The organism is Streptomyces sp. NPDC000941, assembly GCF_053599555.1.
Genome location: NZ_JBSFMM010000086.1, coordinates 1 through 45,030 on the forward strand (window position 1 = coordinate 1; position 45,030 = coordinate 45,030).

A 45,030-nucleotide genomic window follows, 5' to 3' on the forward strand; every position below is an offset into this window, starting at 1 on the left:
CGTGTTAACTCCCAAACACCCTCGGAAACGCCAACTTCAACCCCCCCCCGGGCACCAGCCCTGGGCGGCTCTCTGCGGGGCAGCGACGGTCAGGCGTCGGCCTGGAGTTGGGCGAGTTCGGCTTCGAGGTGGGCCATGGCCTCGCCGCCGGCCATCAGGTCGGTGATCTCCTCGCGGGTGCGTTCGCCCTTGCGGAAGTCGTCGGCCTTCTGACCACGAATCAGTACGGCGAAGTGGTCGCCGACCATCATCGCGTGGCGGACGTTGTGGGTGACCAGGATGACCGCGACGCCCTTGGCCCTGGCCTGCATGACGATGCGCAGGACGTGCGCGGCTTCCTTCACGCCGAGGGCGGCGGTGGGCTCGTCGAGGATGAGGACGTTGGCGCCGAAGTAGACGGCGCGGGCGATCGCCAGAGCCTGGCGCTCACCTCCCGACAGGCTGCCCACCAGGCGGTTGCCGTCGGTGACACGGGTGATGCCCAGGGACTGCATCTCCCGTACCGCGATCTCACCGGCCAGCTTCTTGTCGAACAGCCTGAACGGGCCGAAGCCCTTGGTGGGTTCGGAGCCGACGAAGAAGCAGCGGCCGACGCCCATCAGCGGGAAGGTGCCGCCGAACTGGTGGACGGTGGCGATGCCCCGGGCGCTGGCGTCGCGCGGGCTGTTGAACTCGACTTTCTCGCCGCCCACTTCGATGGTGCCGGTGGTGGGCTTGTGGAAGCCAGAGAGGATCTTGATCAGGGTGGACTTGCCGGCGCCGTTGTCGCCCAGCAGGCACAGCACTTTACCGGCATCCACTGCCAGGGAGATGTCCTGCAGTGCGTTGGTGCCGAGGAAGGACTTGCCGATGCCGGTGAGGCGGAGCAGGGGGGTGGTCATGGTCAGGCCTTCTTCGCGGAGCGGGGCTTGTAGGACAGGGCGAGGCGGCGGAACGTGTTGTTCATCAGCACCGCGGCGAGGATGAGGATGCCGAGGATGAGGCTGGCCCAGTCGGAGTTCCACCCGGTGTAGTAGATCCCCTGGTTGACGATGGCGAACGTGAGCGTGCCCAGCACCACACCGAAGACGGAGCCGTAGCCGCCGGTCAACAGCACGCCGCCGACGACCACGGCGATGATGGAGTTGAAGACGAAGGACTGGCCGCCTGCGACCTGCGCGCCGTTGTAGAGAATGGTCTGGATCACGCCGACCAGGGCGGCACCGAAGCCGGACGCCATATACAGGGCGATCTTCACCCGGTCGACAGGGATACCGGTGGCGCGGGCGCTCTCCTTGTCACCGCCGATCGCGAAGATCCAGTTGCCGTACTTCATCAGCTGCAGCACCACCGTGACCACCACCGCAAGACCCAGCCACCAGAAGATCGCAACCTCGAACTGGCCGGCGATCAGCTTCCCGAACAGCGCCTTGGACAGCGGATCGGGATTGATCGCGACGCTGGTGGTGCCGGTGGTCACCCGGGACAGGCCCAGGGTCAGACCGGCCATCCCGGACAGCGTCGCCAGCGTGACCACCAGGGAGGGCACATTGGTGCGGGTCACCAGGAGCCCGTTCAGCAGCCCGGTCAACAGGCCGAGACCGAGCGCGAGGAGGATCCCGACGATCATCGGGGCGCCCCAGTGGCCGGAGACGATGGCCAGCGTCATCGAACTGCCCGCCAGCACCGACCCGACGGATACGTCCAGCTCACCGGCGATCATCAGCAAGCCGACCGGGATCGCGATGATCCCGAGCTCGGCGGCGATGTTCAGCCAGCTCGCGGCACCCGCCGGGGCCATGAACTGGGTCCCGCCGAAGATGGCGAAGAAGACGAAGACACTGATCGTTCCGATGAGGGCACCGGCCTCGGGACGGTGCCACAACTGCCCCAGCGGGCTCTCGGACTGCTTCGGCGGAGCGGCGGCGTCGGTCGTGTTCTCGGCCGCCGTGTCGGGAAGTGAGGTTGTCATCGGAGTGGTCACCTTCGTGGATCCGGATGTGGTGCGCGTACGGCTGGGGGCAGGTGCCGGGCCCGGGGAGAGGCCCGGCACCTGAGGACGGGTCAGCGCACGCCGGCCTTGGCACCGGCGATCGCCTTGTCGACGTTGTCCTTGGTGACCAGCAGCGGGCCGGTCAGGATCGGGTTCTGCGGCGGCAGCACGCCGTAGGACAGGTACTGGTTGGCCATCGACACGACGTAGAAGCCCTGCAGATACGGCTGCTGGTCGATGGCGAACAGTTCGGTGCCGGCCTTGATCCGGTCGAGCTGGCTCTGTGAGAGGTCGAAGGTGCCGAACTTGACCTTGGAGCCGACGTTCGCCTGCTTGATCGCCGCGGCGGCGCTGTCCGCGTCCCCGACGCCGATCGTCACCACGGCGTCGACGCTGCTGTCCTTCAGCAGCGCGCCCTTGATGGCCTGGGTGACGGCGGACGGGTTGCCGAAGTTGGAGGAGGGCAGCGGGAGTTGCTTGGCGGAGGAGCCCTTGCTCTTCGCGCCGTCCTTGATGCCCTTGCAGCGGGCCTCCTGGTTGGCGGAGCCGGGCACGGTGTTGACGCACAGGATGTTCTTGGCGCCCTCTTCGGCGAACTTGACGCCGCCGGCCTTGCCCGCCTCGTAGTCGTCCGACCCGATGTACTTCACCGCGCCGACCTTGTTGGCCGCGCTGATGCCGCCGGAGTTGTAGATGAACACCGTGATGCCCTTGGCGATGGCCTGCTTGATCGCGGAGTCCTGGTTCTCGGGCACCCAGTCCGGCACGAGGATCGCCGACGGGTTCTGCGATATGGCGGTCTGGGTGAGCTTGGCGGCGTCCGGGCCGAGGTTGTCGTAGTTGGCCGGGCCGAGGTAGGTGACCGAGCCGCCGCCGGCCTTCACCAGCTTGCCCGCGTCCTCGACACCCCGTTTGACCGTGGAGAAGAACGGGTCGTCGGACTTGCCGCCGATGACGACGAGGGAGACCTTGCCGCCGCTCTTCGTGCCGGACATCGTTCCGCCGCCGGACGTCGCCGTCGCCTGGCCGGCGCTGTCGCCGCCGGCCTTGCCGCTGGCGCACCCGGTCAGCGCGGTGGCCGCCAGGGCGAGCAGGCTCACCACGGTCAGGCCCCTGCTGGAGAGACGGCGGCCGGCCGGCCGCCGGGGCAGTGTGCGTTCCATGTGCTGGGGTGCTCCTTCATGTGATGCCGGGCGGGTGCGTGAGCGGGTCTTGGCATGTCTCGGGCTGTGGTGATGTGTGCGACCCGGGTCGCACGAATGCGTGGGGAAGACCGGAGTGGAACGGCCCGTCGCGGGGGTGTCGCGGCACCGATCACGGCAACGCCGGACTCAGTGGTGGATAGCGGCTCCGCGATCTTTTAAATCGCTTTAAGATGTGGCCAGAGCATGCTTGCGTTTCGGAAAGGTGTCAAGACACCGCCCACAAAATGCATACCGTTCCGTTATCCGCCACAAAAGGCTGCATAAGCCACGCATTTGCCTGCCCGCGCGGCAGCGCAGAACGGTTCGCTGGGATCAGCGCGGCCGCGCCGTCGTTCCGCGAACGACGAGGGAGGGGGCAAGGACGATCTCGCGGGGCACGGCGCGGCCCTGGTCGAGGCGCTCGACTGCGGCCAGGACGGCCTGACGGGCCTGCTCCTCGGCGTTCTGGCTGACCGTGGTCAGATCGAAGCAGGCCAGCCGGGACAGGGTGTCGTCGTCGTAGCCCGCGACGGAGACATCGCCGGGAACGCCGACCCCGGCCCCCCGGAGGGCGGTGAGCACGCCGATGGCGCTCCGGTCGTTGAACGTCACGACGGCGGTCGGCAGATCACCGTCGCCGAGGAGATGCCGACCGACCTTGTCTCCGGCCTCCTCGGTGAGATCCCCGTGGAGGACCCTGATCTGCGCGTCGAGACCATGGCGGCGCATGGCGGCGCGGTAGCCGCGACGACGGTCGGTCGCGATGACGCCCTTGCCGCCGTCGACGTAGACGATCGCACGGTGACCCAGCCCTGCCAGGTGGTCGATGATCTGGCCGACTCCGTCATCGTCGGCGCTGCGTACGACGTCGAGACCGGCTCCGGTGATGCGGCGACCCACCGAGATGACGGGCGCCTTGCGGTCGAGGTCGGCGAGTACGGAGGCGGGGGCCACCGGCCCGAGGAGGATCAGCGCCTCGCAGCGGAAGGACAGGAGCGTCTCGATTGCCGTGTTCTCGTCGCGGGTCCGGGTCTGGGTACTCAGGACGAGGTCGTAGCCGACCTCTTCGGCCGCCGTGTGGAGGTGCTCGACCAGCTCGGCCTGGAAGGCGCTGTGGACGTTGATCATGACGCCGAGCAGCCGGCTGCGCTTGCTGGCCAGGGCACTGGCGGTGCGGTCCGGGCGGTAGCCGAGGTCGGCGGCCGCCTTCAGGACCCGCTGCCGGGTGCGCTCACTCGGCCCCGGCACGCCTCGCAGCACCAGTGACACCGACGCCGTGGACAGGCCGACGCGCGCGGCGACGTCCTCCAGCCGGGGACGCGGATTCGCGTCGTTGGAGCCCACGGGGCCGGCGGAACCGAGCTCGTCCACGCGGCCTCCCGTGGATTTGCGGCAGCACCCTTGACATCTGCCTGTGACGCCGCCGATAGTACCAGCACTTAAAGCGCTTTAAGCGAGGTCTTGGCTGGCTGAGCCCGGGAAAGAACCGGGCCCCCCATGACTCTCGGTCCCACATCCCCCTAGTCACGGCGCGGCGGCGCGTCGGAGAGGAACCACCATGAGCACAAGGCCGATCGGGGTGGCGGTCATCGGGGCCGGAATGGCGGGCCGGGCCCACCTCAACGGCTACCGGCAGGCCGCGACCCTGTACGGAGCCGGGCTGCCCGAGGTGCGCCTGGTCGCCGTCGCCGACGCCCACGAGCCCTTCGCCCGCGACGCCGCCCGCCGCTACGGCTTCGAGCGGGCCGAAACCGACTGGCGGGCGATCGCCCGGGCGGATGACATCGACGCGGTCAGCGTCGTGGTCGCCAACCACCTGCACCGCGAGATCGTCGAGGCGCTGCTGGCGGCGGGCAAGCACGTACTGTGCGAGAAGCCGCTCGCGCCGTCCGTGGCGGACGCCGAGGCCATGGTGAAGGCCGCCGAAGGCACCGGCTTGGTAGCGGCCACCGGCTTCACCTTCCGCCGCTCGCCCGCGGTCAACGCCATTCGGCAGCAGGTGCTGGAGGGCTCGCTCGGGCCGGTCCAGCACTTCAACGGGCACTACTGGTGCGACTACGGGCACAACCCGGACGCACCCATCAGCTGGCGCTACCGCGGCGGACCCGGCTCCGGGGCGCTGTCCGACGTCGGGAGCCACCTCATCGATCTCGGCGAATACTTCTGCGGTCCCGTCCGGAGCGTGCAGGGCGCCATCCTGTCGACCCAGGTGGCCGAGCGCCCTGTGCCGTTGGGCACCGCGGTCGGGCACTCGGCCGACGTACAGGTGAGCCAGGAACGCGAGCCCGTCGAGAACGAGGACATCGCCACCTTCACCGCGACGTTCGCCTCCGGCGCCGTCGGCACCTTCTCCGTCTCACGGATCGCCCGCGGACTGGCCAACTCCCTTGGCTTCGAGGTGTTCACGAAGGACGGCGCCGCGACCTTCGAACTGTCCCGGCCGGCCGAGTTCACCATCGCCGACGCGGCGGCCTCCGACCCGGTGGACGGCTACCGGCGGGTGGTGGTCGGCCCCGGCCACCCCTACATCGCCGGTGGCCTGCCCATGGACTTCCCCAGCGTCGGCCACGGCCAGCACGAGTTCTTCGTCTGGCAGGCCCGCGCCTTCCTGGAGCAGATCGCCGGCCTGGACCGCCTTCCCCCGTGTCCCACACTGGCCGACGGGCTGCACAACCTGCGCGTCATCGACGCGGTCGTCGCCTCCGCCGGCGCCGCCGGCACGACGGTCACCGTCGTGCGGTGAGCCGACCCGGCCGGCCCGGCCGACCCCACCGGTTCGCAACCGAGCGACACCGGCTCCCCCGCACCACCCGCACTTGCGGCCCCGTCCGCACCGTCGAGAAGCACTGAGGAAACACACGATGAAACTGGGCCTCTACAACGCGATCCTGCACGACCGGCCGCTGCCGGAAGCGATCAAAATCGTCGCCGATCTCGGCCTGACCGGCCTGGAGATCAACACCGGCGGCTTCCTGCCCGCGGCGCACGTACCGACCTTCGACGACATCCTCGTCAGCGACACCGCCCGGGACGACTTCCTCGGCCTCTTCGAGGGCACCGGCGTCTCCATCGCCGGCCTCAACGCCAACGGCAACCCACTGCACCCGAACCCCGCCATCGGCGAGAAGCACGCCGAGGACATCCGCCGCTCCATCCGCCTGGCCCAGCGCCTCGGACAGCACCGCCTCGTGACCATGTCCGGCCTGCCCGGCGGCGAGCCCGGCGCCACCCGCCCCAACTGGATCGTCAACGCCTGGAACTCCGCGGCCTTGGACGTGCTGGACCACCAGTGGAAAATCGCCGCCGACTTCTGGCGCGAGACCGACCGCCTCGCCCGCGACCACGACGTCAAGGTCGCCCTGGAACTGCACCCGCAGAACGTCGTGTTCAACTCCGCCGACGTGCACAAGCTCATCGACCTCACCGGCGCGACCCACGTGGGTGTCGAACTGGACGCCTCCCACCTGTTCTGGCAGCAGATGGATCCGGTCGCCGTCGTTCGCCACCTCGGCGAGCTCGTCTTCCACGCCGCCGCCAAGGACGTCCGCATCAACCCCGAGCACGCCGCACTCAACGGGGTGCTCGACAACAGCTTCCGGCGCCTGTCGCCCGACGAGCCGCGGACCAACCTCGGCGGCGACGAGTGGGCCAACGAGTGGCCCAGGGATGCCGCCTGGGACTTCGTCGCCCTCGGCAAGGGCCACGACGTCGCCTACTGGACCGAGTTCCTGCGCGCCCTCCACGAGGTCGACCCGGACATGCTGGTCAACATCGAGCACGAGGACACCGAACTCGGCCGCGTCGAGGGTGTCGCCGTGGCCGCCGAAGTGCTCAAGGCCGCCGACGCGGCGCTGCGGGAGTCACTGCAGGAGTCACTGCGGTCGTGATCGCCTGGGCCACCTACCCCTACCAGGGCCAAGTCATCCTCGTCAGCCGAGCCGGCACCGGCACCGGCCGCGCGACCGCCCGCGCCTTCCTCGAACAGGGAGCGAGTGTCGCGGTCCGCGGCCGCCGTGCAGAGCCACTGCGGGAGACCCCGTCCTGTCCGAGCAACGCGTCGACCGGTCCTGCCCGGAACGGAACGACCATCACCAAGGAGCCCTCCCCATGAAGATCGCTCTCGACCCCTACATGATCCGCAACACCCCGCTCCTCGAGCTCCCCGCCACCGTGGCCGAGTTGGGCTACGAGTGGATCGAGCTGTCACCGCGCGAGGACTTCATCCCCTTCTTCCGCCACCCGCGCGTGGACGACGCGACGGTCCACAAGTTCCGCAAGGCTCTGGACACGGCGGGCGTCGGGATCTCCTCACTGCTGCCGTTGTTCCGCTGGTCCGGGCCGGACGACGACGCCCGCCAGGCCGCCGTCCGCTACTGGAAGCGCTCGATCCAGATCGCCGCGGACCTCGGCGTGGACAGCATGATCTCGGAGTTCAACGGCCGCCCGGAGGACCCCGACCGCAGCGAAGCCCAGTTCTGGAATTCCCTGGAGGAACTCCTCCCGCTGTTCGAGCGCGAGGGCATCAAGCTCGCCCTGGAACCGCACCCCGACGACTTCATCGAGAACGGCTACGACGCGATCAACCTCATCCGCGGCATCAACCACCCGAACGTCACCTTCCTCTACTGCGCCCCGCACACTTTCCACATCGGAAACGACGCCCCCGGCATCATCAAGTACGCGGGCGAACTCCTCACCCACGTCCACCTCGCCGACGCCTTCGACCACACGGCGTCCTCGGGCAACCGCTACATCCTCAATCCCCCCGGCACTCAGGCCCGCATCCACCAGCACCTCGACATGGGCGAGGGCGAGGTCGACTTCGACGAACTCTTCCGCGAACTGCACGCGAACGGCTTCGACGGCACCCTGACGGCCTGTGTCTTCGCCTGGGAGGAGCGGGCCGAGGAGTCCTCCGTGTTCATGCGCGAGAAGATCACCGAGCTGCTGGCCAACCGGAAGTGACCTCGCCCGCCGGAACGATTTACAGCCACGCCCCGACTACGGATGGTGACCGGATGAAGGCTTATTGTTTGCAATTGACGGCGGAAACTTGTTTAACCCCACAGGACGGAGAATCATCCGTCTGTTAGCGTGATGAGAAGTGACCGGCCTTCCCAAGAAACACAAGGGAGAGCAGGATATGGCGATCACCCTTCGAAGGGACGAATGGGTAGTCGCGCTCCTCGTCGGGTACATAGCGCTGTTCTCAGCCCTGGTGGTCGAAGTCTCGGGCAACGGCCTCCTCCGGTGGGCTGTCTATGCGACGGTCGCACCTCTCGTGGCCGCCGCGTTGCTGCCGCTCCGGCACACCCTGATGATCAGCGTCCTCTCCCTTGCGGCGGCCGCCTGCATCTACGGCGTCGCCTTGCCTGTCATCTCCGTAGGCGGCCGCATCGTAGTCGTCACGGGTGTGGCGGTGGCGGGGGTCGTCAGCGTCGCGGTCTGCAGGGTCCGGATGCGCGTCATGGTCGCCCGACATCGGCTGCATCTGCTGAGCGAGGCGAGCCGGCGCCTCGGCAGAACGCTTGACATGACGCAAACCGCCCGGGACCTGGCGGAGGTTGCCGTACCCGCGTTCGCGGACTACGTCAGCGTGGACCTCTTCGATGCTGTCCTGAAAGGCAGAGAGCCCCCCACCAAACCGTTCACGGAGCCCGTCGCGCTGCGCCACGTCGCCCACCGTCCCGATCCCCCGGGAAAGAAGAAGGAGGAGGTCTGGGGCGTATCGATCCCCGCGCGCTACCTGACCGCGTGCACACCCGCACGGGCGAGCTACGTCGACACCACCGACATCGACCACTGGCCGGCGCGGGACCACACCGTCCAGACAGATGTCTACCGCGAGCGCTCAGCCATCGCTGTTCCACTGTGCGCTGGAGGGAGGGCCCTCGGTGCGGTGACGCTTCTGCGGCATCGGCCGCCCCACGCGTTCGACACCGACGACCTCGCTCTCGCCGAGGAGATCGGGACACGGGCCGCGATCTGCCTGGACAACGCCCGACGGTACGCCCGTGAACGCGACACCGCGCTGGTCCTGCAGCGCAGCCTCTTGCCGAGACATATGCCCGAACTCGCCGCGGCCGAGATGGCGAGCCGATACGTCCCGGCGAGCCACAGCGCCGGTATGGGCGGCGACTGGTTCGACGTGATACCGCTGTCCGGCGCTCGCGTCGCGCTCGTCGTCGGTGACGTCGTCGGGCACGGACTGCATGCCTCCGCCACCATGACCCGGCTGCGTACCGCCGTGCGCACACTGGCCGATATCGACCTGCAACCCGACGAACTCCTCACCCACCTCGACGACGTCGTCCTTCGGCTCAGCACCGAAGGCAGACCCGTACACGAGGCCGCGGGTGCCCCGGATACCGACGACACCGCGGGAGAGGTGGGAGCAACCTGCCTCTACGCGGTCTACGATCCCATCGCCGGCCGCTGCACCCTCGCGAGCGCCGGCCACCTCCCACCCGCCATCGTCACACCGGATCATCGCGCCCGGATCGTCGACACTCCCCTGGGCCCTTCCCTCGGCCTGGGGAATCTACCTTTCGAATCGGTGGACGTGCACGTGCCGGAAGGCAGTCTCCTGGCCCTCTACACCGACGGCCTCATCCGTGAGCACGACGGCGATCTGGAGAGCGGACTCCAGGAGCTGCTGCAAGCACTGAGCATCCCGGAGCCTTCGCTGGACGGGCGGTGCCGGACCGTTCTCGGCGCACTGCTCGACGACCAGCCCACCGACGACGTGGCCCTGCTCATCGCACGCACCCGAGTCCTGGACGCCGACCACGTCGCCACCTGGGACTTCCCGACAGACCCCGTCGCCGTCGCCGACGCCCGCGCGCACGTGTCCGGCCAACTCACCGCATGGGGGCTTGAGGACACGGTCTTCACGACCGAGCTCATAGCCAGTGAGCTGGTCACCAACGCCATCCGCTACGCGCAGTCCCCGATCCAGCTCCGCCTCATCCTCGAAGAACGCTGTCTGATCTGCGAAGTCTCCGACGGCAGTACCACCACCCCCCACCTGCGGCGGGCTCGCACCTACGACGAAGGCGGCCGCGGCCTGTTCATCGTCGCCCAGCTCGCCGAACGCTGGGGCACCCGACACAGCCATGATGGCAAGACGATCTGGGCGGAGCTGATCACGGACCCGGATCATGTCACCGCGTAGTTCACAACTCCCGTCAGTCCGATCGGGCAACGAGGACTTCCACACCTTTGCTCTGCAGCGAGTCGAGGTCCGGCTCCGGGATGTCGGCATCGACGATGACAAGGTCGAAGGCGGTGACGGGCGCGAGTTGGTACAGCCCGCGTCGTCGGAACTTGGTGTGGTCGACCAGGAGGACCCTACGGTCGCATGCCTCCATCAGGGCCCGCTTGACCGCCACTGTCTCCTGGGACTGGTGGTAGCAGTGACCTCGGGTGATGGCGGTCGTGGAGGCGAACAGGACGTCGGCGTGCAGGGTGCTGACCGCGTCGACGGTCCGGATGCCGAGGAAGGCGTCGTAGGCCGGGTAGTACAACCCGCCCAGTGAGATCAGATCGATTCCGGCGCTGCCGGCCAGAAGCTGGGTGACGGGCACGAAGTTGGTGATGACTGTCAGCGGTGCCCGCTGCGGGAGCAGTCCGACGAGGGCGAGGGCGGACGTGCTGTCGTCGATGACGAGGGACTGACCCGGTTTGACGAAGGTCAGCGCGGCACGCGCGAGCATGCTCTTCTGTGCCACCATGGCTTGGGTGCGATGCCGGACGTCACCGTGGAATGCCGTCGATGGCTGTGCGGTTGCCCCGCCACGCACCTTTCTGAGCCATCCCTTGGCCTGTAGGTAGTCCAGGTCGCGACGGATGGTCATCGGGGTGACGCCGAACTCGTCGGCGAGCTGCTCGATGCGGACGAAGCCTTCGTCGACAACGCGTGTCTTGATCCGCTCCCGCCTGTCGCTCGGCCCCCGTCCGCCTTCGTCGGCGGCCGGGTGTTCGTTTGCCTCCATGAGACCCCCTGTTCGATCGATGTGAAGAGAACATCCTCGCGCGCACCGGACTCCACCCGCCCGCTGCCGGACTTCTACCTGGAGAGAAGCCGTGACAGCCGGACATGCCGTGTGTTCCCCCTGGGAAGTGAGGTATGCCGCTGTTCAGCCACGCAAGGTAATCAAACACTTCGGGTGATCGAATTCCCAGTAACTCATGTTCGTTTCTGGCCCGCCTGTTGACACTTCCGATGACCGTCACGTTACTTGTGCGCTACGTCTTTGTGCGTTGTGACATAGCTACCGGTTCGCGGCCCCGGATCAAGGAGTGAAACATGAGGAGAACGGCCAATGGTGCTCTCATCGGCGTCATCGCCCTGAGTGTCCTCACCGCATGCGCCGAGGAACCGACCAAGGCCGTCCAGGGGAAGGGCGCGACGGGCAAGGTCGCGTTCCTGATGCCCGACCTCGCCTCCACCCGCTACGAACAGTACGACGCTCCGCTGTTCAAGAAGCGCATGGGCGAACTGTGCTCGGGCTGCAAGGTGATTTACCAGAATGCCAACAGCGACGCCTCGCTTCAGCAGCAGCAGGCGAACTCCGCCATAACTCAGGGCGCGAAGGTGATAGTCCTCGACCCGGTCGACTCGACCGCGGCGGCGACGATCGTGCAGACGGCGCAGTCCCAGGGTGTCAAGGTGGTCGCCTACGACCGGCCCATTGTCGCGAAGCCGGCGGACTTCTATGTCTCGTTCGACAACGAGGCGATCGGCGCGTCGATCGGGCAGTCGCTGATCGATCACCTGAAGGCGACCAAGGCCAAGGGCGGCCTGCTCGAGGTCAACGGGTCTCCCACCGACGCCGCCGCCGGGCTGATCAAGAAGGGCATCCACAAGGCCGTCGACGACAGCGGGTTCGATCTGCTCGCCGAGTACGACGCGCCGAAGTGGTCGCCGGAGAAGGCACAGCAGTGGGTGAGCGGCCAGATCGCCCAGTACAAGGGCCGGATCGCCGGCGTGGTGGCGGCCAACGACGGCACCGGCGGGGGCACGATCGCCGCGTTCAAGGCGGCGGATGTGCAGGTCCCGCCCGTCACGGGTAACGACGCCGAGCTGGCGGCGGTGCAGCGCATCATCGCCGGAGACCAGTACAACACCATCTCCAAGCCGATCAAAACCGTCGCCGAGGCCGCCGCGAACGTCGCCCACGAGCTGATGCAGGGGAAGAAGCCCAAGGCCGACACCACGCTGTTCGACACGCCTTCCCAGCTGTTCCAGCCGACCGTGGTGACGCAGGAGAACCTCAAGAAGGTCATCTTCGGCCCCGACGGAGTGCTCAAGACCAAGGACGTGTGCACCAAGCAGTACGCCGCCGACTGCCGCCGACTGGGCATCAAGTAGCGGTCTTCGCCTTGGAGGAGAGCGGGCCATGAGTACGGGCACAGCGGTTCCCCGCGAGAACACGGACACCGCGTTGTCACTGCGGGGCATTTGCAAGCACTTCGGCGCGGTCGCCGCGCTCACCGACATCGACCTCGATGTCGCGGCCGGCGAGGTGGTGGCCATCGTCGGGGACAACGGGGCCGGCAAGTCCACGCTCGTGAAAGTCCTTTCCGGAGTGTACGCGGCCGACGCGGGGAAGATCTTCTTTCACGGCGACGAGGTCTCCCTGGGCTCGCCCGCCGAGGCCCACGCCATGGGAATAGCCACGGTCTTCCAGGACCTGGCGCTGTGCGAGAACCTCGACGTCAAGGCGAACCTGTTCCTGGGCCAGGAACTCCGGCCGTGGATGCTGGACGAGGTCGCCATGGAGAAGCGCTCGTGGGAACTGCTGCATGAGCTGTCGGCGAAGATCCCGACACTCGACGTACCGGTGGCCGCGCTCTCGGGCGGCCAGCGGCAGACGGTCGCCATCGCGCGGTCGCTGCTCAGCAGCCCCAAGGTCGTCCTGCTCGACGAGCCGACGGCGGCCCTGGGTGTCGCGCAGACGGCCGAGGTGCTGAACCTGGTCGAGCGGCTCAAGGACAACGGACTCGGCGTGGTGATGATCAGCCACAACATGGAGGACGTCCGGGCGGTCGCCGACCGTGTCGCCGTCCTCAGGCTGGGCCGCAACAACGGCGTGTTCGACGCCAGGGACGTCTCGTCCGAGGAGATCGTCGCCGCGATCACCGGCGCCGCCGACAACGTGGTGTCACGGCGGGCCGCCCGCCACACGCTCGCCCAGCTGGAAGAGAAGGAACAGCCGTGAGTACTACTGAGGACAATCGGGTGGCGCCGCCCGCCGATCTGCGGGACGAGCGTCTCGCGACCCCGCGGGACATCGCCGACCACGTTCGGGCGGGAGTGCGCCGGGTCCGGGACGGAGACCTGGGCGCGCTGCCCGTCATCGCGGGCATCGTGGTGATCTGGACCATCTTCCAGCTCCTGAACCCCACATTCCTGTCCAGCACCAACCTGGTGAACCTGTCCTTCGACATGGTTCCGATCGGCGTCATCGCGCTGGGGATCGTATGCGTCCTGCTGGTCGGCCAGATCGACCTCTCCGTGGGATCGGTCAGCGGCCTGTCGGGGGCGATCACCGCCGTCGTGATGGTCCGGTTCGAGCAGCCGACCTGGCTGGCCGTCCTCGCGGCCCTGGCCGCCAGCTGCCTGATCGGGTGGCTCTACGGCCAGGGGTTCAACCGCGTCGGGGTGCCCAGCTTCGTGGTCACCCTGGCCGGTCTGCTGGCCTTCCTCGGGGTGCAACTGCTGGTGCTGCAGGGCGAGAACGCGATCAACCTCCCCTTCGACTCCACCCTCGTCAAGTTCGCGCAGCTGTGGTTCGTCCCCGACTGGCTGGCCTACACGCTGGCAGTGGCGGCGGGGGCGGGGTACTCCGCCGCCGGCTGGGTGCGCGCCCGCACGCGGCGCCGCGCGGGACTCTCGGCGCAGTCGCCGCGGTGGCTCATCGCGAAGTCGCTGCTGCTGCTGGGCGCGCTGCTGTTCATGGTCTCCTACCTGTGCCGCACCCGTGGCGTCGCCTGGATGTTCGTCCTCTTCGTCGCCCTGGTGCTGGCGCTGCACTATGTGCTCACCCGGACCAAGTACGGGCGGTCCGTCTACGCGGTCGGCGGCAATGCCGAGGCCGCCCGCAGGGCGGGGATCAACGTGCGGGGCGTGTACACGTCGGTGTTCGTCATATGTTCCAGCCTGGCCGCGCTCGGCGGAGTCCTGGCCGCGTCGCGGCTCGCCGCGGCGAACCAGAGCGCCGGCGGCGGAGACGTCAATCTCAACGCCATCGCCGCGGCGGTGATCGGCGGCACGAGCCTGTTCGGTGGCCGCGGCTCGGCCTTCGCCGCCCTGCTCGGCACCCTCGTTATTCAGTCAATCTCCAGCGGTCTCACCCTGCTCAACCTCGACTCGTCCTACCGGTTCGTGATCACCGGCTTGGTCCTGTTCCTGGCCGTAGGCCTGGATGCCGTAGCCCGCCGGTCGCGGCAGGCACACGGCCGGGGGTAAAACGCCGCCTCAGCCGATATCCGCATGGGTCGGACGTCGTCATAGGCGCAGATGTCGTAGACGGACCTCGCTTCGACGCGCCCACCCATGTCGTCCGCATAGCGGATGACATGGGTGGGCACGTCATTTTGGCGTCACTGCTGGAGCGCGCGGTGGCGTCAAGGGCCCCGTAGGCGGTCACCGGTCGGTGGATCCAGCCCCAAAGCTTGACCACAAATTACACACATCCTCTCTACATACTGGGCTCCGATGGTCTAGATTGACCGTGCTTCAGCTGCTCGGGCACGAGGCGACCGGTAATGATCTAGAGAATCACTAATGATCTATAGGTCCGGCGCTACGGAAACAATTCTTGGAGCCCGAGGGGGGCCATGGGTGCGGGGAGCACCCAAGATTTCGACGGGGTCCTGCGCACGTTCTTCAAGTAGCTCTGAAACAGCTGGGATGTCATGCGCGGGGGGTGGGGGCCTCCCGTGGGAAGGGCCGGCGCGGCGGGGGCGGGGGCCCCCGAGGGGAGGGACGGTGCGGGGGGCGGGGGCCTCCCGGCGGGATGAACAGTGTGAGGCGACCACGTCGAACCACTGGGGACCTGGGGGGTTCTGTGCGGCAGGGGGGATTAGTCAGCCCATTTTCGTCAGAGCGCGGGCGTCTGGCGAACGGGGCAATCAGTCGGCCCGCGAATGACTGGGAGCAGCGGTACCGCCGTACCGTGATCACCAGCGATACCGTGGCCACCGCCTTTGTGGTGGCGGCGATCGGCAACTTCTTCGGGGCCCGGGACGCGGCCAACTGGCACGAGAAGTGGGGAATTCTCGCATTCGGCACCGAGCTGCTGGTGCTGGGGGCGCTTGCGGTGAGCCGGTCGTGGGCTCCGGCCGTACTCGGCCAGGGCGCCGAGGAATTCCGCCGACTCGGACGCTCACTGTTCACGGCGACCGTCGTACTGGCACTCGGCGGGATCGCCCTGACCTCGCGCAACATCAAGCTCTGGATCTTCGTAGCGATCCCCGCGATCGCGCTCATCACCATGACCGCGCGCTATCTGCTGCGTCTCTGGCTGCACAGGCAGCGCAAGGAAGGGCAGTGCCTGCGACCGGTGCTCGCTGCCGGGAGCCCGGCCACCGTGCGCGATCTGATCACCCGGACCCGCAAGTTCCCGCACCTCGGCTGGCGGGTGGACGCGGTGTGCACAACGGACGGTCTCGGGCTCGACGGTGACCAACTGGACGGAGTGCCGGTCGTCGGCCGACTGACGGATGTCGCGGGCCACGTCCGCCGCGACGGCTACCGTGTCGTCGCGGTCACACCGGACCCGCACTGGTCACCGGACCGGTTGCAGCGGCTGGCCTGGAACCTCGAAGGCAGCGACGCCGAGATGGTCGTGGCCCCCGTGCTGATGGAGGTGGCCGGCCCGCGGCTGCACGTCGACGCGGTGCTCGGGATCCCGCTGCTGCGGGTCAGCATGCCGGCCTTCACCGGGGGCCGCCGGGCGGTCAAAGGGGTCGTCGACCGGATGGGCGCGGCGATCCTGCTGATCCTGTTCGCGCCGCTGATGGTGTTCGTCGGGCTGCTCGTGCTGGCGGACAGTCGGGGTGGGGCGTTCTACCGCCAGCGCAGGGTCGGCAAGGACGGCCGCGAGTTCACCATTCTCAAGTTCCGCACCATGGTCGCCGGGGCCGACGGGGCGCGTGCCGCGCTGGCCGACCGCAACGAGGGCGCCGGCCTGCTGTTCAAGCTCCGCCGGGATCCGCGGGTGACCCGGGTGGGAGCAGTGCTGCGCCGGTACTCGATCGACGAGCTCCCGCAGCTTTTCAACGTGCTCACCGGATCCATGTCGCTCGTCGGTCCGCGGCCTCCGTTACCGGAGGAGTCCGCCGCGTACGACCCGGACATCCGGCGGCGGCTGCTGGTCAAGCCCGGGCTCACCGGCCTGTGGCAGATCAGCGGACGCAGCGACCTGTCGTGGGAGGAGGCGGTCCGGCTGGACCTGCGGTACGTGGAGGACTGGTCGCTCGCCCTGGACACGGTGATCTTGTGGAAGACGCTGCGTGCGGTGCTCTACGGGCAGGGGGCCTATTGATGCACGGGGGGCTGCAATTCAACGGTCGCGCCGACGCGCGGACCGCAGGCCAAAAGGGCCTGCCTGGGGGGAGGAACGGATCATGAGAGTCAGCGTTTTCGGGCTCGGCTACGTGGGCTGCGTGTCGGCCGCGTGCCTGGCCGGCATGGGTCACGAGGTCATCGGGGTGGACGTGAACCAGGTGAAGGTCGACCTGGTCAACGACGGCAAGGCCCCGGTGGTCGAAGAGCGAATCGGCGAGCTCATCGCCGAGGTCGTGGGGACCGGGGCGTTACGCGCCACCGGCGACGTCCGCGAGGCGATCATGGGCAGCGAGGTGTCGCTGGTCTGCGTGGGCACGCCGTCGGAGCCCAACGGCAGCCTGTGCACCACGTACTTGGAGCGGGTCACCGAGCAGATCGGCGAGGCGCTGACAGATCGCAGTGGGCGCGACGGGCGGCACACCGTGGTGTTCCGCAGCACCATGCTCCCGGGCACCTGTCTGAACCTGCTGGTGCCGATTCTGGAGAAGTACGTCGGCGGCACGGCCGGGGTGGACATCGGGGTCGCGGTCAACCCGGAGTTCCTGCGCGAGGGCACGAGCGTGCGGGACTTCTTCGACCCGCCCAAGACCGTCATCGGCGAGCTCGACCCGGCAAGCGGCGATGCGGTGATGGCGCTGTACGACGGTCTGCCCGGCGAGGTGTTCCGGGTGCCGGTCCCGACGGCCGAGGCGATCAAGTACGCGGACAACGCGTTCCACGGCCTCAAGATCGGCTTCGCGAACGAGCTGGGCGCGGTGTGCCAGGCGCTCGGGGTGGACTCGCACCAGGTGATGGACGTGTTCCTGGCCGACCGCAAGCTGAACATCAGCCCCGCCTACCTGCGGCCCGGCTTCGCCTTCGGTGGCTCCTGCCTGCCCAAGGACTTACGCAGCCTGGTCCACGCGGCACAGCGGGCCGACGTCTCGGTGCCCATCCTCGCCCATGTGCTGCCCTCCAACTCCGACCATCTGCAGCGCGCGGTGGAGCTGGTCGAGCGCACCGGCAAGCGCCGGGTGGGAATGTTCGGGCTGTCCTTCAAACCCGGCACCGACGACCTCCGCGAGAGCCCGCTCGTCGAGCTGGCGGAGAGGCTCTTCGGCAAGGGGTACGACCTGCGGATCCACGACGCCAACGTGAGCCTGTCCCGGCTGATCGGCGCGAACCGCGAGTACATCGAGAACCGGCTGCCGCACCTCGCGCAGCTGCTCGCGGACTCCGTCGACGAGGTGCTCGAGCACGCCGAGGTGTGCCTGGTCGGGACCAGGGATCCGGCCGTGCTGTCGGCCCTGCCGCATGGCGACGGCCCGGTGATCGTCGACCTCATCCGCCTTCCCGACGCCGAGGCGCGCCGGGCCGAACCGGGGTACATGGGCCTTGCTTGGTGACACATCGTTCGGTGACACGGTCAGCGGCGACCGGCCGGGCCGGCGCGCGCTGATCCTGGTGGAGAACCTGTCGGTGCCGTTCGACCGGCGGGTGTGGCAGGAGTGCACGACGCTGCGCGACGCGGGCTGGAAAGTGCACGTCATCTGTCCCCAGGGGACCAAGCGGGACACGGAGCCGGAGGCGGAGATCGACGGGGTGCGGATCCACCGCTACCCGTTGCGCGCGGCCACCGGAGGGCCGGCCGGCTATCTGCGGGAGTACGGATCGGCGCTGTGGCATACGGCCCGGCTGGCCCGCAAGGTCGGCCCGGTCGACGTGGTCCACGCCTGCAACCCGCCCGATCTGCTGTTCCTGCCGGCACTATGGCTGAAGCGGCGCGGCGCGCGGTTCGTCTTCGACCAGCACGACCTGGTGCCCGAGCTGTACCTCTCCCGGTTCGACCGCGGCGAGGATCTGCTCTACCGCGCCGTGTGCGCGCTGGAACGGCGGACCTACCGGGCCGCGGACATCGTGCTCGCCACGAACGAGAGCTACCGGGACGTCGCGATGCGCCGTGGCGGCCGGAGGCCGGAGGACGTCTTCGTGGTGCGCAGCGCGCCCGCGATCGACCGGTTCCAACCGGTGCCGCCCGAGCCGGAGTTGAAGCGCGGCAAGCCTCATCTGCTGTGCTACCTCGGCGTCATGGGCCCTCAGGACGGCGTCGACTACGCCTTGCGGGCCCTCGCGAAGCTGCGCGACGAGCTCGGGCGGACCGACTGGCACGCGGTGTTCGTCGGCGCCGGCGACGCCTTCGACGCGATGGTGGAGCTGTCCCGGCGGCTCGGGCTCTCGGAGCAGGTGCAGTTCACCGGGCGCATTCCGGACGCCGACCTGGTGCGCTACCTGTGCACCGCGGACGTGTGCCTCTCCCCCGACCCGCGCAATCCGCTCAACGACGTGTCGACCATGAACAAGGTCCTGGAGTACATGGCGATGGGCCGGCCGATCGTCTCGTTCGACCTCCGGGAGGCGCGGGTCTCCGCCGGTGACGCCGCCGTCTACGCATCCGCCAACGACGAGGCCGAGTTCGCGGGGCTCATCGCGCTGCTGCTGGACGATCCGGAGAGGCGGGCCCGGATGGGCAAGATCGGCCAGGAGCGGATCGGCGGGCCGCTCTCCTGGCAGAACTCGCAAGCATCGCTGCTCGCCGCCTACGCCGCCGCCTGCCGTGACCACACTCCGGTGTCGGCGGGCGCCCCGGACCGGGCAGGGAAGAGGCAGCGCCGTTGAGCGATGACACGATACGCCTGGTCACGATCGGGCGGATTATCCGTCGGCGCTGGCGGCTTCTCACCATCCTCGCCGTGGTGGGTGCGCTCGTCGGCTACGGCACCTCTTTACTGTTTCCGCCGCGCTACACGACGTCGGCATCGGTGCTGCTGCCGGGGGCGTGGCAGGAGCGCGAGCTGGCGACTCAGGTGGAGATCGCGACCAGTTCGGTGGTGGTCGACCGCGCGGCCACCACGCTCGGCTGGACCGGGGTCAGCGGCAGCGAGCTGCGGGATCGGGTGAGCGCCAAGGCCGCCGACGGGAACATCATCACGATCTCGGGCACGGCCGACACCCCGGAGCGCGCACAGAAACTCGCCGACCAGGTGGCGCAGCAGTTCGTCACATTCGCCGCGCGGATCGCGGGCGACAACACCGACCCCGAAGCGGCGACGCGGCCCGAGGCACTGCGGCAGATGGTGGTGCGGACCAGCCGCCGCATCACCGAGCTGGCCGATGCGGCCGATCCGGGTCAGACCGTGGAGGGCGTGCAGACCCGCACCGAGCTCGCGAAGCTGCGCACCGCGCTGCAGGAGGCCATCAACAAGCTGGACCAGGCCGACCCGGCGGCTGCCAACAAGGCCAACAAGGCCAACATGGTCGTCATGGGGCCGGCGGCCCGGCCGTCCGGCGAGGCACCGCCGACGAGGACGCAGCTCATCGCCGCCGGGGCGCTGCTGTTCTTCCTGCTCGCGGTCATCGGCCATCTCACCGCCGCACGGATGAGCCGCCGGCTGCGCACCGAACCGGAGATCGCCGCGGCGCTGGGCTCGGCACTGCTGGGTACCGTCGACGTACCTGGTGATCGGCGCGCGCACCGGCCGGAAGGCCATGGCCCGCGGGCCCGGATCCGCCGGCTGCTGGGCGTCGACGTCCGGTGGGACGTACCGACCCCGCGGACGTCCGGCGACGAGGCCGGCAGACAGATCCGCTACCGGCGGGTGTGCGCCCGTCTCCGGGACCAACTGCCGGCCCCCCGGCGGCTGCTGGTCGTCGTCCCGGACGGCGACGAGATCGCCCGCCGGGCCGCCGGGCAGCTCGTCGCCGAGGCCGAGAGCGGTCCTTCCCCATCCTCTTCGAGCAGGGGATACCCCATCCCGTCCGCTTCGAGCAGGGGATACCCCACGCTGCGGGTGGTGGGGGTTTCGGTGTCCCGGCCGATGGTGCCGGACCGCGACGACGAGTCCGGTGCCCTGGTCGTGCTCAGCGCGGGCAGCTGGACCGCGGGGGAGCTCGCCGGCATCGCCGGGGCGTGTGCGGACGCCAAGCACGAGGTCGTTGGCATCGTCCTCGCCGGCGCGGTCCGGGCCCGTCCGACGCGGACTGCCGACCGTCCTCGGGATGCCGCCACGCCGGCACTCGCGGCCCGCGACCACGCGACGGAAGGTTCAGGGTGACGATGAGCACGACGTCGGAGTCGTCGGCCGCGGCTCCGCTGCTCGACCTGCAGGCGCTGGTGGTGGCGGTGCGCAGGCGGCGCCGCCTCTGGGGCTCCCTGGCGCTGCTGGGGCTGCTCGTCGGCGCGGCGGTGGCGGTCCTGCTGCCGCCACCGCCGAGCGCGGTGACCAAGGTGCTGGTCGCGCACAAGGAGGACCAGCCGAACGACCCCGGAACGCTGATCCGCACCGACGTCGCGCTGCTGCAAACCACGCGGATCGCCGGTAAGGCCCTGAAGTCCCTCGGGTCCCCGGAAAAACCAGAGGACTTCATGCAGGACTACGGGGGTATCGGTTTGACCAACAACCTGCTGCAGATCAATGTGACAGGTGAGAGCGACGCGGAAGCGGTGGCCCGCGCGAAGGCGCTGGCCGATGCGTTCGTCGCGGACCATGTGAAGCGGATACGGGAAGCCGCGAACGCCGAAGCCAAGACCCTGCTCGACCAGCGTGACCGAATGCGGGACGAACTCGCCCAGGTCAACAAGGCGATCGAAGAGGGATCGCCGGAGAGCGGGCCGAAGGCGTCGGCGAACATGGAGTCGCTCTTCGCCCGCCGGGCCGAGCTCACCTCGCGGATCACCGATTTCGGCCAGCGCGCCGCGGAGGCGCGCATCGGCACGCCCCAGCTGATCGCCGGCACACAGATCGTGGACGCCCCGCGCGCGGTGCGGCACTCCCTGCCCAGGGCCGCTGCCACCAACGCGGCGATCGGGCTCGTCCTCGGGCTCGCCCTCGGGCTCGCGGTGGCCGCGGTCGGCGCTGTGGTGGCGGACCGCCCCGTACTGCGCCGGGAGATCGCGGCGAACCTGGGCGCCTCGGTCATCGCGGAGCTGCCCCGCCGGTCGGGCAGGCCGTGGCAGCGCCGACGGATCCGGGCGGCACGGACAAGGCTCACCACGTCCTTGGCCCGCACCGTACGCGCCTCCGCGGAACCGGTGTCGCTGCTGGAACTGGGCTGTGCGCGCAGCACGAGCGTGATCGCCCTGGACCTCGGCCGGGCACTGGGGGCGGAGGGGCCGGTGGTCATCATCGACGCACTGCCCGGCCCGCAGCTCGCCAAGCGCACCACGAAGCCAGGAGATCCGACCGTGGTCAGCGGCGAGCGTGCCGCGGCCGTGTCGCATGAGGAGCGCCGACTCGGCGTCGGTTCGGTGGCGCCCGGCACCGCGTGGACCGACCTCCAGTATCTCGGCGCCCGGACCGTACTCGTCGTGCGTGCCGGGCACGGCAGCGCCGCATGGCTGCACACCGTGGCGCGGCACCTCGCGGACCAGGGCATTCCGGTGATCGGTGTGGTGCTGATCGACCCCGATCCGCGTGACCGGTCCGACGGCACGCTGTGGGACGGGCCGCACACCGCGCCGCGCGGCCAGAGCGAGCGGTCGGCCCGGCAGAACGGGACGGGCCGGTGGCGGACGGAGCGGCAGCCGATGTGGGCCGCACGGGTCCCGGACAGCGACCAGGAGGCGCGGTAGGACATGTGTGGCATCGCAGGCACTTACCGATGGCCGGACGGGAAGGTCGTGACCGACCGGCTCACCGATACGCTCGCCCACCGCGGTCCGGACGGGGCGGGCCGGTACAGCCACGCCGCCGGCGTTGGCGAAGTGCACCTCGGGCACCGCCGGCTGGCCATCATCGACCTGTCCGGGACCGGCGCCCAGCCGATGGTCTCGGGCGGCCTCGTCCTGACGTACAACGGCGAGCTGTACAACGCGCCCGAGCTGCGTGCCGAGCTGGCAGCCGCCGGGGTGCGCTTCCGGGGCACCTCCGACACCGAGGTGCTGCTGGAGGCCTGGCGGCGCTGGGGCACGGACTGTCTGCCCCGGCTGCGCGGCATGTTCGCGTTCGGGATCTTCGACGAGCGAACCGGTGAGCTGGTGCTCGCCCGCGACCAGCTCGGCATCAAGCCGCTGTTCCTGCTCCGGCGCGGCGAGGGTCTGGTGTTCGCCTCCGAGCTGAAGGCGCTCGCCGCCGTGACCGGCGGGTCGCTGCAGGTGGACCATGCGGCGCTGGTGGCCTCGCTGCTGTACTACTGGGTGCCGGACTCACGGTGCGCGTTCCGCGAAGCGGAGAAGCTGCCGCCGGGGAGCTGGCTGCGGATACGGCCCGACGGCCGGGTGGAGCGCGGCCGGTACTGGCATCTGAAGGACGTCGCCGCCGAGGCCCGGGAGCGGGCCCGGGACGGTGAGCAGCCGGACCTGGCCGCCATCGTCGAGGAGTCGACCCGGCGCCACCTGCTCTCCGACGTACCCGTGGCGACCTTCCTCTCCGGCGGTCTCGACTCCAGCTACCTGACCGCGCTGGCGGCCCGCGACCGCCCCGGGATCTCCGCTTACACGATCGGGTTCCGCGCCGAGGACGCCAGGTTCGAGGCGATGCCGGACGACCTGCGCTATGCCCGGCGGGTGGCCGAGCGGTTCGGCGTCGACCTGCATGAGATCGAGATCGCTCCGAACGTACTCGATCTGCTGCCGCGGATGACGTACCACCTGGACGAGCCGATCGGCGACCCCGCCGCGATCAACACGTTCCTGATCTGCTCGGCCGCCCGGGAGGCCGGGGTCAAGGTGATGCTCTCGGGGATGGGCGCCGACGAGCTGTTCGCCGGCTACCGCAAGCACCTGGCCAACCTGATCGCGCTGCGCTATCAGCGCGTCCCGCGGCCCCTGCGGCGCGGGGTGTTCAGGGCCGTGGACCGGCTGCCGGTCGCCACGGCCCGCCGGGGGTACCGGTCGGTGCGCTTCGCGAAGCGGTTTCTCTCCTTCGCCGAACTGCCGGAGGAGACCGCGTTCCGGCGCAGCTACACCATGTACGACCAGGACGAGCTGCTCGCCCTTCTCGATCCGGACCTGGCCGGGACGGTCGAGGACGTGCTCACCGAGCACGCGGACATCTACCAGGACAACAACCTCGACGACTTCGTCAACCGCATGTGCCTGGGCGACGCCCGGATGTTCCTGCCGGGCCTGAACCTCACGTACACGGACCGCTCCAGCATGGCCGCCTCGACCGAGGTGCGGGTGCCGTACGTGGACGTCGAGGTGGTCAAGGCGGCGTTCGCCGTGCCAGGCGATCGCAAGATCGTCGGACGGCAGGGCAAGGCCGTGCTCAAGGAGGCGGCCACCTCGATCCTGCCGAAGGAGATCGTCTACCGGCCCAAGGGCCTGTTCAGCGCCCCGCTGCGGGCCTGGATGAGCCGGGATCTGGCACCGCTGGTGCGCGAGGTGGTGCACGACGGTGTGCTCGTACGGGACGGGTTCCTGCGCCGAGACGCGCTGGCCCGCATGGTCGCCGAGGACGCCGCCGGGCAGCGGGACTTCTCCAAGCATCTGTGGCATGTGCTGACCCTCGAGTACTGGTATCGCGACGCGACCTCTGGGTCCGGCCAGAGCACTCGGTTAACGGCTTAGGAATTCAGAGGAGTTCGGGTGAAACAGGTTGTGCAGAACTACAAGAGCGGCGAGCTGGCTGTGCTCGACGTGCCGGTGCCGGGGTGCAAGCCGGGCGGTGTGCTGGTCCGCAGCGCCTACTCGCTGATCTCCACCGGGACCGAGCTCATGAAGGTGTCCGAGGCCGGTATGTCGATGCTGGGCAAGGCCCGCTCCCGGCCGGACCAGGTGGCCAAGGTCATGCAGAGCGTGGCCACCAACGGGGTGGGCGCCACTTACCGCAAGGTGATGGGCAAGCTGGACTCCTACACGCCGCTGGGCTACTCGCTGTGCGGGGTGGTCGAGCAGGTCGGCGCCGGGATCGACGATGTCAAGGTCGGCGACCTCGTGGCCTGCGCGGGCAATGAGCACGCACTGCACGCCGAGCTCAACTGGGTGCCGAAGAACCTGTACACCCCGGTACCGGACGGCCTCGCGCCGCGGCACGCGGCCTTCGGCACCGTCGGGTCGATCGCGATGCAGGGCGTCCGCCGCGGCGAGCCGCAGCTCGGCGACACGGCACTGGTGATCGGCCTCGGGCTGATCGGGCAGCTGGTGGTGCAGCTGCTGGCCGCCTCGGGAGTCCGCGTCGTCGGGGCCGACCCCGACCCGGTGCGCTGCGAGCTCGCCGAGCGCTTGGGCGCGGCGGCCTGCGGCGATCCCGCGTCCTCGGCCGTGGAAGCTGCCGTCGCCGAGCTCACCGGCGGTCACGGCGTGGACCAGGTGTACCTGGCCGCCGGCGGTGGCAGCAACCAGCCCGTCGAGCTGGCCGCCCGGCTGTGCCGGGACCGCGGCCGGGTCGTCGACATCGGCAAGTGCCGTCTGGACCTGCCGTGGAACGCGTATTACGAGAAGGAGCTCGACGTCCGGTTCTCCCGCAGTTACGGCCCCGGGCGCTACGACCCGGAGTACGAGCTCGAGGGGCGGGACTACCCGATCGGCTATGTGCGCTGGACCGAGCGCCGCAACCTGGCGTGCTTCCTCGATCTCCTCGCCCGCGGCAGCGTCGACGTGGAGCCCTTGGTCTCCCACGTGGCCGACTTCGATGACGCCGTCGAGACGTATCAGCACCTGAAGGACGGCGATCTGAAGGCCGTGGCTGTGCTGTTCCGGTACCCCGGCCACCCCAGCCGAGCTGCGGAAGCGGAGGCCCCGGCGGTGGCCGTGCCCGCGGTGAAGAGACCCGGCGGTGGAGTGTCCACCCCGGCCGGGTCCGCCAAGGCGCCGGTGCGGCTGGCGTTCGTCGGCGCGGGAAACTACGCGACGTCGATGCTGCTGCCGCACCTGGCACGGCGCGACGGCGTCGAGTTGTCGACCGTCGTCACCACGACGGCGCTGTCCGCGGCCAACGCGCAGCGGAAGTTCGGCTTCGCCGAGGCGACCACCGATCTCGACGCCGTGCTCGGCGACAAGTCCATCGACGCGGTGTTCGTGGTCACCCGGCACAGCTCGCACGCCGAACTGACCCGGAAGGCGCTGCTCGCCGGCAAGGCGGTGTTCGTGGAGAAGCCCCTGGCCCTCACCGAGGACGAGCTGGCCGGCGTGCTCGCGGCGGTGGAGGAGTCCGGCAACGACCGGCTGCAGGTGGGCTTCAACCGCCGCTTCGCGCCGCTGCTGCAGGAGGCCAGGAAGCGGTTCGGCGCCCGGACCGGCCCGGCGAGCCTGCGCTATCTGGTCAACGCGGGCCGGCTGCAGCACGGCAGCTGGTACCTCCGACAAGGCACCGAGGGCTCGCGGTTCGCCGGCGAGGGCGGGCACTTCATCGACACGGCGAGCTGGCTGCTCGATGCCGACCCGGTCTCGGTGTACGCGGTCGCCACGTCCGGCAACGAGGGCAGCGGTGACATTCAGGTCGTGCTGCGCTACCCGGACGGGTCCACCGCCACCATCAGCTACGTCACCACCGGCCCGGCCGGTTTCCCCAAGGAGACGCTGGACCTGATCGCGGACGGCAAGGTGCTGCGGCTCGACGACTTCGTCCGCGCTTCGCTGTTTGCAGACAGGGGGGCCAGCGGCAAGCGGTGGGTCAGTTCGCGGCTGCCCAAGGCCCGGGACAAGGGCCAGTCCGCCGAACTGGCCGCGTTCCTCAAGGCCGTGCGCACCGGCGCACCGATGCCGGTGCCGCTGGAGTCGCTGGTCGCCACCACGGCGGCCACCCTCGCCGTGCGGACCGGCCTGGCCGGCGGCGCGCCGGTGACGTTGGCGAGGGCGCGATGACTGTGAACTCGGGGAGCCCGGGCTGGTACCTGCGGCGGCTGTCCCGGATGGGGCCGCGGGAGGTCGGCGGCCGGGTGGGGGACGCGGTGCGCAGGCGGCGGTGGCGGTCGGCGCGGCCGGACTGCCCGAGCGTGACCGGCGCCCGGTTCACCGCTGTACTGCCCGCGGGGACGATCGCCGCGGTGCCACCGGACGCCGCGAAGCGGCTCATCGCCGAGGCGGACCGGCTGATGGCCGGGCACGCCGAGTATTTCGGGGTGGTCCGCGACGACCTGGCCGACCCGGACTGGTGGTACGACCCGAAGACCGGGCGCCGGGCCCCGTGGGGCTACGCCTTCGACGTGCCGTACCGGAACGAGGACGCGGTCGGGGACATCAAGCAGATCTGGGAGCCGTCCCGGCATCAGTACCTCACCCAGCTCGCCGCCGCCTACGCGATCACCGGGGACGAGCGGTACGCCGGGCGCGTGGCCGAGCATCTGCGGTCGTGGTGGGCGGGCAACGCGCCGCTGCGCGGAGTGCACTGGACCAGCGGCATCGAGCTGGGGATCCGGCTGCTGTCCTGGGTGTGGATCCGCCGGCTGCTCGACGGCTGGCCGGGCGTGGCCGCTCTGTTCGAGGGCAACCCGGTGGCGCTGAACCAGATCTGGCACCACCAGCGCTGGCTGGCCGCCTTCCCCAGCCGGGGGTCCTCGGCGAACAACCACGTCATCGCCGAGACCGCCGGGCAGTTGGCCGCGGCCTGCGCGTTCGGGTGGTTCCCCGCCTCGGCGCGCTGGCGAGCAGACGCGCTGCGGTCGCTGGAGCGGCAGCTGCGGAGCAACACCTTCGACTCCGGCCTCAACCGCGAGCTGGCCACCGAGTATCACGGACTGGTGCTGGAGCTCGGCCTGGCCGCGGTGGCCGAGGCGGATGCCGCGGGCGTGCCGGTCCCCGCGTCGGTCCGGCTGGTGCTGCTGCGGATGACCGACGCGCTCGCGGCCGTCGTGGACAACCGGCTGCGGCCGCCGCGCCAGGGGGACGCGGACGACGGGCACGGTCTGGTCGTGGACGGCGCGGGCACCGACCGCTGGGCCTCGCTGCTGGCCACCGGGGACGCCGTGTTCGGCCGGCTCGCCTGGTGGCCGACGGTGACCGGCACCGATGTGCGTACCCCGCTGCTGGCCGCGCTCATCCGGCCGTACGCGAAAAACGGAACCGCACCGGCCGTGTCCCGCCCGCCAAGCCGGCCGGCCCATTTCGCCGACGCGGGGCTTACCATCCTGCGCGGTCCGGCGGAGATCTGGTGCCGCTGCGACGGTGGTCCGCACGGGTTCCTGTCCATCGCCGCGCATGCTCACGCGGACGCGCTGTCCGTGGAGGTCCGGCACGACGGGGTCGATGTGCTCGCCGACCCGGGGACGTTCTGCTACCACGGGCAGCCCGAGTGGCGGCAGTACTTCCGGTCGACCCTCGGCCACAACACCCTGCAGCTGGACGGCGGTGACCAGTCCCTCTCCGGCGGCCCGTTCCTGTGGACGCGGCATGCCCGCAGCCACGTCCTGGCCGTGGACACCTCCGGCGCCTCCGACGAGGGGACGGCCCGCTGGTGCGCCGAGCACGACGGCTACCAGCGCTCCGTGCACCGCCGCCGGGTGGAGCTGACGGCAGCGAGCCAGGAGCTGAGGGTGGTCGACGAGGTGCGCGGCCCGCGCCGGGCCGTGCGCCTGGCGTTCCACCTCGGCCCGGCGATCGCCGCGGACCTGGTGGGGAACCGGGCATCGCTCACCTGGACCCGGGACGGCGAGGACCGCTCCGCGGCGCTCGACCTGCCCGGGCAGCTGCGCTGGCGGGCGCATCGCGGCGAGAGTGACCCGCCGCTGGGCTGGTACTCCGCCGGCTTCGGGCGCAAGGAACCCACCACGACGCTGGTCGGCACCGGCTTCGCCGACGGCACTGCGCTGTTGGGGGAGTTCACCACCGTACTCAGGTTCCGCGGCTAGGGAGGAGGACACTTGGGGATCAAGTGGCGGCACTGGGCGATTCCGGCGGCACCGCTGGCGCTGGCCTTGGCCCTGCTGGCGGCGACCGGCTGTGAGAGCACGCCGGGCGCAAGGTCAAAGCCGCCCGCTGCGCCGTCCACGTCCGTGGCCCGGGTGTGCGCCAAGCCCGCGGCCGGGCCGGCGAAGGCGCCGGCGGGCGCGGTGACGGTCGACCCCGCGGTGGATGGTGACCTGGCCGCGAAGACCAAGAAGAGCCCCCCGAACACCACGTTCTGGCTTCGACCGGGCAAGCACCGGCTCGACCCGGACCGCTACGCCCAGGTCATCCCCAAGGAGGGGGACAGCTACCTCGGCGCGCCGGGCGCGGTGCTCGACGGCCGGAAGACCAACCAGTACGCGTTCGGGGGCACCGCCCGCAACGTCACCATCCGCTACCTGACCGTGCAGGATTTCGTCGCGCCGCATGACGAGGGCGTGGTCAACCATGACTCGGCCGACGGGTGGCTGATCGAGCACGCGACGATCCAGAACAACTCCGGCGCCGGGCTGATGGCCGGTGCCCGCCAGCGGGTCCGCGCCAGCTGCCTGCGCGGCAACGGTCAGTACGGCATGAACGCGTACAAGGCCACCGGCCGGATCAGCGGTCTGGTGGTCGAGGGCAACGAGATCGTGGGCAACAACAGGGACGACTGGGAGCGGCGGCGGCCGGGCTGCGGCTGCACCGGAGGCGTCAAGTTCTGGGCCGTCAACGGCGCCGACATACGCGGCAACTGGGTGCACGACAACCGCGGAGCCGGGTTGTGGGCGGACACCAACAACAACGACTTCCGCATCGAGAACAACGTGCTCGAGGCCAACGACGGTGCCGCGCTGATCTACGAGACCAGCTACAACGCGGTCATCCGGAAGAACACGATCCGGCGGAACAACTGGGTCGAGGGCCGCAGGTACGCCGACCGGGGCGACAACTTCCCGTATCCGACCATCTACCTGTCCGAGTCCGGCGGCGAACCACGGATCCGGGCCCGTACGGACAAGATCGAGATCTACCGGAACGTGCTGGAGAACAACTGGTCAGGGATCACCCTGTGGGAAAACGCCGACCGGTTCTGCAACAGCCCGGCCAACACCTCCTCCGGTGACTGCACGTTGCTGGTGAAGAACACCGACCGCTGCGCACAGCCGGCGATCGCCACCGCACCGCTCTACGCCGACTGCCGGTGGAAGACCCAGCGGGTGGACATCCACGGCAACCGCTTCGTGCTGGACGAATCGGTCGTCGACTGCACGGTGAACTGCGACCGGATGGCGGTGCTGGCCAACTACGGCACCTATCCGGACTGGTCGCCGTACCAGGGCGAGCGGGTGGCCGAGGCGATCACCCGCAAGCAGCACAACCGCTGGCACGACAACGTCTACCTCGGGCCATGGAAGTTCGTCGCCCACGACCCGAGCCGGACACTCGACTCCTGGCAGTGGCAGAGCACGCCGTACCGGCAGGACGCGGGCAGCACCTTCCGCGCACGGGACGGTGGTTGAGATGAGCACCGACCACACGTCCCACACGTCTCACACGTCGAGGATCGTCGGGACGGTCTGGGGGCTGCTGATCCTCAACACGCTCGGCTCCGCCGGGGCGAAGACCATCGTCCCGCTGCCCCGCTCCCTCATCCAGTTGGTCACCATGGGCGCGCTGGTCACCGCGTTCGCGCTGGCGCTCGTACTCAATCTCCGGCTGCGCATCCGGGCCAGCGCCTTCCTGTTCCTGCTCACCCTGCTGCTGGTGCCGAGCGTGATCTCCAGTGCGCACCTGGAGTCCGGGTTCGGCGCGCTGTTCCGGTGCGCCCGGCTGGCTCTCTTCGTCGGCACGCTGTGGCTGCTCAGCCGCTGGTGGGACGGCGGTCTGACGTTCGTGCGGCACCACATCCGGATGTACTTCGCGGTGCTCGGCTCGGTGGCCGCCGGTCTGGTCGTCTCGCCGGGCGCGGCCATGCCCGACCTCTACGGCGGGCGGCTGGTCGGCGCGTTGTGGCCGCTCACGCCGCCGCAGATCGGACAGTACGCCGCGGTGATCATCGGGCTCACCGTGCTGCTCGTACTGGGCCGCCGGACCGACAGGGCGAGCGCGGCGCTGGTCATCGTGCCGTCACTCGTCCTGCTCGCGTTGACTCATACCCGGACGGCCACGCTCGGCCTGTTCATCGGGCTGGCGTTGGCGATCGGCTCGCTCGTCCTGACCAGCGCCGCCGCCCGCCGGTTCTTCACCCGGGCGGTGCTGTGCGCCGCGGTGGCCGCGGTGGCGCTCGGCTCCGCGCTGCAGGCGTGGTTCCTGCGCGGGCAGAGCAAGGAGAACTTCTCCAGCCTCACCGGTCGGGCCAAGGTCTGGGACGCCCTGCTGGCAGCGCCCCGGACGACCGTGGAGCAGGTGTTCGGCGTGGGCCTGGGCGACAAGTCGTTCGGCGGGCTGCCGATCGACAACAGCTGGCTGGCCGTCTACAACGAGCAGGGTCTGCTCGGTGTCGTCCTCGTGGCGGCGATCATCATCGTGCTGGGTGGCGTCGCGTTACTGCGGCCACCGTCGCTGCAGCGGGCCTGCGCGATCTTCCTGATCAGCTACTGCGCGATCGCGTCGTACACCGAGGCCGGTCTTGGCGACGCCTCGCCGTATCTGCTGCATCTGGCCGGGGCCGCCTCGCTGCTGGCGGCACCTGCCCCGGCCACGCCCGTCCCGACGCCCGAAGTTCCTCGACGACGCGTCCCGCGATGGGCCCGGAGATCGGAGGTGACCTGATCATGCACGGCATGCACGTCCTCGTAGTGCACAACCGCTACGCCTCGGCGCAGCCGAGCGGGGAGAACAAGGTCGTCGACCAGGAGGTGGAGCTGCTGCGCGCGGCCGGCCACCGGGTCGAGGTGTTCGAGCGGCGCAGCGACGAGATCGCCGCCCGTTCCCTGCTGGGCAAGGCCGCCGTACCGCTGCTGGTGCCGTGGAACCCGGCGGTCCGCAGGGGGCTCGCCGACCGGCTGCGCACCGAGCGGCCGGACGTGGTGCACGTCCACAACGTCTTCCCGCTCCTGTCGCCAGCGGTGCTGGCCGCCTGCGCCGACGCCGGTGTGCCCGCCGTCGCCACGCTGCACAACTACACGCAGGTCTGCCCGCCCGGCACACTGCAGCGGGACGGCCGGCCGTGCGCCGAGTGCGTCGGGTCGGCGCCGCTGCCCGCCGTCAGGCACGGCTGCTACCGGGGCTCCCGGCTGGCGACGGTGCCGCTCGCGGTCAGCCTGTCGGTCAACCGGCGGCGGTGGTGGTCCGGCGTGGAGCGGTTCTTCTGCATCTCCGCGGCGCAGCGCGACGTCCTGGTGCGGGCCGGTATGCCGGCCGAGCGGCTGGCGGTGAAGCACAACTTCGTGCCCGACCCTGCCGCCCGCCGGGCGGGCGCCGGCGAGCATCTGCTCTATCTCGGCCGGCTCGCGGAGGCCAAGGGCGTACGGCTGCTGATGGCCGCGTGGGACGAGATCGCGGCGAGCGGCGGTGTGGGGGTGCCGCTCGTGGTCGCCGGAGCGGGGCCGCTGGAGCGAGAGGTGACCGCCTGGGCGGCGGGCCGGGACGACGTGCGGTACGTCGGCCTGTACGACACGGCCCAGTGCCGGCAGGCCATCGCGCGGTCGGTCGCCGTGGTGGCTCCCTCGACGTGGCTGGAGGCGTTCGGCCTGGTGGTCGTGGAGGCGATGGCGGCGGGGGTCCCGGCCGTCGCGGCCGGTCACGGCGCCTTCGTCGAACTCGTCGAGGACGGGGTGACCGGGCTGCTGCACCGGCCGGGCGAGCCCGCCTCGCTCGCGTCCTGCCTGCGCCGGATCACGGCCGGACCGGACCGCAACCGGGAGATGGGGCAGGCGGCCCGGCGCCGTTACGAGCAGGGCTTCAGCCCGGCCGTCGGTCTTGAGCGCCTGGTGGAGGGGTACCGCACCGCGATCGCGGGTCGGACGGAATCAATGGGGGGCAATAGATGACACGATGCCGACTCTGCGGCTCGGAAGCGATGGCGAGCGTCGTCGATCTCGGGGCGACGCCACCGTGTGAGAGCTTTCTCGCCGCGGACCAACTGGACAAGCCGGAGCCCGCGTACCCGCTGCACCTGCGGGTCTGCACCGACTGCTGGCTCGCGCAGATCCCGCCGCTGATCACGCCGGAGGAGACGTTCAGCGAGTACGCGTACTTCTCCTCGTACTCGACCTCCTGGGTGGAGCACGCGCGCACATACGTCGCCGACGCCGTACAGCGGGTGGGTCTCGGCCCCGACGCCTTCGTGGTCGAGGTCGCGAGCAACGACGGGTACCTGCTGAGGCACGTGGTGGACCGCGGGATCCGCTGCCTGGGCATCGAGCCGTCGGTGAACGTCGGCGCCGCGGCGCGGGACGTTGGTGTGCCGACGCTCACGGAGTTCCTGTCCCCGGACACCGGCTCGGCCGTCCGCGCCGAACACGGCCCGGCGGACCTGGTCGTGGCCAACAACGTGTACGCACACATCCCCGACGTGGTCGGGTTCACCCGGGGGCTGCGCGCCCTGGTCGCCGACGACGGCTGGGTCTCCATCGAGGTGCAGCATCTGCTGACCCTGATCGAGGAGAACCAGTACGACACGATCTACCACGAGCACTTCCAGTACTACACGGTCGCCTCCGCGATCCGGGCGCTGGCGAGCGGCGGACTCTCGCTCGTGGACGTCGAGCTGCTGCCCACGCACGGCGGATCCATCCGGCTGTGGGCCCGGCCGGCCGAGGTGGCCGACGAGCCGAGTGATGGGGTCTCCCCTGCTCGAGCGAAGCCGAGAGCTCGGGGAAAAGTGGCCGACGTGCTGGCCCGGGAGAAGGCCGCCGGGCTGCAGGAGCTGTCCGGGTACGCCGAGTTCTCCGCTCGGGTGGCCAAGGTGCGCCGGGACCTGCTGCGGTTCCTCGTCGAGGCGGCCGAGCGCGGCGAGACGGTGGTCGGCTACGGCGCCCCGGGCAAGGGCAACACCCTGCTCAACCACTGCGGCATCCGGCCCGACCTGCTCCCGTACACGGTCGACCGCAACCCCTACAAGCACGGCAGGTTCACCCCGGGCACCCGTATCCCGATCCTGCCGCCCGAGCAGATAGCCGCCGACAGACCGGACTACGTCCTCGTCCTCCCGTGGAACCTGCGGGCCGAGCTGGTCGAGCAGCTGTCCTTCGTGCACGCCTGGGGCGGCCGGCTGGTCTTTCCCATCCCGGAACTGAGCATTGTCGAGGTCGCGTCGTGAAAGAGGTAGCAGCATGAAGGTCGTTCTGTTCTGCGGCGGTTACGGGATGCGGATGCGGAGCGGTGCCGCAGACGACGTGCCCAAGCCGATGGCGATGGTCGGGCCGCGGCCGCTGATCTGGCACGTCATGCGCTACTACGCGCACTTCGGGCACACGGAGTTCATCCTGTGCCTCGGCTACGGGGCGCACCACATCAAGAACTTCTTCCTCAACTACGAGGAGACGACGTCCAACGACTTCGTGCTGCGGGGCGGGCGGACCGAGCTGCTGTCCACCGACATAGCCGACTGGACGATCACATTCGTGCAGACCGGCACCGAGTCGCCGATCGGGGAGCGGCTGCGCCGGGTGCGGCACCACCTGGACGGCGACGAGATGTTCCTCGCCAACTACGCCGACGTGCTCACCGACGCCCCGCTGCCGGAGATGATCGACCGGTTCGCCCGGCGCGACGCCGGTGCGTCGATGATGGTGGTGCCGCCGCAGTCCTCGTTCCACTGCGTGGACCTGGGCGAGGACGGCCTGGTGGGCGGCATCACCCCGGTGAGCGAACTGCCGCTGTGGGAGAACGGCGGCTACTTCGTACTCCGCCAGGAGGTCTTCGACCACATCCCGGAGAACGGGGACCTGGTCGCCGACGGATGCGCCCAACTGGCCAAGCGCGGCCGGCTGGTGGCGCACCGGCACCGCGGTTTCTGGAAGCCGACCGACACCGTGAAGGAGCGCGCGGCGCTCGACGCCGCCTACGCCCGGGGCGACCGCCCGTGGGCCGTGTGGGAACGGGACATCGCCGGAGCGCGGGCGTGATCCGGCTCGGCGCCGGGCGCCTGGACCGGATCGTCGCGGTGGGCGCGCACTGCGACGACATAGCCATCGGCGCCGGCGGCACACTGCTGACGCTGTGCCTCGCGCGGCCGGGCATCCGTGTCGACGCGCTGGTGCTCTCCGGCGGCGGCACCGACCGGGAGCAGGAGGAGCGAGCCGCGCTCGCCGCCTTCTGCCCGGGCGCCGACCTGCGGCTGACCGTGCACAAGCTGCCGGACGGCCGGCTGCCCGCGCACTGGGAGGAGGCCAAGTCCGCGGTCGAGGAGCTGCGCGTGCGGACCGAGCCGGAGCTCGTACTGGCCCCGCGCACCGATGACGCGCACCAGGACCACCGCGGCCTGGCCCAGTTGATACCCACCGCGTTCCGCGACCACCTGGTCCTCGGCTACGAGATCGCCAAGTGGGACGGCGATCTCGACCGCCCGGTGGCGTACCAGCCGCTGTCGACGGAGATCGCCGAACAGAAGGTACGGCTGCTGCAGGAGCACTACCCCTCGCAGCGGCACCGGCCCTGGTACGACCGGGAGGCCTTCCTCGGTCTTGCCCGGATCCGCGGCATCGAATGCCACGCGCGCTACGCCGAGGCGTTCGCCGTCACCAAACTCACTCTCAACCTGGGGGAATGAACCTTGCGCGTACTGCTGACCGGACACCAGGGCTACCTGGGCACCGTGATGGCCCCGGTACTCAACGCCGCCGGGCACGAGGTCGTCGGCCTTGACGCCGGCCTGTTCGCCGCCTGTGTGCTGGGCCCGACTCCCGCGGACCCGGCGGGGCATCGGGTGGACCTGCGCGATGTCACGGCGGAACACGTGGCCGGGGTGGACGCCGTGATCCATCTGGCCGCGCTGTCCAACGACCCGCTGGGAGCGCTGGCGCCGGATCTCACCTACGACATCAACCACCATGCGTCCGTGCGGCTGGCCCGGCTGGCCCGCGACGCCGGAGTGCGGCGCTTCCTGTACGCGTCGACCTGCTCGGTCTACGGCGCCGCCGGCGGTGACGACCTGGTGGCCGAGGACGCCCCGCTGCGCCCGGTGACGCCGTACGCGGAGTCCAAGGTACGGGTGGAGGACGATCTGCACGCGCTGTCCGACGGCGACTTCAGCCCGGTGTTCATGCGCAACGCCACCGCCTTCGGCTACTCACCCCGGCTGCGCGCCGACATCGTGCTGAACAACCTGGTGGGCCACGCCCTCCTGTCCGGCGAGGTGCTGGTGCTCTCCGACGGCACCCCCTGGCGCCCGCTGGTGCACGCCGCCGATATCGCCCGGGCCTTCGCGGCCGCGCTGATCGCACCGCGGGAAGCGGTGCACGACCGGGCGTTCAACATCGGCAGCGAGATCAACAACGTTACGGTCGCCGAGATCGCCGGGCAGGTCGCCGAGGCGGTGTCCGGTTCCAAGGTGGTGATCACCGGGGAGACCGGTGCCGATCCGCGGTCGTACCGGGTGGACTTCTCCCGGTTCCGCGCCGCGGTGCCCGGCTTCGAATGCGAGTGGACGGTGAAGCAGGGCGCGCTCGAACTCGCCGACGCCTACCGGAAACACGGGCTGACCCGGGAGGACTTCGAACAACGCTTCACCCGGCTGGCCGTGCTGCGCGCGGCGTCCGACGCGGGCGCCGTCGACGACACCCTGCGGTGGCGCCGATGACCACGGCCGGCGAACAGATGCACGCGCTGGTGGAGCGGTTGTACCCGCTGTGCCGAAGCATCACCGGCGATGGTGTGCGCGCCACCCTGGAGATCGTCGGCGAGTACGTCCCACTGCGGGTGCACGAGGTGTCGACCGGGACTCAGGTGCTCGACTGGACGGTGCCACAGGAGTGGAACATCCGGGACGCGTACATCGCCGACACCGCCGGCAACCGGGTCGTCGACTTCGCCGCGTCCAGCCTGCACGTGCTCGGCTACAGCGTGCCGGTGTCGGCGACCATGCCGCTGGCCGAGCTGCGCGCGCATCTGCACACCCTGCCGGACCACCCGAGCTGGGTGCCGTACCGCACCAGCTACTACCAGCCGGAGTGGGGGTTCTGCCTGGCCCAGGACACCTTGGACGCGCTGCCGGACGGCGACTACGAGGTGCGCATCGACTCCACTCTCGCCGACGGCCACCTCACCTACGCCGAGCACATGGTCCCCGGGCAGATCGCCGACGAGGTGATCGTCTCCTGCCACGTCTGCCACCCGTCGCTGGCCAACGACAACCTGGCCGGCATCGCGGTGGCGACGTTCCTGGCCCGGGCGCTGGCCGAGCAAACCCCGTACTACACCTACCGGTTCATCTTCGCGCCCGGCACCATCGGGGCGATCACCTGGCTGGCCCGCAACGCGGAGCGGGTGGCCCGGATCAAGCACGGGCTGGTGCTGGCCTGCGCCGGCGACCGGGGCCAACTGACGTACAAGCAGAGCAGGCGCGGCGACGCGGAGATCGACCGGGTGATGCGGCACGTGCTGGCCGCATCCGAACGCCCGCACCAGGTCAACGAGTTCACTCCGTACGGCTATGACGAGCGGCAGTTCTGCTCGCCCGGATTCGATCTCGGCGTGGGCTCGCTCAGCCGGACCCCGTACGCCGACTACCCCGAGTACCACACCTCGGCGGACAACCTGGACTTCGTCTCCCCGGAGGCGATGGCGGACACGCTCGCCGTCTGCCGCGAGGCATTCGCCGTCCTCGACCGCAACCGGCGGTACGTCAACCTCAGCCCCTACGGCGAGCCGCAGCTGGGCCGGCGTGGGTTGTACGACTCGCTCGGCGGCCGCAGCGACGCGAAGCAGGCCCAGATGGCCATGCTCTGGGTGCTCAGCCTCTCCGACGGCGAGCACGGTCTGCTGGACGTGGCCGAGCGGTCCGGGCTGCCGTTCGACACCGTCGCCGCCGCGGCCGGCGCCCTGCACGGCGCCGGGCTGATCAAGGCATGACGCCGATGACCACCGAGCGGGAGAAGGCGACGGCATCGGCGGCCCCGACCGCCAAGCGGGCCATGGTCGGCCGGCTGTCCTGGGGACTGGCCGACCAGGCGGCCTCCAGCCTGAGCAACTTCGCGGTGGGGGTCTACGTGGCACGCTCGCTGGGGCCTGCCGCGTTCGGCGTGTTCAGCCTGGCCTGGGTGACCTACGGCGTGGTGCTCAACGTCTCCCGCGGGCTGGCCACCGACCCGCTCGTGGTGCGCTTCAGCGGCGTGCCGGACACGTCCTGGCGCGGGGCGGTGGCCCGGTCGTCGGGTACCGCGCTCGGCGTCGGGACCGCCCTCGGCGCGGCGTGTCTGGTGGTCGGGCTCGCCCTCGGCGGCAGCGTGGGGACCGCGTTCGCCGTCCTCGGCGTCATGCTGCCGGCGCTGCTGCTGCAGGACGCCTGGCGGTTCGCGTTCTTCGCCGCCGGCACCGGGCGGAAGGCGTTCGTCAACGACCTCGTGTGGGGCGTCGCGCTCGTCCCGGCCATGGTGGTGGCCGCCCGCGTGGGCAGCGTGGCCGCTTTTGTGCTCGCCTGGGGCGCGTCCGCCGCGGTGGCCGCGGCGTACGGCTGCCTCCAGTCCGGCATCCGGCCCCGGATGGCCGGGGCGCGCGGGTGGCTCCGCGCGCAGCGCGATCTCGGCTACCGGTACCTGGTCGAGAACGTCAGCCTCAGCGGCGCGAGCCAGCTGCGGGCGTACGGGCTCGGCGCGATCGTCGGGCTCGGCGCGGTGGGTGCGGTGCGCGGCGCCGAGCTCCTGATGGGCCCGTTCCTCGCCGTACTGATGGGGCTGTCCCTGGTCACCGTCCCGGAGGCGGCGCGGGTGCTGCGGCAGGCCCCGCACCGCCTCGGCACGTTCTGTCTCCTGCTGGGCGGCGGGCAGGCCGCCGCAGCGCTGCTCTGGGGCGCGCCGCTGCTACTGGTGCCGGACCGGCTCGGCGAGCTCGTACTCGGCGGCGTCTGGCACTCCGCCGCGGAGCTCATCGTGCCGATCACCTTCGGCGTCGCGGGCGCGGGCCTGGGCACCGGCGCGGCGGCCGGGCTGCGCGCGCTCGGCGCGGCCCGGCGCAGCCTGCGCTGCCAGCTGTTCGCCTCCGCCTGTTACGTCGGCGGCGGGCTCGGCGGCGCGGCCGTCGCCGGCACGGTCGGCTCGGCCTGGGGCGTCGCCGCCGCCACCGTCAGCAGCTCGGCCGTGTGGTGGCTGCAGCTGCGGTCCGCCCTGCGCGAGCACCACCACAACCCCGTCCCCGGAGAGAGGACCTCATGACCGACCGACCCAGGCTGAGCATCGGCCTGCCCGTGTACAACGGCGAGGAGTACCTCGCCGAGTCGCTCGACGCCCTGCTCGGCCAGACGTACGAGGACTTCGAGCTGGTCATCTCCGACAACGCCTCGACCGACGCGACCCAGGACATCTGCCGCCGGTACGCGGCGCAGGACTCACGCATCCGCTACCTCCGGCTGCCCCGGAACATCGGCGCCACGCCGAACCACAACCGTGTGTTCGCCGAATGCCGCGGCGAGCTGTTCAAGTGGGCCTCGCACGACGACCTGTACGCCCGGGACCTGCTACGGCGCTGCGTGGAGGCCCTGGACGAGCGGCCGGACGTGATCCTCGCGCACACCGGCCAGGCGGTCATCGACGGCGCCGGTCAGGTGAAGGTCCCGTACGAGTACGGGCTCGCCACCGACTCCCCGCACCCGCCGGAGCGCTTCCGCAGTCTGCTGTTCGAGCCGGGTGGCGACGACTTCTACGGAGTGCTGCGGGCCGACGCGCTGCGCCGGGTGAAGCCGCTCGACAGCTACCACCACGCGGACCGCACGTTCGTCGCCGAGATCACCCTGCACGGCCCCTTCCACCAGGTGCCGGAGCTGCTGTACTTCCGCCGCGACCACCCCACCCGCGCCGAGCGGGCGAACCCTTCCAAGCGCTCCCGATGCGTCAACCTGGACCCGCGCCGGGCGGGCCCGCTGCACCCGACGCCCCGGCTGCTCGCCGAGTACGTCTGGGGCTTCGTCGCGGCGATCCGGCGGGCGCCGTTGTCCCCGGCCGACCGGCGCGCGTGCTACCGCCATCTGGCCGCCTGGATGAGCAGCCGGACCCGGCCGGGCGCCGGCGAACGGGTCGAGGACCGCGCCCCGGTCGACCCGGGCCGGCTCACTGTCTCCGTCGACGCCCTGGTCGCCGGCCGCGAGGGGAGGCGAGCATGACGCCCGCGAAGGAAACCCCGGTGCGTGTCGGAGTGTTCGGCCTGCTCGGCTCCGGCAACCTCGGCAACGACGGGTCGCTGGAGGCCGTGCTCGGGTATCTCCGCGCCGAGCACCCGGAGGCGGTCGTGTCCGCGCTGTGCGGCGGGCCCGAGGCCGTGACGGCCCGGTTCGGGATCCCCGCCACGCGGCTGCACTGGAACCGCGCGGAGTACCGGACCGCGTCGCGTGCGGGCGCGATCGTGGCGAAGGGTCTGGGCAAACTCGTCGACGTCTTCCGCACCGCCGCCTGGGTGCGCCGGCACGACGTGGTGATCGTGCCAGGCATGGGCGTCCTGGAGGCCACGCTGCCGCTGCGGCCGTGGGGCTTCCCGTACTCGCTGTTCCTGCTCTGCGCGAGTGGCCGGGTGCTGCGCACCCGGGTCGCGCTGGTCAGCGTCGGCGCCGCCGAGATCCGCAACCGGCCGACCCGGGCCCTGGTGCGCTGGTCGGCGCGGCTGGCCACGTACCGGTCGTACCGGGACGCCCAGTCCCGCGACGCGATGCGGGCGATGGGCGTGGACACCGCGCGCGACGAGGTCTACCCGGACCTCGCGTTCTCCCTGCCGACACCACCGGCGAGCACGCCCACAGGCTCGCCGGGTCCCGTCTGCCTCGGCGTCATGGACTTCCACGGGGGCAACGACGACCGCGCCCGGGCCGAGGAGATATACCGGCGCTACCTCGACGGGACGATCCGGTTCGTCCGCACGCTGGTCGAGGAGGGCAGGCCGGTCCGGCTGCTCACCGGCGACCAGTGCGATGCGTCGGTGGTCGCCGCGATCCTCGACGCGGTGGACTCGCCGCTGGTCACCGCTGCCGAACCGGCCTCACTGGCCGACCTGATGAAGGAGATGGCGGCCGCCGACACCGTGGTGGCGGTCCGCTACCACAACCTGATCTGCGCGCTGAAGACCGGTACGCCGGTGCTCGCCCTCAGCTATGCGGCGAAGAGCGACGCGCTCATGGCGCGGATGGGCCTCGCCGCGTACTGCCACCCGGCGCGCGAGGTCGACGCCGACCGGCTGCTCGAACAGTTCCGGGACCTGGAGAAGCATGCGGCGGAGCTACGGCAGACCCTCACCGAGCGGAACCGGGCCGCCGCGCAGCAACTCGCCCACCAGTTCACGGCCTTGACCACGACCCTGTTCCCGGCGGCCGACCACACCCACGCCCACGCTCGGCAGGAGTCTCCATGAAAGCGACCGAAGTCCTGGCGATCGCCGGCGCGTACCTGTTCGAGCCGACGCCGTACGCCGACGAGCGCGGCTTCTTCTGCCGCACCTTCGACGCCGACGTGGTCCGCTCGGTGGGTCTCGACCCGGACGCCTTCGTTCAGGACAGCCTGTCCCGCTCGGTCGGGGGCGTACTGCGCGGCCTGCACCTGCGCTCCGGCGCCGGCGAGGCCAAGCTGGTGCGGTGCTCGTACGGGAGGATCTTCGACGTCGTCGTGGACCTGCGGACGGACTCGCCGACATACCGCAACCGGGCCTTCTTCGAGCTGTCCGACGAGACGCAGGTGGCCCTGTACATCCCGGCGGGGTGCGCGCACGGCTTCCAGGCGCTGACCGAAACCGCCGACGTCTCGTACCGGATCGACCGCCCGCACGATCCGGCCGAGGACGTGACGATCGCCTTCGACGACCCGGAGCTCGCCATTCCCTGGCCGCTGCCGGTCACATCGATGTCCCAGCGGGACCGGGAGGCGCCGAGCCTCGCCGAGGCCCTGAAGTAGAAAGAGAGTTGAGGTTGGCGTGGCCACCGAGAACACCAAAAACACCGAGGAGTTCCTCCTGCCCCGGTCGCGGCTGGCGAACGAGCGGCTGCACGCCATGATCCCCGGGGGCGCGCACACCTACGCCAAGGGCGACGACCAGTACCCAGAAAATCTGGCCCCGGTCATCAGCCACGGCCGCGGTGCCCACGTATGGGACATCGACGGCAACCGCTACCTCGAGTACGGCTCCGGCCTGCGGTCGGTCAGCCTCGGCCACGCCCACCCACGCGTGATCGAGGCGGTGCGGCGGGAACTCGACCGCGGCAGCAACTTCGTCCGGCCGTCCATCGTGGAGGTCGAGGCCGCGGAACGCTTCCTGGCCACGGTGCCGACCGCCGAGATGGTGAAGTTCGCGAAGAACGGCTCCGACGCCACCACCGCCGCGGTGCGCCTCGCCCGCGCCGCCACCGGGCGCCCGCGGGTGGCCATCTGCGCCGACCATCCGTTCTTCTCCGTCGACGACTGGTTCATCGGCACCACACCGATGTCCGCCGGTGTTCCGGCGGCGACCAACGAGCTGACCGTGGCGTTCCCTTACGGGGACCTGGCCGCCACGGAGGAGCTGCTCAGCCGGTACCAGGGCGAGGTCGCCTGCCTGATCCTCGAACCCGCCACCCACACCGAGCCGCCTCCCGGCTACCTCGCCGGCCTGCGCGAGCTGGCCGACCGGCACGGCTGCGTACTGATCTTCGATGAGATGATCACCGGCTTCCGCTGGTCCGAGGCGGGTGCCCAGGGCCTGTACGGCGTCGTCCCCGACCTCTCCACGTTCGGCAAGGCGCTGGGCAACGGATTCGCCGTCTCCGCGCTGGCCGGGCGCCGCGATCTGATGGAGCTGGGCGGGCTGCGTCACTCCGGCGACCGGGTGTTCCTGCTGTCCACCACGCACGGCGCGGAAACGCACTCCCTGGCCGCCGCGATGGCCGTGCTCACCACCTACGCCGAAGAGGGCGTCACCGCGCGGCTGCACACCCTCGGCGAGCGGCTGGCCGCCGGTGTCCGCGAGGCCGCGGCCGGCATGGGCGTCGGCGACCACATCGTCGTCCGCGGCCGGGCCAGCAACCTGGTCTTCGCCACCCTCGACGAGAACGGGCAGCCGTCGCAGCGGTACCGCACCCTGTTCCTGCGCCGGCTCCTCGCGGGCGGGGTGCTGGCCCCGTCGTTCGTGGTGAGCAGCGCGCTCGACGACGCCGACATCGATCACACCGTCGACGTGGTGGCCCAGGCATGTGCGGTGTACCGGAAGGCACTGGACGCCGCTGACCCCACCCCCTGGCTGGGCGGACGGCCGGTGAAGCCCGTATTCCGCCGCTTGGCGTGATACCTGATATGACGTGACGTCAGCGACGCTCCCGCCGACCGGCGTCGGCCACCCGACCGGCCGTCCGACCGGCCGTCCGACCTGCCATCCGATCGAGGCGCCGGTCAGCCGTCCGGTCGACCAGCCACGCGGCCGCCGGTATCACCGCCAGCGCGGTGCACCAGCCGCCGAGGACGTCGGTCGGGTAGTGCGCGCCCAGGGCGACCTGCGCCCAGCCCATGGCGGCGCCGGCAACCAGCGCCGCGGCGAGCACGAGTAATGTGCCGGCCGTCCTGCCGAGGCCGAGCCGGCCGGTCGCGAGCAGCGCCACCACGAGGGCGAGCGCGGTGAGGAAGGCGGTGTGCCCGCTCGGGTAGGACAGGTTCCCGTCGTGAATGGTGCGACCCACCAGGGACTTGAGCACCGTGGCCGTCCCCACGGTCATGCCGACACCGGCAACGACGAGCACCGCCGCGCGAGGACACCGAAGCAGCAGGCAGCCCGTCACGGTGGCCACGACCAGCGCCGCCGCTCCCCCGGGCTCCCCCAAGAAGTCCGTGGCCAGAGCGACGTGATGCCACGGCGGCCCGACACCGTACAGCGCCGTCCCGATCCGCGCGTCCACCGCGCCGGGCTTGCTGTCGCCGGCATACAGGACCCCGAGCACGACGACCACCAGCCCGGCGAGAGTTGCGATCAGCCCGAGCCACCCGCGCAGCGATGGCGCCAGCACCGCGGGCGCCGACCGGCCGGTCACACGCCCACCGCGTCCGGTCGCACACCGTCGCAGACCATCCGGCAGATGCGATGCACCCCTCCCCCTCCCGTCGGGGCCGGCGCCATGTCACCCGCCGCCACCGCGCTGCCGCACCCCGAGAACCACCCTTACCAACAATGCGGCGCGGCAAACGGCCGTCGGAAATCCATGTGTCAACACTTATGTCAGACCGAGAAGCAGAAGAGCTTGCCGGACCAGCTGGCGAACACGTGGTCGCCGGTGGGGACCGCCGACCAGGAGCCGGAGCCACCGCTGACGGGATGGTGCCAGACCTGTCGGCCGGTGCCGGCGTCGAAGCCGTAGAGTCCTTTCTCTCCCGCGAGGAGGAAGAGGTCGCGTACGGCGCCCAGGAACTGCAGCTCGCCGAGGCCGGAGCCTGCCGTCCAGCGCTTCGCCCCGGTCCGGGCGTCGACCGCGTGCAGGACCTGGTCGAGGTAGCAGACTGTGTCACCGGACCGGTCGTAGCCCCGCGTCCCCCGGGCAGCGGTCCGCACGCTCCACAGAGTCTTGCCCGTCTTCGGGTCGAAGGCGGCGAGCAGCCCGCCGGTCGCGCCGGCGGCTCCGGTGGCCGGGTAGCAGAACAGGGTCCCCTGGCGCAGCTCCAGGGATCCTTGCCAGCCGAGGATCGTACTGTTCGTCGGTGGGAGACTTGTGGGTTTGCTCCAGAGTGTGTCGCCGTCGGCCGGCTTGAGGGCGAGCAGCCGCATATCGCCGTCGATGGCGTAGAGCACCTCGCCCTCGGACGGCGTACAGAGGGCGACGAGGTCCTTGGACCACAGGCGGTCGCCCGTGTCCGACGCGATGGCGGTGTATCCGTTGAGGATCGCGGTCGTGGACGTGTTCGACTCGCGGCCCCAGACGATCAGTTGGTCCGCCCGGGTGGTGCCGACGACCGTGGGTCCGCCCATGTCCGGGGTCTGCCACCGCACCGCACCGGAAGACGCGTCGATGCCCTGGAGGCGCCCGTCGCTTCTGGTCACGAGCAGCGAGCTGTTCGCGAACTCGATCTCCGGCGCGCCGGCCCCGGCCGGGGACGCGGTCCACAGCTCCTTCCCGGAGCGGCTGTCGAACGCGTGGACCTTGCCGTCGGTGCGTACGGTGTAGACGCGCTTGTTGTCGGCGATGGCGTCGGTGTTCTGGCCGCTGAGGTCCTGCCACAAGTGCTTGCCGGTGGCCCGGTCGACGCAGACCCCCGAGGTCTCCCCGGCGCACAGCAGGGTGGACGGTGTCACCGCGAGGAGGGACATACCGGGCTGCGGGAGGTCCGTGGTCCAGGAGAGTTCGGGGGTGGCGGTCGCGTCCCCGTCGCCGTCGCGCGACCGGAGGATCAGCGCGGTGCCCGTGGCGGCCGCGGCGACGGCGAGCACC

The 45,030-nt window shown here is 70.4% G+C and carries 36 protein-coding genes; 29 read left to right on the forward strand and 7 right to left on the reverse strand.

Going from position 1 to position 45,030, the window contains the following annotated elements; all coding sequences use genetic code 11:
- Positions 1 to 89: 89 nt before the first annotated feature.
- The 4 genes from ACWDSL_RS26155 to ACWDSL_RS26170 all read right to left on the reverse strand — a co-directional run bounded on the left by ACWDSL_RS26155 (position 90) and on the right by ACWDSL_RS26170 (position 4,527).
- Positions 90 to 881, reverse strand: a complete 792-nt coding sequence (locus ACWDSL_RS26155; protein ID WP_450489313.1) for an ATP-binding cassette domain-containing protein — start codon at positions 879 to 881, stop codon at positions 90 to 92.
- 2 nt (positions 882 to 883) lie between these two features.
- Complete coding sequence (locus ACWDSL_RS26160) at positions 884 to 1,951, reverse strand: ABC transporter permease (RefSeq protein ID WP_450489315.1); 1,068 nt, start codon at positions 1,949 to 1,951, stop codon at positions 884 to 886.
- 92 nt (positions 1,952 to 2,043) lie between these two features.
- Positions 2,044 to 3,135 (reverse strand): sugar ABC transporter substrate-binding protein, encoded by a 1,092-nt coding sequence (locus ACWDSL_RS26165; RefSeq protein WP_450489317.1) that lies wholly within the window; start codon positions 3,133 to 3,135, stop codon positions 2,044 to 2,046.
- Between the two features lie 354 nt (positions 3,136 to 3,489).
- Positions 3,490 to 4,527 (reverse strand): LacI family DNA-binding transcriptional regulator, encoded by a 1,038-nt coding sequence (locus ACWDSL_RS26170; protein ID WP_450489319.1) that lies wholly within the window; start codon positions 4,525 to 4,527, stop codon positions 3,490 to 3,492.
- A gap of 187 nt (positions 4,528 to 4,714) precedes the next feature.
- Here ACWDSL_RS26170 and ACWDSL_RS26175 point away from each other — a divergent pair, with 187 nt between their 5' ends.
- The 5 genes from ACWDSL_RS26175 to ACWDSL_RS26195 all read left to right on the forward strand — a co-directional run bounded on the left by ACWDSL_RS26175 (position 4,715) and on the right by ACWDSL_RS26195 (position 10,330).
- The gene (locus ACWDSL_RS26175) at positions 4,715 to 5,899 is read left to right on the forward strand and encodes a Gfo/Idh/MocA family protein (RefSeq protein ID WP_450489320.1); all 1,185 of its coding nucleotides are present in this window, start codon (positions 4,715 to 4,717) and stop codon (positions 5,897 to 5,899) included.
- Between the two features lie 118 nt (positions 5,900 to 6,017).
- Complete coding sequence (locus ACWDSL_RS26180; RefSeq protein ID WP_450489322.1) at positions 6,018 to 7,043, forward strand: sugar phosphate isomerase/epimerase family protein; 1,026 nt, start codon at positions 6,018 to 6,020, stop codon at positions 7,041 to 7,043.
- Complete coding sequence (locus ACWDSL_RS26185) at positions 7,040 to 7,267, forward strand: hypothetical protein (RefSeq protein WP_450489323.1); 228 nt, start codon at positions 7,040 to 7,042, stop codon at positions 7,265 to 7,267. Before ACWDSL_RS26180 ends, ACWDSL_RS26185 begins: the two co-directional genes overlap by 4 nt.
- Positions 7,264 to 8,121 carry a sugar phosphate isomerase/epimerase family protein gene (locus tag ACWDSL_RS26190; RefSeq protein WP_450489325.1) on the forward strand — a complete coding sequence of 286 codons (858 nt, stop codon included), beginning with the start codon at positions 7,264 to 7,266 and terminating at the stop codon, positions 8,119 to 8,121. Before ACWDSL_RS26185 ends, ACWDSL_RS26190 begins: the two co-directional genes overlap by 4 nt.
- Before the next feature lie 178 nt (positions 8,122 to 8,299).
- Positions 8,300 to 10,330 (forward strand): ATP-binding SpoIIE family protein phosphatase, encoded by a 2,031-nt coding sequence (locus ACWDSL_RS26195; protein ID WP_450489327.1) that lies wholly within the window; start codon positions 8,300 to 8,302, stop codon positions 10,328 to 10,330.
- A 13-nt stretch (positions 10,331 to 10,343) separates the two neighbouring features.
- Here ACWDSL_RS26195 and ACWDSL_RS26200 read toward each other — a convergent pair whose 3' ends face one another.
- Entirely contained in the window at positions 10,344 to 11,150 is an 807-nt protein-coding gene (locus ACWDSL_RS26200) for a DeoR/GlpR family DNA-binding transcription regulator (protein ID WP_450489329.1), read from the reverse strand.
- Positions 11,151 to 11,464: 314 nt separating this feature from the next.
- Here ACWDSL_RS26200 and ACWDSL_RS26205 point away from each other — a divergent pair, with 314 nt between their 5' ends.
- From ACWDSL_RS26205 to ACWDSL_RS26320, 24 genes are all read left to right on the forward strand, one after another.
- Positions 11,465 to 12,529 carry an ABC transporter substrate-binding protein gene (locus ACWDSL_RS26205; RefSeq protein WP_450489331.1) on the forward strand — a complete coding sequence of 355 codons (1,065 nt, stop codon included), beginning with the start codon at positions 11,465 to 11,467 and terminating at the stop codon, positions 12,527 to 12,529.
- A gap of 28 nt (positions 12,530 to 12,557) precedes the next feature.
- A complete protein-coding gene (locus tag ACWDSL_RS26210; RefSeq protein ID WP_450489333.1) occupies positions 12,558 to 13,379 on the forward strand; it encodes an ATP-binding cassette domain-containing protein in 822 nt (273 codons plus the stop codon).
- On the forward strand, positions 13,376 to 14,629 hold the full coding sequence (locus ACWDSL_RS26215; RefSeq protein ID WP_450489335.1) for a sugar ABC transporter permease: 1,254 nt from the start codon (positions 13,376 to 13,378) through the stop codon (positions 14,627 to 14,629). Before ACWDSL_RS26210 ends, ACWDSL_RS26215 begins: the two co-directional genes overlap by 4 nt.
- A 601-nt stretch (positions 14,630 to 15,230) precedes the next feature.
- On the forward strand, positions 15,231 to 16,709 hold the full coding sequence (locus ACWDSL_RS26220) for a sugar transferase (RefSeq protein WP_450489337.1): 1,479 nt from the start codon (positions 15,231 to 15,233) through the stop codon (positions 16,707 to 16,709).
- Positions 16,710 to 16,791: 82 nt separating this feature from the next.
- Positions 16,792 to 18,117 carry a nucleotide sugar dehydrogenase gene (locus tag ACWDSL_RS26225; protein ID WP_450489339.1) on the forward strand — a complete coding sequence of 442 codons (1,326 nt, stop codon included), beginning with the start codon at positions 16,792 to 16,794 and terminating at the stop codon, positions 18,115 to 18,117.
- A complete protein-coding gene (locus ACWDSL_RS26230) occupies positions 18,107 to 19,387 on the forward strand; it encodes a glycosyltransferase family 4 protein (protein ID WP_450489341.1) in 1,281 nt (426 codons plus the stop codon). The genes ACWDSL_RS26225 and ACWDSL_RS26230 overlap by 11 nt, the downstream gene beginning before the upstream one ends.
- Positions 19,384 to 20,823, forward strand: coding sequence for a Wzz/FepE/Etk N-terminal domain-containing protein (locus tag ACWDSL_RS26235; RefSeq protein ID WP_450489343.1), 1,440 nt, complete (start codon positions 19,384 to 19,386; stop codon positions 20,821 to 20,823). The genes ACWDSL_RS26230 and ACWDSL_RS26235 overlap by 4 nt, the downstream gene beginning before the upstream one ends.
- Positions 20,820 to 22,340, forward strand: coding sequence for a Wzz/FepE/Etk N-terminal domain-containing protein (locus ACWDSL_RS26240; protein ID WP_450489345.1), 1,521 nt, complete (start codon positions 20,820 to 20,822; stop codon positions 22,338 to 22,340). Before ACWDSL_RS26235 ends, ACWDSL_RS26240 begins: the two co-directional genes overlap by 4 nt.
- A 3-nt stretch (positions 22,341 to 22,343) precedes the next feature.
- Complete coding sequence (asnB, locus tag ACWDSL_RS26245) at positions 22,344 to 24,278, forward strand: asparagine synthase (glutamine-hydrolyzing) (protein WP_450489347.1); 1,935 nt, start codon at positions 22,344 to 22,346, stop codon at positions 24,276 to 24,278.
- Between the two features lie 18 nt (positions 24,279 to 24,296).
- Positions 24,297 to 26,513 (forward strand): bi-domain-containing oxidoreductase, encoded by a 2,217-nt coding sequence (locus ACWDSL_RS26250; protein ID WP_450489349.1) that lies wholly within the window; start codon positions 24,297 to 24,299, stop codon positions 26,511 to 26,513.
- On the forward strand, positions 26,510 to 28,495 hold the full coding sequence (locus ACWDSL_RS26255; protein ID WP_450489351.1) for an alginate lyase family protein: 1,986 nt from the start codon (positions 26,510 to 26,512) through the stop codon (positions 28,493 to 28,495). The genes ACWDSL_RS26250 and ACWDSL_RS26255 overlap by 4 nt, the downstream gene beginning before the upstream one ends.
- Before the next feature lie 12 nt (positions 28,496 to 28,507).
- Positions 28,508 to 30,034 carry a right-handed parallel beta-helix repeat-containing protein gene (locus ACWDSL_RS26260; RefSeq protein WP_450489353.1) on the forward strand — a complete coding sequence of 509 codons (1,527 nt, stop codon included), beginning with the start codon at positions 28,508 to 28,510 and terminating at the stop codon, positions 30,032 to 30,034.
- Position 30,035: 1 nt separating this feature from the next.
- On the forward strand, positions 30,036 to 31,286 hold the full coding sequence (locus tag ACWDSL_RS26265) for an O-antigen ligase domain-containing protein (RefSeq protein WP_450489355.1): 1,251 nt from the start codon (positions 30,036 to 30,038) through the stop codon (positions 31,284 to 31,286).
- Positions 31,287 to 31,297: 11 nt separating this feature from the next.
- On the forward strand, positions 31,298 to 32,506 hold the full coding sequence (locus tag ACWDSL_RS26270) for a glycosyltransferase (protein ID WP_450489357.1): 1,209 nt from the start codon (positions 31,298 to 31,300) through the stop codon (positions 32,504 to 32,506).
- Positions 32,503 to 33,777 (forward strand): class I SAM-dependent methyltransferase, encoded by a 1,275-nt coding sequence (locus tag ACWDSL_RS26275; RefSeq protein WP_450489359.1) that lies wholly within the window; start codon positions 32,503 to 32,505, stop codon positions 33,775 to 33,777. The genes ACWDSL_RS26270 and ACWDSL_RS26275 overlap by 4 nt, the downstream gene beginning before the upstream one ends.
- A gap of 13 nt (positions 33,778 to 33,790) precedes the next feature.
- Positions 33,791 to 34,585 carry a glucose-1-phosphate cytidylyltransferase gene (locus ACWDSL_RS26280; protein ID WP_450489361.1) on the forward strand — a complete coding sequence of 265 codons (795 nt, stop codon included), beginning with the start codon at positions 33,791 to 33,793 and terminating at the stop codon, positions 34,583 to 34,585.
- Positions 34,582 to 35,229 (forward strand): PIG-L deacetylase family protein, encoded by a 648-nt coding sequence (locus tag ACWDSL_RS26285; protein WP_450489363.1) that lies wholly within the window; start codon positions 34,582 to 34,584, stop codon positions 35,227 to 35,229. The genes ACWDSL_RS26280 and ACWDSL_RS26285 overlap by 4 nt, the downstream gene beginning before the upstream one ends.
- Positions 35,230 to 35,232: 3 nt before the next feature.
- Positions 35,233 to 36,258, forward strand: a complete 1,026-nt coding sequence (locus ACWDSL_RS26290; protein ID WP_450489365.1) for an NAD-dependent epimerase/dehydratase family protein — start codon at positions 35,233 to 35,235, stop codon at positions 36,256 to 36,258.
- Entirely contained in the window at positions 36,246 to 37,529 is a 1,284-nt protein-coding gene (locus ACWDSL_RS26295; protein ID WP_450489367.1) for a DUF4910 domain-containing protein, read from the forward strand. The genes ACWDSL_RS26290 and ACWDSL_RS26295 overlap by 13 nt, the downstream gene beginning before the upstream one ends.
- Before the next feature lie 5 nt (positions 37,530 to 37,534).
- On the forward strand, positions 37,535 to 38,827 hold the full coding sequence (locus ACWDSL_RS26300; RefSeq protein ID WP_450489381.1) for a hypothetical protein: 1,293 nt from the start codon (positions 37,535 to 37,537) through the stop codon (positions 38,825 to 38,827).
- Positions 38,824 to 39,771: a glycosyltransferase family 2 protein gene (locus tag ACWDSL_RS26305; protein ID WP_450489369.1), complete on the forward strand. Its 948-nt coding sequence runs from the start codon at positions 38,824 to 38,826 to the stop codon at positions 39,769 to 39,771. Before ACWDSL_RS26300 ends, ACWDSL_RS26305 begins: the two co-directional genes overlap by 4 nt.
- On the forward strand, positions 39,768 to 41,006 hold the full coding sequence (locus ACWDSL_RS26310; RefSeq protein ID WP_450489371.1) for a polysaccharide pyruvyl transferase family protein: 1,239 nt from the start codon (positions 39,768 to 39,770) through the stop codon (positions 41,004 to 41,006). Before ACWDSL_RS26305 ends, ACWDSL_RS26310 begins: the two co-directional genes overlap by 4 nt.
- Positions 41,003 to 41,542 (forward strand): dTDP-4-dehydrorhamnose 3,5-epimerase, encoded by a 540-nt coding sequence (gene rfbC, locus ACWDSL_RS26315; protein WP_450489373.1) that lies wholly within the window; start codon positions 41,003 to 41,005, stop codon positions 41,540 to 41,542. The genes ACWDSL_RS26310 and rfbC overlap by 4 nt, the downstream gene beginning before the upstream one ends.
- Before the next feature lie 19 nt (positions 41,543 to 41,561).
- Positions 41,562 to 42,905 (forward strand): glutamate-1-semialdehyde 2,1-aminomutase, encoded by a 1,344-nt coding sequence (locus ACWDSL_RS26320; RefSeq protein WP_450489375.1) that lies wholly within the window; start codon positions 41,562 to 41,564, stop codon positions 42,903 to 42,905.
- Positions 42,906 to 42,924: 19 nt separating this feature from the next.
- Here the strand turns inward: ACWDSL_RS26320 and ACWDSL_RS26325 are convergent, their stop codons facing one another.
- Both ACWDSL_RS26325 and ACWDSL_RS26330 read right to left on the reverse strand, forming a co-directional pair.
- Positions 42,925 to 43,641 carry a phosphatase PAP2 family protein gene (locus tag ACWDSL_RS26325; protein WP_450489377.1) on the reverse strand — a complete coding sequence of 239 codons (717 nt, stop codon included), beginning with the start codon at positions 43,639 to 43,641 and terminating at the stop codon, positions 42,925 to 42,927.
- Between the two features lie 185 nt (positions 43,642 to 43,826).
- Positions 43,827 to 45,030, reverse strand: a 1,204-nt coding sequence (locus ACWDSL_RS26330) for an outer membrane protein assembly factor BamB family protein (RefSeq protein WP_450489379.1), incomplete at its 5' end; no start/stop codon positions are given.

Excerpts from the sequence above, each read along its gene's own strand:
- ACWDSL_RS26195 (WP_450489327.1), top strand. The coding sequence starts at position 8,300 with ATGGCGATCACCCTTCGAAGGGACGAATGGGTAGTCGCGCTCCTCGTC.
- ACWDSL_RS26205 (WP_450489331.1), top strand. The coding sequence starts at position 11,465 with ATGAGGAGAACGGCCAATGGTGCTCTCATCGGCGTCATCGCCCTGAGT.
- ACWDSL_RS26275 (WP_450489359.1), top strand. The coding sequence starts at position 32,503 with ATGACACGATGCCGACTCTGCGGCTCGGAAGCGATGGCGAGCGTCGTC.
- ACWDSL_RS26255 (WP_450489351.1), top strand. The coding sequence starts at position 26,510 with ATGACTGTGAACTCGGGGAGCCCGGGCTGGTACCTGCGGCGGCTGTCC.
- ACWDSL_RS26210 (WP_450489333.1), top strand. The coding sequence starts at position 12,558 with ATGAGTACGGGCACAGCGGTTCCCCGCGAGAACACGGACACCGCGTTG.
- ACWDSL_RS26190 (WP_450489325.1), top strand. The coding sequence starts at position 7,264 with ATGAAGATCGCTCTCGACCCCTACATGATCCGCAACACCCCGCTCCTC.
- ACWDSL_RS26305 (WP_450489369.1), top strand. The coding sequence starts at position 38,824 with ATGACCGACCGACCCAGGCTGAGCATCGGCCTGCCCGTGTACAACGGC.
- ACWDSL_RS26155 (WP_450489313.1), bottom strand. The coding sequence starts at position 881 with ATGACCACCCCCCTGCTCCGCCTCACCGGCATCGGCAAGTCCTTCCTC.
- ACWDSL_RS26175 (WP_450489320.1), top strand. The coding sequence starts at position 4,715 with ATGAGCACAAGGCCGATCGGGGTGGCGGTCATCGGGGCCGGAATGGCG.
- ACWDSL_RS26280 (WP_450489361.1), top strand. The coding sequence starts at position 33,791 with ATGAAGGTCGTTCTGTTCTGCGGCGGTTACGGGATGCGGATGCGGAGC.
- ACWDSL_RS26310 (WP_450489371.1), top strand. The coding sequence starts at position 39,768 with ATGACGCCCGCGAAGGAAACCCCGGTGCGTGTCGGAGTGTTCGGCCTG.
- ACWDSL_RS26160 (WP_450489315.1), bottom strand. The coding sequence starts at position 1,951 with ATGACAACCTCACTTCCCGACACGGCGGCCGAGAACACGACCGACGCC.
- ACWDSL_RS26265 (WP_450489355.1), top strand. The coding sequence starts at position 30,036 with ATGAGCACCGACCACACGTCCCACACGTCTCACACGTCGAGGATCGTC.
- ACWDSL_RS26270 (WP_450489357.1), top strand. The coding sequence starts at position 31,298 with ATGCACGTCCTCGTAGTGCACAACCGCTACGCCTCGGCGCAGCCGAGC.
- ACWDSL_RS26300 (WP_450489381.1), top strand. The coding sequence starts at position 37,535 with ATGACCACCGAGCGGGAGAAGGCGACGGCATCGGCGGCCCCGACCGCC.
- ACWDSL_RS26225 (WP_450489339.1), top strand. The coding sequence starts at position 16,792 with ATGAGAGTCAGCGTTTTCGGGCTCGGCTACGTGGGCTGCGTGTCGGCC.
- ACWDSL_RS26200 (WP_450489329.1), bottom strand. The coding sequence starts at position 11,150 with ATGGAGGCAAACGAACACCCGGCCGCCGACGAAGGCGGACGGGGGCCG.
- ACWDSL_RS26180 (WP_450489322.1), top strand. The coding sequence starts at position 6,018 with ATGAAACTGGGCCTCTACAACGCGATCCTGCACGACCGGCCGCTGCCG.
- asnB (WP_450489347.1), top strand. The coding sequence starts at position 22,344 with ATGTGTGGCATCGCAGGCACTTACCGATGGCCGGACGGGAAGGTCGTG.
- ACWDSL_RS26165 (WP_450489317.1), bottom strand. The coding sequence starts at position 3,135 with ATGGAACGCACACTGCCCCGGCGGCCGGCCGGCCGCCGTCTCTCCAGC.
- rfbC (WP_450489373.1), top strand. The coding sequence starts at position 41,003 with ATGAAAGCGACCGAAGTCCTGGCGATCGCCGGCGCGTACCTGTTCGAG.